This is a genomic window from Escherichia sp. E4736 (assembly GCF_005781225.1).
Classification (GTDB): Bacteria; Pseudomonadota; Gammaproteobacteria; order Enterobacterales; family Enterobacteriaceae; genus Escherichia.
On sequence record NZ_VATT01000003.1, the window covers coordinates 57,672 to 114,953 of the forward strand.

A 57,282-nucleotide genomic window follows, 5' to 3' on the forward strand; every position below is an offset into this window, starting at 1 on the left:
CGCTCACTTAACTCAGCAAAAACATCAAAATCATTACGCGCTTCATCGCGCGGTGGCACTACTTGCTTCATCGGCACCAGATGCTGATTGCTGTAATCACCAGTCATAGTGAGATCGTTACGCTCAAATGAGGTGGTCGCGGGGAGGACGATATCGGCGTGTTTCGCCGCCGCCGTCCAGAAACATTCCGATATCACCACCAGCTCCGGTTTTTGCCAGGCGCGGATCAAGCGATTGGTATCCTGGTGGTGGGTAAAGTTGGCACCGCCCGCCCACCAGATAAAACGAATATCCGGAAAATGTCGGTTCATGCCGTTGTGTTGATACGCGCCGCCAGGATTTTCCAGAGCTTCAACAATGCGAGCTACGGGGATTTTATCTACCGCATCGGTGCCCTCCGGCAAACTGCCCTGCATGGATGAAAGCACCGCAGCGCGGCGCGTGGGATTACCACCGTTGGCAAAATGATAAGAAAGCCCAAAACCGCCACCTGGTGTACCGATTTGCCCCAACATTGCCGCCAGCGTGACGAGCATCCAGTGTTTCTGCTCACCAAACTGTTGGCGTTGCATTCCCCAACCAGCCATCAGCATGGTGGTATTTTGATGGAAAATAGCCGCCAGTTCGCGGATTTTCTCTGCGCCAACACCACAAATCTCCGCCGCCCATTCGGCAGTTTTCGCAAAGCCATCGCTCTCGCCCAGCAAATAAGCGGCGAAGACGTCATAACCTGTGGTGCAACGTGCCAGAAATGCCTCGTCGTGCCAGCCATTTTCCACCAGCGTATGGGCGATCCCCAGCATCAGTGCTACGTCGGTGCCCATATGTGGAGCTACCCACTCTATTTTGTCGCCAAAGAAATCGACGGTTTCCGATCGCATTGGATCAATGCAGATCAGCTTTTTCCCACTGTCACGCAGTGCACAAAAGTAAGAAAGCCCCTGCTCATCAGACGCATTCCACGCAATTTTCAGCGTATTTAGAGGGTTAGCACTCCACAGCACAACCACATCGCTGTGTTGCAGCACCAACGGCCAGCTGGTCTGCTGTTGATAAACTTCGCTGCCGCCCACAACATACGGCATGATCGCCTGTGCTGCGCCGGTCGAATAATCCCCCAGATGGCCGGTATAGCCGCCTGCCAGCGCCATATAGCGTTGTAACAAGGTTGACGCTTTATGCAGCACGCCATTTGAACGCCAACCGTAGGAACCGGCAAAAATCGACGCCGGACCATAAGTTCCGCGAATGCGTTTGTGTTGTTGGTGAATAAGATCCAGTGCCTCATCCCAACTCACGCGAACAAATTCGTCTTGCCCGCGAATTCCTTGTGGATTTTCTGGTGACGCAAGAAAACCTTTACGCACCATCGGAAATCGCACCCGCGTATTGCTATGAACCTGGTCGCGAACCGCACTCTGCAAAGAGTTTTCCATTCCTGTGGTTAACACACCACGCGAGCTGAAAACTGTTTCACCGTCGGTTTCAACCAGCATTGGGCCCCAGTGGGCGGCAGTAAGAACAGAATAACGTGAGGATGAGTTGGCCAAACCAAAGGCTCCTGAAAAGTTAGATGTATTGAGCAGTTAAATATTACTTACAAATTTCCGAGTATTCCCAGGAATAATCTTCATGTTCACACGGCATAATCTTCCGCCACGAAACCCGTGGCAAAGAATAAAAAGGTTATTAAGGATTAACAATGAAGAAACGTGTTTATCTTATTGCCGCCGTTGTGAGTGGCGCTCTGGCGGTATCTGGTTGTACAACTAACCCTTACACTGGCGAACGCGAAGCGGGTAAATCTGCTATTGGCGCGGGTCTGGGCTCTCTCGTTGGCGCGGGCATTGGCGCACTCTCTTCTTCGAAGAAAGATCGTGGTAAAGGCGCACTGATTGGCGCAGCAGCAGGCGCGGCACTGGGCGGCGGCGTTGGCTATTACATGGATGTGCAGGAAGCGAAACTGCGCGACAAAATGCGCGGCACCGGCGTTAGCGTAACGCGCAGCGGGGACAACATTATCCTCAACATGCCGAACAATGTGACCTTCGACAGCAGCAGCGCCACTCTGAAACCAGCAGGTGCTAACACCCTGACCGGTGTTGCAATGGTACTGAAAGAGTACCCGAAAACGGCGGTTAACGTGATTGGCTACACCGACAGCACTGGTGGTCATGACCTGAACATGCGTCTGTCGCAGCAGCGTGCAGATTCCGTTGCCAGCGCGTTGATTACCCAAGGCGTTGACGCCAGCCGTATTCGTACCCAGGGTCTTGGTCCGGCTAACCCGATCGCCAGCAACAGCACCGCAGAAGGCAAAGCCCAAAACCGTCGCGTAGAAATTACCTTAAGCCCGCTGTAATCACTTTCATGCCAGGTGGTGATTCAATCACCTGGTATTCTTAGGTTTTCCTGCTTCATTTTTCAGGCTAAGGTGATCGCCTTATCAGTGAATGGAGAGAAGCATGAAGCCGTCCGTTATCCTCTACAAAGCCTTACCTGATGATTTACTGCAACGCCTGCAAGCACATTTCACCGTTCACCAGGTGACAGACCTCACTCCACAGACCGTCGCGCAAAACGCGGAAATTTTTGCCGAAGCCGAGGGCTTGTTAGGTTCAAATGAAAATGTTGATGCCGCGTTGCTGGACAAAATGCCGAAACTGCGTGCCACATCAACTATCTCTGTAGGCTACGACAATTTCGATGTCGATGCGCTTACCGCCCGAAAAATCCTGCTAATGCATACGCCAACCGTATTAACGGAAACGGTGGCCGATACACTGATGGCATTGGTGCTGTGTACCGCGCGTCGGGTTGTCGAGGTAGCAGAACGCGTAAAAGCAGGCGAATGGACCGCGAGCATTGGCCCGGACTGGTACGGCAGCGACGTGCATCATAAAACTCTTGGCATTGTCGGGATGGGACGGATCGGCATGGCACTGGCACAACGGGCGCACTTTGGCTTCAACATGCCGATTCTCTATAACGCTCGCCGCCACCATAAAGAAGCTGAAGAACGCTTTAACGCCCGTTATTGCGATCTGGATACGCTGCTACAAGAATCGGATTTCGTTTGCCTGATCCTGCCGCTAACTGAAGAAACGCATCACCTGTTTGGCGCTGAACAATTCGCCAAAATGAAATCCTCCGCCATCTTCATTAATGCAGGACGTGGACCGGTGGTTGACGAAAATGCACTGATTGCGGCATTGCAGAAAGGGGAAATTCACGCCGCCGGACTGGATGTCTTCGAACAAGAGCCACTGTCAGTGGATTCACCGCTGCTCTCAATGGCAAATGTCGTCGCAGTCCCACATATTGGTTCTGCTACTCATGAGACGCGTTATGGCATGGCCGCCTGTGCGGTGGATAATTTGATTAATGCGTTACAAGGGAATGTCGAGAAGAACTGTGTGAATCCGCAAGTCGCGGAATAACCGCGACTGCGTGGAGAAAAGCCCGAAAATCTCTCGGGCTTTTACTCTTTATTGGGTTGCAGTTACTGCTGCGGTCCAGGCCTGATTAAACGCCTGATGTTGTGCCGGTAATGGCGCAATCAGTTTGTTATATTCACTCGCCTGCTGCGAAGTCGGGAACTGAATGCCATTCGCCACAAAGCTTACCTGAGTACCCTGCTGGGAAATATAGTCCCCAACCATTACCAGTTGTTGTGTAAAGGTTTGTGCCGCCGGAATCAACGGTTGTAACGCATCAGCCGGTGTCGTCACCACTTTGGTGAATGCCTGATCAAAGACCGGCTTCAGATCATCAGTCTGTTTCAGCGCAGAGTGCGCAGCATCGGCCTGCAACTTCGCATTTTGTAGCTGTTGCGCCAGTACACCCAGCGAACCGTTCATTTCACGCAGCGGACCACTTTGCGTGACATAATCCTGTGGTGCACGAATTGCGTTAACGCTGTCTACAACCGGACGTAGACCGGAATCCATCGCCTGATTCACCTGTTGGGAATAGCCATACAGAATCGCGTAATCAGAGACAAAAGGACCAAATTGTTTTTTCTGATCGGCAGTCAAGGTTGGTAGACGTTCACCGCTACGCATCACTGTATTCTGCAGGAAGTCGATAAACGCTTTACGCTGATCGCCTTCTTTATCAAAACACCCACTCAGGCTAACTACCATTAATAACGCCGCAAGAGGCGCAAACCAGCGAGAGCAGGACTTTCCTGTCGCCATTTTCTTACTCCTTTCACCCAAAAAAAGCGCACAACGACACACGCGTGTCTGACGTGACAAGGATAGTCCAGGACAAGCTTGCAAGATACCCTTTATGCATAATCTTCCTGGGAAAATGATGTAGAAAATGAAGGAAGGTTAATTTGTTGTTTCATTGTTAAAAACAGGCATTGCTATTGCGTTTTTTAGCCAGGACTTTACTTCTCTTAGGTAGGTGAAATTTTCGGAATCTTTACAATCCGGGATTCTGCGAAATATATCGGCATTAATCATATCGTTAGGCAACTATAAGTCACAGTTATTGATAGGCTGAATCGAATCACACTCTGGTTGCTTCCCGCTGAGTCTGTGTTTCCCGACTATTCTTAATGAGCTTCAATGCAATTCACGATCCCGCAGTGTGATTTGAGGAGTTTTCAATGGAATATAAAGATCCAATGCTTGAGCTGTTGAGCAGCCTGGAACAAATTGTTTTTAAAGATGAAACACAGAAGATTACCCTGATGCACAGACCTACGCCCTGTACCGAGATTGAGCAATTACGCAAAGGAACGGGGTTAAAAATTGATGATTTCGCTCGTGTTTTGGGCGTATCCGTTGCGATGGTAAAGGAATGGGAATCCAGACGAGTGAAGCCTTCCAGTGCTGAACTAAAATTAATGCGTCTGATTCAGGCCAATCCGGCATTAAGTAAGCAGTTGATGGAATAGAGTTTTATTAACTTTTTTGATGTTTACGGTCCTGATGACAGGGCCGTTTTCCGACCGATTAATCATAAATTTGAAAAATAATTGTTGCATCCACCTCCAATGCGTGGCTTAATGCACATCAACGGTTTGACGTACAGACCATTAAAGCAGTGTAGTAAGGCAAGTCCCTTCAAGAGTTATCGTTGATACCCCTCGTAGTGCACATTTCCTTTAACGCTTCAAAATCTGTAAAGCACGCCATATCGCCGAAAGGCACACTTAATTATTAAAGGTAATACACTATGTCCGGTAAAATGACTGGTATCGTAAAATGGTTCAACGCTGACAAAGGCTTCGGCTTCATCACTCCTGACGATGGCTCTAAAGACGTGTTCGTACACTTCTCTGCTATCCAGAACGATGGTTACAAATCTCTGGACGAAGGTCAGAAAGTGTCCTTCACCATCGAAAGCGGCGCTAAAGGCCCGGCAGCTGGTAACGTAACCAGCCTGTAATCTCTGCTTAAAAGCACAGAATCTAAGATCCCTGCCATTTGGCGGGGATTTTTTTATTGGAAAAACCGCTTTATATGTAGAGAAGAACAGTCGCAGGAACAATCCAGATCCGGCACCGGGATGTGGCAATCACGACAGGCCGCACCATCGCACCCGGAACAATCACAATCATTATTCTTCTTTTTACGTGTAACCTCGTTCAGGTGTTGCTTCTGCCTGATTGTCTGTGCCGCAAGCCGGCAATCTGCAAAACGCTGACGTATCTCGCCCCAGCCTGCAATAACACCTTTCTGTTGAATAATCTCTTTGACCGCTCCCGAACATCCCTGCGTTTGGTGCAACACACTGTAAGCACAGCGATATCCTTTGCGAGGAGAAAGATGTCGTTGATAAAGCATTATCAACAGTAAAAGCAGTTTATTCATGAAGGCTCCGAACCATTCCTGTTCTCAATTAAAAACCTATTTAATAGCCAAATCCATTCGCATTTTTTAAATAATATTCATCAAGGAAATAAATTAGGGTGCATTGAGAATACCCAACACCGTAAGAAAGGCGGGAATAACTTCCCGCCGAAGACTCTTACTCTTTCAAATTGCAGGCTAAAAATGCCGCCAGCTCATAACTCCCCTGTTTAATATGCAATTCACACAGTGAATCTCTTACCATCCAGGTGAAAAATAAAAGCGTGAAACAAATCACTATTAAAGAAAGTAATCCGTATTTTTGCGGCATTCCCAGCCTCCTGTGTTGATTTCCAACGAGTAAGAGGCTAACCTTATGGTGTTCAGGCATAGAGGTAGCCTCACTTTGATTTATAGTCAGGTGGGGCTTTTCTCTGTCTGCCTTTCGGTGAATACCTGAGACAAACAGTCTCAAGCACCCACAGCTATTCTAGCGTAATAAATTCCTTTCCTCTCCTTAATAAAATCCTAAAAAAATCTCATGAAATTAATATATGAGATAATTTTTATTCAGCAGAAAATTATTAAAGGTAGCTGTATTATTTAGCTATAAAAAAAGCCTGCCAAGTGGCAGGCTATTTAATAACAGTGTTATTACTGCAACAGCGAAATATCCGCAACGCGCAGGAATAATTCGCGCAGTTTTTCCAGCATGGTCAGACGGTTGATACGCAGATCTTTGTCATCAACCATGACCATCACTTTATCGAAGAAAGCATCTACCGGTTCACGCAACTCGGCCAGTTCGACCAGCGCATCCTGGTAACGACCTTCAGCAAAGTACGGCTCCAGTTTGTCGCGCAGCACCACAACCTGCATCGCCAGCTTAATTTCTTCCGGCTCTTTCAGGGTAGAGGCATTCACGCGATCGCTCAGCACTTCGGCAGATTTCGCCAGAATGTTGGATACACGTTTGTTCGCCGCCGCCAGTGCAGCCGCCGCATCCAGCGTACGGAAGTGCGATACTGCTTTCATACGAGCATCGAAATCTGCCGGACGAGTCGGACGACGCGCCAGTACCGCCTGGATGGTGTCAACGGTGTAACCTTCGTCCTGATACCAGGCGCGGAAGCGACCAAGCATAAAGTCGATAACGTCATCAACCACGTTGGCGTTGGTCAGCTTATCACCGTACAAGCGCACCGCTTCTTCGGTCAGCGTTTGCAGATCAAGGTTGAGGTTCTTCTCAACGATAATACGCAGCACGCCAAGTGCGGCACGACGCAGCGCAAACGGGTCTTTGTCGCCTTTCGGATGCTGACCAATACCGAAGATACCCGCCAGGGTGTCCATCTTGTCAGCAATCGCCAGCGCACAGGCCACCGGGTTAGACGGCAGGTCATCACCGGCAAAACGCGGCTGATACTGCTCGTTCAGCGCAACAGCTACATCTTCCGCTTCGCCATCGTGACGCGCGTAGTGCATACCCATCACGCCCTGAGTGTCGGTGAACTCGAAGACCATATTGGTCATCAGGTCGCACTTAGACAGCAGGCCCGCACGGGTTGCGTGGTTAACGTCAGCGCCAATCTGTTCAGCAATCCAGCCAGCCAGCGCCTGGATGCGGTCAGTTTTGTCGCGCAGCGTACCCAGCTGTTGCTGGAACAGCACGGTTTGCAGGCGCGGCAGGTTATCTTCCAGACGTTTTTTACGGTCGGTGTTGAAGAAGAACTCGGCATCTGCCAGACGTGGACGAACGACTTTCTCGTTACCGGAGATAATTTGCTGCGGATCTTTCGATTCGATGTTGGCAACGAAGATAAAGTTCGGCAGCAGTTTGCCGTCGTTCGCGTACACCGGGAAGTACTTCTGGTCACCTTTCATAGTGTAAACCAGTGCTTCAGACGGCACAGCGAGGAATTTCTCTTCGAATTTCGCGGTCAGAACAACCGGCCATTCAACCAGAGAAGCCACTTCTTCCAGCAGACTTTCGCTTAAGTCAGCGTTACCGCCAATCTTACGCGCTGCTTCTTCGGCATCGGCTTTAATCTTCGCCTTACGTTCTTCATAATCGGCGATGACTTTCCCGCGCTCACGCAGAATCTCCGGATACTGATCGGCATTGTCGATAGTGAATTCCGGTTCGCCCATAAAGCGGTGACCGCGAATCACGCGATCGGACTGAATGCCCAGGATCGTCGCCGGAATAACTTTGTCGCCCAGCAGCAGGGTTACGGTGTGAACCGGACGCACAAAGTGAACGTCAGACGCGCCCCAGCGCATCAGTTTCGGGATCGGCAGTTTCGCCAGCGAAGTCGCAACCATATTCGGCAGCAGTGCTTCGGTACTTTCGCCTTTCACGTGGGCGCGATACAGCAGCCATTCGCCTTTGTCAGTGGTCAGGCGCTCTGCCTGGTCAACGGTAATACCGCAACCACGCGCCCAACCTTCTGCCGCTTTGCTCGGTTTACCTTCGGCGTCGAACGCCTGGGCAATTGCCGGGCCACGTTTTTCGATTTCGCGATCCGGCTGTGCTTCCGCCAGGTTAGCTACTTTCAGCGCCAGACGACGCGGAGCAGCAAACCATTGAACGGTGCCGTGTGCGAGGCCAGCGTTATCCAGCTCCGCAGTAAAGTTCGCAGCAAAGGACTCTGCCAGGCTGCGCAGTGCTTTTGGTGGCAGCTCTTCAGTGCCGATTTCCACCAGAAAAGTTTTCTCAGACATAGCCGCCTCTTACTTATCTTTGTTGCACATCGGGAAGCCGAGGGCTTCACGGGAAGCGTAGTATGCTTCTGCCACTGCTTTGGTCAGGGTGCGAATGCGCAGAATGTAGCGCTGACGCTCGGTGACGGAGATGGCTTTACGCGCATCCAGCAGGTTGAAGCTGTGGGCGGCTTTCAGAATACGTTCGTAGGCTGGCAGCGGCAGCGGATTTTCCAGCGCCAGCAGCTGCTGCGCTTCTTTCTCGTACTGCTCGAAGCAGGTGAACAGGAAGTCCACGTCCGCGTATTCGAAGTTGTAGGTGGATTGTTCCACTTCGTTCTGATGGAACACGTCGCCGTAGGTGGTTTTACCCAGCGGGCCGTCGCTCCAGACCAGGTCGTAAACGCTGTCTACGCCCTGAATGTACATTGCCAGACGTTCCAGACCGTAGGTGATCTCGCCGGTAACCGGTTTACACTCCAGACCACCAACCTGCTGGAAGTAAGTGAACTGTGTCACTTCCATGCCGTTCAGCCACACTTCCCAGCCCAGCCCCCAGGCACCCAGCGTCGGGTTTTCCCAGTTATCTTCCACGAAACGGATATCGTGGATAGTCGGGTCCATGCCCAGCTCTTTCAGAGAACCGAGGTACAGCTCCTGAATATTGTCCGGCGATGGCTTAATGACCACCTGGAACTGATAGTAGTGCTGTAAACGGTTGGGGTTTTCGCCATAGCGACCATCGGTCGGGCGACGAGAAGGCTGAACATAAGCAGCCGCCATCGGTTCTGGCCCCAGCGCGCGCAGACAGGTCATTGGGTGAGAGGTTCCCGCGCCGACTTCCATGTCCAATGGTTGAACAATGGTGCAGCCCTGGCGAGCCCAGTAATCCTGTAAGGTCAGGATCAAGCCCTGGAAGGTCCTGGTATCAAACTTTTGCATATTATTTCGTGCTGGATACGTGTGGATTTAAAGGAAGGGATCAGTATACCCGCTGGATGGAAGATATACAGTACGAAACGGGAAAAAGCAGGGCTTAACGCATGGAAAGATGCAAAAAATGGCCATCTGCGTCAAAAGAACAGACAAACTGCTCTTTCCGGAAGGTATAACCACGCATTTCGTAGCTTCCCTGGAACTGTTCAAAGGCAGTGACGTCGATTTTTTGCTCGCCGGTGTTATAACGTTTTGCTGCCTGACCCTTGCACAATGCTTCCATATTCAATGAACGCAGCGGCTCAACCTTTACCCGCTGTGCTTTCTGCTCGGGTGGCGGTGTCGAGCATCCCACTAACACAATAAGTGCCATTGCTGGAAAGAAAGAGTTCATCATCATTAAATTACCGTCTTATTTGCAGGTGAGTCTTATTATTAATATCGGTATAGTGGCTGAATCTAACGAATTTCCTCAAGCCTCTATAAGCTGTAGAGATAAAACTCGGATTATTCCAGTGCAACAGCTGAATGATTTATCGGTCAGACCTTTTTTTAACCAGTTACAGAGACACAGATGCAGCCCAAAATTTATTGGATTGATAACCTGCGAGGGATAGCCTGTTTAATGGTGGTGATGATTCATACCACCACCTGGTATGTAACCAACGCCCATAGCGTTAGCCCCGTAACCTGGGATATCGCGAATGTTCTAAATTCTGCCTCCCGTGTCAGCGTGCCGCTATTTTTCATGATTTCCGGCTATCTCTTTTTTGGCGAACGTAGCGCCCAACCACGTCATTTCTTGCGCATTGGCTTATGTCTGCTGTTTTATAGTGTCATCGCGTTGATCTACATTGCGCTTTTTACCGCTATCAATGTGGAGTTAGCGCTGAAAAACCTGCTACAAAAGCCTGTGTTTTATCACTTATGGTTTTTCTTCGCGATTGCGGTGATTTATCTGGTTTCGCCGCTGATTCAGGTGAAGAACGTTAGCAGTAAAATGTTGCTGGTACTAATGGTGGTGATTGGCATCATCGCTAACCCAAACACAGTGCCACAGAAGATTGACGGCTTCGAATGGCTACCGATTAACTTATATATCAATGGCGATACTTTTTACTACATCCTGTATGGCATGTTGGGCCGCGCCATTGGCATGATGGATACGCAACATAAATCACTGTCGTGGGTGAGCGCCACGCTGTTTGTTGCGGGGGTATTTATTATCTCTCGCGGGACATTATATGAATTACAGTGGCGAGGAAATTTTGCCGATACCTGGTATCTCTATTGCGGACCGATGGTTTTTATCTGTGCAATCGCGTTACTGACGCTGGTAAAAAATACGCTGGATACACGCACTGTTCCCGGGCTTGGGCTGATATCACGCCATTCTTTAGGTATATACGGGTTCCACGCATTGATTATCCATGCGCTGCGTACCCGGGGGATTGAGCTTAAAAACTGGCCAATACTGGATATTATCTGGATCTTCTGCGCCACGCTGGCCACAAGCTTATTACTTTCTGTGCTGGTGCAACGAATCGACCGCAACAGATTCGTAAGTTGAGCAAAAGCCCGGTCACACTGACCGGGCTTACAAGGATTATTCGCTATATTCTTCCTGAACAACCACAGTTTCTTTTGATGGATTAACTCCAGCATCACGAATATTCTTCTGCACTGCTACTGCACCAAACAAACTTAAAAAGAAGGCCAGACCATAAAACCCTTTTTCGCTGAGTAATAATGTTGCATTCCACAGACCAACTATCAGTAATGCAACAGAAATGATAAAGACAACCAGGCGGGTCATATAATAAATGGATGTAGTGGGGATGCCTTCATATTTGTCCCGCACAGTTTTTTGATAAGATGCGGCTGAAAATAGTCCTAGCACCAGAACAGCAAAGTAATATCCTTTTTCATTTAACTGCATTTCCGCATTCCATAGCCCTAATAAATAGGTAACAATACCGCCGCCAAGCGCTATCCATGACACAATGCTAAATGCTGGAGAATAGGTTGATATTTTGTTTTCCATCACAGTATTCCTTTCATTCCTGAATGTGTAAGAGCTTTATGTTGCTCATGCCGAGCGAAACAAACGCATTTGACCAAACAAGCAGACAAAAAAGGCGATGGGGTAGATCACCATTTCATAAGCATTGATAGGTGCATTTAAAACACCGATAAACAACAGACCGATAGTGATTAACGCAACTAACTGGCAGATGCGAATAAACATGTCATCCAGTTGCCCGAGTTTTTCAGCACGAAGATAAGCATAATTGCCAAACGTTCCCGTCATTAACACACCGAGAAAATAGCCTTTGCCGCTTAACAATGGGCATGAGATCCATAGCCCAACCAGATAAACCAACGCCCCGACAACGAATAATAGTTTTGCCACAGTCTTTGAGGTTTTCATAATGATCTCCGTATCTACCAGCGATACATTACGATTAACCAACGAAAGACAAAACTGAAAAATACCATTAACAAATGATTTTCAGAATAAATTCATATTGAATACTAATGAATTGATAATTTATATAGACAGGAATTATCCCTGCCCGGTCAGGCAGGGGATAAGTTTACGCCATTAGTGGCAGAAGTTGCTGGTAGAGACGACGGAATGTTTCGCGTCGTGGCTGATAAGCGGCATGATGCTGCGCGTTCGGCATATGCGACTGCTCTAACGGCAGTTGCGGCAACAATTCACTGAGTGATTTATCTGGATTCACCGCAATCTGCGCCAACCTTGCTGCGCCCAGTGCAGGTCCTACATCACCACCCGAGCGGTAATCCAACTGCTGACCGCTGATATCCGCCAGCATCTGACGCCAGTACTCACTACGCGCTCCACCACCAATCAGGGTAATACTTTGCGGTTTAATACCGCAGGCGTGCACGACATCCATGCCATCGGCCAGCGCATAACCCACGCCTTCCAGCACTGCTCGCGCCAGTTCATTAGGGCCGTGTTGATGGGTCAGGCCAAAGAAAACCCCCTTCGCCTGTGGATTATTGTGCGGGGTACGCTCGCCGGAAAGATAAGGCAAAAACCAGATTGGCTCGGCACTTTCATCTGCCTGTTGCGCAGCTGTAATTAAGGCTGGAACATTGCTCAGGCCGGTTAATTTCGCGGCCCAATCCAGACACGATGCCGCACTCAACATCACCGACATTAAATGCCAACGCTGTGGTAATGCATGGCAAAAGCTGTGTACAGCGCTTTCCGGCTTGCTTAAGAACCCTTCACTCACCGCAAAATAAACACCAGAAGTTCCCAGCGACAGCATTGCCTGGTTGGCATCAACCATACCCACACCAACCGCGCCAGCCGCATTATCGCCGCCGCCCGCGACAACAGGCACTGCCGCCATTCCCCATGCTTTTGCCACCTCGGGTAGCAAAGTCCCAGTAACTTCACTGCCTTCGTATAATGCTGGCATCTGGTCACGGGACAGCTGGCAAGCTTGCAGCATGACATCACTCCAGTCACGCTTCGCGACATCCAGCCACATGGTGCCTGCCGCATCAGACATATCACTGGCAAACTCTCCGGTCATACGCAGACGCAAATAATCTTTTGGCAATAAAACTTTGTCTACCTGACGGAATATATCTGGCTCATGGCGTTGCACCCACAGCAGCTTAGGCGCGGTAAATCCGGGCATCATCAGATTGCCGGTTATAGCGCGCGAATCCGGGACTCGTGCTTCAAGCAAAGCGCACTCTTGCGCACAGCGCCCGTCATTCCACAAAATCGCTGGACGTAATACCTGCTGCCGAGCATCAAGTAACGTTGCTCCGTGCATCTGTCCGGCAATACCTAACGCCTTAACCTCTTGCAAAGAACATTGTCGCGCAAGTGTTCTCACTGCACGATCAGTTGCCTGCCACCACTGTTCCGGGTCTTGTTCCGACCAGAGGGGATGTGGGCGCGAAACGGTTAGTTTTTCTGTTTGTGAAGCAATTACCTCACCCTGTTTGTTGAGCAGAATGACTTTCACGCCCGATGTGCCAAGATCTATCCCGATATACATAGCGATCGTTCCTTAAAAAATGCCCGGTATCGCTACCGATAACCGGGCCAACGGACTGCACAGTTAGCCGTTATTTGTCGAACAGATAATGGTTTACCAGATTTTCTAACTGCTCCTGGCGACCACTCTGATGCACCGGTGCAAGATTATGTTCCTGGGCATATTTTGCTAAATCCGCCAGTGACATTTGGCCTTTCAGAATTTGCTGGCCCAGTTCGCTATTCCAGCCGGAATAACGTTGCGCTACGCGTTTATCCAGCTCACCGTCTTCAATCATGCGTGCTGCAATTTTCAGCGCCAGTGCCATCGTATCCATCGCGCCAATATGACCGTAGAACAGGTCATATTTATCGGTGCTCTGACGACGTACTTTGGCATCGAAGTTCAAACCACCGGTGGTAAAACCACCCGCTTTGAGAATTTCATACATCACCAGCGCATTTTCTTCCACGCTGTTCGGGAACTGGTCGGTATCCCAGCCCAACTGCGCGTCACCACGGTTAGCATCGACAGAACCGAACAGACCAAGCGCAATGGCGGTGGCAATTTCATGGTGGAAAGAGTGCCCCGCCAACGTTGCATGGTTTGCTTCAATATTCAGTTTAATCTCTTTTTCCAGGCCAAACTGCTTCAGGAAGCCGTAGACCGTCGCGGCATCGTAATCATATTGATGTTTGGTCGGCTCTTGCGGTTTCGGTTCGATAAGCAGGGTACCCTGGAAACCGATTTTATGTTTATGCTCAACCACCATCTGCATAAAGCGGCCAATCTGTTCACGCTCCTGACGCAAATCGGTATTCAGCAGCGTTTCGTAACCTTCGCGACCGCCCCACAATACATAGTTTTCACCACCCAGTTTATGCGTTGCTTCCATCGCCGTAACGACTTGTGTTGCTGCCCAGCTGAAAACTTCCGGGTCGGGATTCGTAGCTGCGCCCGCACCATAACGTGGGTTAGTAAAGCAGTTAGCGGTTCCCCACAGCAGTTTCACGCCGCTCTCTTCTTGTTTACCTGCCAGCACATCGACCATTTGCGCAAAGTTATTGATGTACTCTTTTAACGATGCGCCTTCCGGGGAAACGTCCACATCGTGGAAACAATAAAAAGGCACATGTAATTTGTGGAAAAACTCAAATGCGACATCTGCTTTACGCTTCGCCAATGCCAGCGCCTCGCCAGGTTGCTGCCAGGGACGGTTAAACGCGCCTACGCCAAACATATCCGCCCCGTTCCAGCAGAAGGTGTGCCAGTAGCAAGCAGCAAAACGCAAATGGTCTTCCATACGCTTACCCAACACCAATTCGTCGGGGTTGTAGTGACGGAATGCTAACGGGTTAGAGGATTTCGGGCCTTCATAACGAACGCGATCGAGCTGGTCAAAATAAGCTTGCATAATGAACTCCATAATCAGGTAATGCCGCGGGTAATGGATGATGTCGTAATATTGGGCACTCCCTTTAAGTTGCTCAATTATGTTATTTCACACTGCTATTGAGATAATTCACAAGTGTGCGCTCGCTCGCAAAATAAAATGGAATGATGAAATTGGGTAATTACTCGAAGAGAAAAATGCAACAAATTCGATTAACCAACAAAAATAAGATCTCGGTCATAAATCAAGAAATAAACGAAAAATCGTAATCGAAAGATAAAAATCTGTAATTGTTTTCCCCCATTTAGTTGCTAAAAATTGGTCACGTTTAACGCGGTGATTGTTACTTTTTAAAGCTACCCTCTAACAAAAGAAGGCCTCTGAACCATGAAAATAAAGAACATTTTACTCACCCTGTGCACCTCACTTCTGCTAACCAACGTTGCGGCACATGCTAAAGAAGTCAAAATTGGTATGGCTATTGATGATCTCCGTCTTGAGCGCTGGCAGAAAGACCGGGATATTTTCGTGAAAAAAGCTGAATCTCTCGGCGCAAAAGTATTTGTGCAGTCTGCAAATGGCAACGAAGAAACTCAAATGTCGCAGATTGAAAACATGATTAACCGGGGAGTCGATGTTCTTGTCATTATTCCGTATAACGGACAGGTATTAAGTAACGTTGTAAAAGAAGCAAAACAAGAAGGCATTAAAGTATTAGCTTACGACCGCATGATTAATGATGCTGATATCGACTTTTATATTTCTTTCGATAACGAAAAAGTGGGCGAACTACAAGCAAAAGCGCTGGTCGATATCGTCCCGCAAGGAAATTATTTCCTGATGGGCGGCTCTCCGGTGGATAACAACGCTAAGCTTTTCCGCGCCGGGCAAATGAAAGTATTAAAACCTTACGTCGACTCCGGGAAAATTAAAGTCGTAGGCGACCAATGGGTTGATGGCTGGTTACCAGAAAACGCGCTGAAAATTATGGAAAACGCGTTGACCGCCAACAATAACAAAATTGACGCTGTTGTTGCTTCTAACGATGCTACTGCTGGCGGGGCTATTCAGGCATTAAGCGCGCAAGGTTTGTCAGGGAAAGTCGCCATTTCCGGTCAGGATGCGGATCTCGCCGGCATTAAACGTATTGCTGCGGGTACGCAAACCATGACGGTGTATAAACCGATTACTCTTCTGGCAAATACTGCCGCGGAAATTGCCGTTGAACTGGGTAACGATCAACAACCTAAAGCAGATACCACGCTGAATAATGGGCTGAAAGATGTTCCATCCCGCCTGCTGACACCTATTGATGTGAATAAAAACAACATCAAAGACACGGTGATTAAAGACGGTTTCCACAAGGAGAGCGAGCTTTAAGCGTTACGTCCCTGTCGACAACGGGGACGTGATTTCTCTCCATGCCGCATGAACTGATTGGCTTAGGTGGAGTCGTTATGTCTTATCTACTTGAAATGAAGAGCATTACCAAAACTTTCGGCAGCGTAAAGGCGATAGATAACGTCAGTTTACGGCTAAATGCTGGTGAGATCGTCTCACTTTGCGGTGAGAACGGTTCTGGTAAATCAACATTAATGAAAGTGCTATGCGGAATTTATCCCTTTGGCAGTTACGAAGGCGAAATTACTTTTGCTGGTGAAGTAATACAGGCAAGTCACATCCGCGATACCGAACGCAAAGGTATTGCCATCATTCACCAGGAATTAGCATTGGTGAAAGAGTTGACCGTGCTGGAAAATATCTTTCTTGGCAATGAGATAACCCACAATGGGGTCATGGATTATGACCTGATGACGCTACGCTGTCAGAAACTGTTAGCGCAAGTCAGCTTATCCATTTCACCAGATACCCGCGTGGGTGATTTAGGGCTTGGGCAACAACAACTCGTTGAAATTGCCAAGGCACTAAATAAACAGGTGCGTTTATTAATTCTCGATGAACCAACAGCCTCATTAACTGAGCTGGAAACCACAGTTTTACTGGATATTATTCGCGATCTGCAACAACACGGCATCGCATGTATCTATATTTCTCACAAGCTCAACGAAGTCAAAGCGATTTCCGACACAATTTGTGTTATTCGCGACGGTCAGCACATAGGTACGCGTGATGCAGCCGGAATGAGCGAAGACGATATTATCACCATGATGGTTGGGCGAGAATTAACGGCACTGTACCCAAACGAACCACATACCACTGGCGATGAAATATTACGCATAGAACATCTGACGGCATGGCATCCGGTTAATCGTCATATTAAACGGGTTAACGATGTCTCGTTTTCCCTGAAACGTGGCGAAATACTGGGGATTGCTGGACTGGTCGGCGCTGGTCGCACCGAAACTATTCAATGCCTTTTTGGCGTTTGGCCCGGACAATGGGAAGGGAAAATCTATATTGATGGCAAACAAGTGGATATTCGTAATTGCCAGCACGCCATCGCCCAGGGTATTGCAATGGTGCCAGAAGATAGAAAGCGTGATGGCATCGTTCCGGTAATGGCAGTTGGTAAAAATATTACCCTCGCCGCACTCAGTAAATTTACCGGGGGTATTAGCCAGCTTGATGATGCCGCAGAGCAAAAATGTATTCTGGAATCAATCCAGCGACTCAAAGTGAAAACGTCGTCTCCGGAACTTGCTATTGGACGTTTAAGCGGCGGCAATCAACAAAAAGCGATCCTGGCACGCTGTCTGTTACTCAACCCGCGCATTCTCATTCTTGATGAACCTACCAGGGGTATCGATATTGGCGCGAAATACGAGATCTACAAATTAATTAACCAACTCGTCCAGCAGGGTATAGCCGTCATTGTCATCTCTTCTGAATTACCTGAAGTACTTGGTCTTAGCGATCGCGTACTGGTGATGCATGAAGGAAAACTAAAAGCCAACCTGATAAATCATAACCTGACTCAGGAGCAGGTGATGGAAGCCGCATTGAGGAGCGAACATCATGTCGAAAAGCAATCCGTCTGAAGTGAAATTAGCCGTACCGACATCCGGTGGCTTCTCTGTGCTGAAGTCACTGAATTTACAAGTCTTCGTGATGATTGCAGCAATCATCGCCATCATGCTGTTCTTTACCTGGACTACTGACGGCGCCTATTTAAGCGCCCGTAACGTCTCCAACTTGCTGCGCCAGACCGCGATTACCGGCATCCTTGCGGTAGGGATGGTGTTCGTCATAATTTCTGCCGAAATCGACCTCTCGGTCGGCTCGATGATGGGGCTATTAGGCGGCGTCGCCGCTATCTGCGACGTCTGGTTAGGCTGGCCTCTGCCGCTCACCATTATTGTGACGCTGGTTCTGGGCCTGCTTCTCGGCGCATGGAATGGTTGGTGGGTCGCGTACCGCAAAGTGCCTTCATTTATTGTCACTCTGGCGGGCATGTTGGCATTTCGCGGCATCCTCATTGGCATCACTAACGGTACGACGGTTTCCCCCACCAGCGCCGCGATGTCACAAATTGGACAGAGTTATCTACCCGCCAGCACCGGTTTCATTATTGGCGCGCTTGGCTTAATGGCTTTTGTCGGCTGGCAATGGCGTGGAAGAATGCGCCGACAAGCTTTGGGTTTACAGTCTCCGGCATCTACAGCGGTGGTCGGTCGCCAGGCTTTGACCGCCATCATCGTATTAGGCGCAATCTGGCTACTGAATGATTACCGTGGCGTTCCTACTCCTGTCCTGCTGCTGACGTTGCTGTTACTCGGCGGCATGTTTATGGCAACAAGGACAGCTTTCGGGCGGCGCATTTACGCTATTGGCGGCAATCTGGAAGCGGCGCGACTCTCCGGGATTAACGTAGAACGCACCAAACTTGTCGTGTTTGCTATCAACGGTTTGATGGTGGCCATCGCGGGGTTAATCCTCAGTTCACGGCTTGGTGCAGGCTCGCCTTCTGCCGGTAATATCGCCGAACTGGATGCCATTGCAGCCTGCGTGATTGGCGGCACCAGTCTGGCTGGCGGCGTAGGGAGTGTTGCGGGGGCTGTGATGGGGGCATTCATCATGGCTTCGCTGGATAACGGCATGAGTATGATGGATGTTCCGACCTTCTGGCAGTATATCGTCAAAGGTGCGATTCTGTTGCTGGCAGTATGGATGGACTCCGCAACCAAACGCCGTTCCTGATTTTGATAAAAATTTTCTCAAAACCGGTAACGTGTTGCCGGTTTTGAGTTTTTGCATGATTCAGCAGGAAAAGAACCATGTTTACTAAACGTCACCGAATCACATTACTGTTCAATGCTAATAAAGCCTATGACCGTCAAGTTGTAGAAGGTGTGGGGGAATATTTACAGGCGTCACAATCGGAATGGGATATTTTCATTGAAGAAGATTTCCGCGCCCGCATTGATAAAATCAAGGACTGGTTAGGAGATGGCGTTATTGCCGACTTTGACGATAAACAAATCGAGCAAGCGTTGGCTGATGTCGACGTCCCCATTGTCGGGGTTGGCGGCTCGTATCACCTGGCAGAAAGCTATCCGCCCGTACATTACATTGCCACTGATAACTATGCGCTGGTTGAAAGCGCATTTTTGCATTTAAAAGAAAAAGGCGTTAACCGCTTTGCTTTTTATGGTCTGCCGGAGTCGAGTGGCAAAAGATGGGCAGCCGAACGCGAATATGCTTTTCGCCAGCTTGTCGCCGAAGAAAAGTACCGTGGTGTCGTTTATCAGGGACTGGAAACTGCGCCAGAAAACTGGCAGCACGCGCAAAACCGGTTGGCCGACTGGTTGCAAACGCTGCCACCGCAAACCGGGATTATTGCCGTTACTGACGCCCGGGCGCGGCATATTCTGCAAGTTTGCGAGCATCTGCATATTCCCGTACCGGAAAAATTATGCGTAATTGGCATCGATAACGAAGAGCTGACCCGCTATCTTTCTCGCGTCGCGCTTTCTTCGGTTGCCCAGGGCGCACGGCAAATGGGCTATCAGGCGGCAAAACTTCTGCATCGGTTGCTAGATAAAGAAGCGATGCCGTTGCAGCGGATTTTGGTCCCGCCAGTACGCGTCATTGAACGACGTTCTACGGATTACCGTTCGTTGACCGACCCGGCTGTTATTCAGGCCATGCATTACATCCGCAATCACGCCTGCAAAGGGATTAAAGTGGATCAGGTACTGGACGCTGTCGGCATATCACGCTCCAATCTTGAGAAGCGTTTTAAAGAAGAGGTGGGCGAAACCATACACGCAATGATTCATGCCGAGAAGCTGGAGAAAGCGCGCAGCCTGCTAATTTCAACAACCTTATCAATAAACGAGATATCGCAAATGTGCGGTTATCCATCGTTGCAATATTTCTACTCTGTATTTAAAAAAGCATATGACACAACGCCGAAAGAGTATCGCGATGTAAACAGCGAGGTCCTGCTGTAGCAGGAGGAGAAAAGCCGCCAGGCATGATAAGACGCGCCAGCGTCGCATCAGGTAACGCAGCACAACCACCTGATGCGAGCAAAAGCCTTATCCGACCAACAAGTCGGATAAGGCTCGAGGGAATGCAATTACATATGCGCAGCGATTAACCGCTGGTTATCCTGGTACATCGCGAACAGGTAGTTGTTATAACTCTGTCCCTTCGTTGAATAACCTTTCAGCTTGTGAATCATCGCTGTGGCGGTGATTTCCTGATCAGCTTTACGCAATTGTGCACGTGATTTACGGAACGAAGCGTAAGCCGGGTGCGTATTCAGGTTAGTGACATAGGCGCTCACCGATTCTTTGACAGAACTGAACTGTGAGTAGCCTTTCACTTTACCCGGTGCATTGGTACAACGCCCTTTCATGCACTTCATGCCAAACAGGTTGTTGTTGTTACGCGCCAGCTTCGACGTACCCCAACCACTTTCTGCCGCAGCCATCGTCGCCACCATACTGGTCGGGATAATGTCTACGCGTTCAAGCAGCGTATTCCACGGGATTTTTCGTGTATTACCAGACCACTTCACCTTATAGCGTTTGGCGATGTCTTTCAGACGCGCACGCTCTGCAGGCGACCATTGGCCCTGGTACTGTTTTGAAATCAGCCAGTTACGTTCCGCCGTAATGGCAGCATTTTGGCTGGTAATGTAAGGCATTACGGTCCGGAGAAACGCTTTTTTCCTTGGTGTTCCGGAAGGGTATTTTCGCAAATCAGGAAGTGAACTGCTCTTTGCACTATTGCGAGAATACTCTTGTTTACTGCTTACCTGTTTATTACTAGCTTTGGTTATGTGGGACTTTTGACTCGCTGTTGTCGTGTGCGTTTTCGCTAACACCTCACTCGAAAACATCAGAGTGAGTAACATAAGAATCATCGCCCCATATCGTCGTATGGGAGTCAAAATCATCAGTTCTCCTGGTCGGATTTAATCATTCCAACACCTTATATTTTTCACAAATTTGAGAGTTGAATCTCAAATCATATCAAAAATAGCTGTCAAGAGCACCCCAAGGAATAGTCCAAATCTGAAACTATGTCACGTGTTAACCGTTCAGATTGGCGCTAAATCGCAGAAAATGTGGGGTTTATCGCAAAAAATAAGCTTAAATCTCAGGTGAAATACTCCCCCTTTCGTCTCATCCTGGCGCAATCCTCATCAGGGAGGAGTTTTACCAGTATTATCACTGGCAAACTGGTGAAATTCGCAGCAACAAGGACTCATCCGTTATGAAACTTGCCGCCTGTTTTCTGATACTCCTGCCCAGTGTTGCCATTGCCGCCAACTGGACATCTCAGGGATTTCCCACCTTTGCTGAACAAAGTGCAGGAACATTTGTTAGTCATGCCCAGCTGACCAAAGGTACGCGACCGCTGACGCTAAATTTTAACCAACAATGCTGGCAGCCTGCGGATGCGATAAAACTCAATCAGATGCTTTCTCTCAAACCTTGCGACAGCACGCCCCCTCAGTGGCGATTGTTCAGGAACGGTGAATATACGTTGCAAATAGATACCCGCTCCGGCACACCAACGTTGATGATTTCGGTCCAGAACACCGCCGAACCGGTAGCGAACCTGGCTCGTGAATGCCCCAAATGGGATGGAAAACCACTGACGCTTAATGTCAGCGGCACTTTCCCGGAAGGTACGGTAGTCCGGGATTATTACAGCCAGCAAATCGCGACGGTGAAGAACGGCCAAATAACGTTACAACCTGCCGCCACCAGCAATGGTTTACTTCTGTTGGAACGCGCGGCAACTGACGCACCTGCCCCTTTCAACTGGCATAACGCCACGATTTATTTTGTACTAACAGACCGTTTCGAAAACGGCGATCCCAGCAATGACCAGAGCTACGGACGTCATAAAGACGGCATGGAGGAAATTGGCACTTTCCACGGCGGTGATTTACGCGGCCTGACCAACAAACTGGATTATTTCCAGCAGCTGGGCGTCAATGCTTTATGGATAAGCGCCCCATTTGAGCAAATTCACGGCTGGGTCGGCGGCGGTACAAAAGGCGATTTCCCACATTATGCCTACCACGGATATTACACACAGGACTGGACGAATCTTGATGCCAATATGGGCAACGAAGCCGATCTACGGACGCTGGTTGATAGCGCGCATCAACGCGGTATCCGCATTTTGTTTGATGTAGTGATGAACCACACCGGCTATGCCACGCTGGCGGATATGCAGGAGTTTCAGTTCGGCGCGTTATATCTTTCTGGTGACGAGCTGAAAAAAACGCTGGGCGACCACTGGAGCAACTGGAAACCCGCCGCCGGGCAAACCTGGCATAGCTTTAACGATTACATTAATTTCAGCGACAAAGCAGGCTGGGATAAATGGTGGGGAAAAAACTGGATCAGAACGGATATCGGCGATTACGACAATCCTGGATTCGACGATCTCACCATGTCGCTAGCCTTTTTGCCGGATATCAAAACCGAATCAACTACCGCTTCTGGTCTGCCGGTATTCTATAAAAACAAACCGGATACCCACGCCAAAGCCATTGACGGCTATACGCCGCGCGATTACTTAACCCACTGGTTAAGCCAATGGGTCCGCGACTACGGTATTGATGGTTTTCGGGTCGATACCGCCAAACATGTTGAGTTGCCCGCCTGGCAGCAACTGAAAACTCAGGCCAGCGCCGCACTTCGCGAATGGAAAAAAGCTAACCCCGAGAAAGCATTAGATGACAAACCTTTCTGGATGACCGGCGAGGCCTGGGGCCATGGTGTAATGCAAAGCGACTACTATCGCCACGGATTCGACGCGATGATCAATTTTGATTATCAGGAACAGGCGGCGAAAGCGGTCGATTGCCTGGCGCAGATGGATACCACCTGGCAGCAAATGGCCGAGAAATTGCAAGATTTCAATGTGTTGAGCTATCTCTCCTCGCATGATACCCGCTTGTTCCGCGAAGGGGGCGACAAAGCAGCAGAGTTATTGTTACTCGCGCCAGGTGCAGTGCAAATCTTTTACGGTGATGAATCCTTACGTCCGTTCGGTCCCACCGGTTCTGATCCCCTACAAGGCACACGTTCTGATATGAACTGGCAGGATATCAGTGGTAAATCTGCCGCCAGCGTCGCGCACTGGCAGCGCATCAGTCAGTTCCGCGCACGGCATCCAGCCATTGGCGCAGGCAAACAAACGGCGCTTTCGCTGAAACAGGGGTACGGATTTGTCCGTGAACACGGCGACGATAAAGTAATGGTCGTCTGGGCGGGGCAACAGTAACTTTTCCGGCTTCCCGTGCGGCAGTACGTCGGGAAGCCACCCAGACTAAAATACCATCCTAACAGAAAACCACAGCATAAAGTGTCAATCCACCGTCAACAGCGTGATTTGCACCCTGGCAAATGTAGCGTTATTGTTACCGTCCATGCTACAGAGTTCGACAGATATCCCGCTATGACATTCTCCCTTTTTGGTGACAAATTTACCCGCCACTCCGGCATTACGCTGCTGATGGAAGATCTGAACGACGGTTTACGCACGCCCGGCGCGATTATGCTCGGTGGCGGTAATCCGGCGCAGATCCCGGAAATGCAGGATTACTTCCAGACACTGCTGACCGACATGCTGGAAAGCGGTAAAGCAACGGATGCGCTGTGCAATTACGACGGCCCGCAAGGAAAGACGGAGCTACTGTCGCTACTTGCCGGGATGCTACGTGAGAAACTAGGTTGGGATATCGAACCACAGAATATTGCACTAACAAACGGTAGCCAGAGCGCGTTTTTCTACTTATTTAACCTGTTTGCCGGACGCCGTGCCGATGGCCGGATCAAAAAAGTACTGTTCCCGTTGGCACCGGAATACATTGGCTACGCGGATGCCGGGCTGGAAGAGGATCTGTTTGTTTCTACGCGTCCGAATATCGAACTACTGCCAGAGGGCCAGTTTAAATATCACGTCGATTTCGAACATCTGCGCATTGGCGAAGAGACGGGGATGATTTGCGTCTCGCGACCGACGAACCCAACAGGTAATGTGATAACCGATGAAGAGTTGCTGAAGCTGGATGCGCTGGCGAATCAGCACGGGATCCCGCTGGTGATTGATAACGCCTATGGCGTCCCGTTCCCGGGCATCATCTTTAGCGAAGCGCGCCCGCTGTGGAATCCGAATATCGTGCTATGCATGAGCCTTTCCAAGCTGGGTCTGCCAGGTTCGCGCTGCGGCATTATCATCGCCAATGAAAAAATCATCACCGCCATCACCAATATGAACGGCATTATCAGCCTCGCGCCTGGCGGCATTGGTCCGGCGATAATGTGTGAAATGATTAAGCGTAACGATCTACTGCGCCTGTCAGAAACGGTCATCAAGCCGTTCTATTACCAGCGTGTTCAGGAGACTATCGCTATCATTCGCCGCTATTTACCGGAAGATCGCTGCCTGATTCATAAACCAGAAGGGGCAATATTCCTCTGGTTATGGTTTAAGGATTTGCCGATTACCACCGAGCAGCTCTATCAGCGCCTGAAAGCGCGCGGCGTGCTGATGGTGCCGGGCCACAACTTCTTCCCAGGGCTGGATAAACCGTGGCCGCATACACATCAATGTATGCGCATGAACTACGTACCAGAGCCGGAGAAAATTGAGGCGGGTGTGAAGATTCTGGCGGAAGAGATTGAACGCGCCTGGGCTGAAAGCCATTAAAAATTGCCTGATGCGCTGCGCTTATCAGACCTACATAATTTCTGCAATCAATTGAATTTGTAGGTCGGATAAGGCGTTTACGCCGCATCCGGCATAAACAAAGCGCACAATTCCGGCGTTGAATAACGCCGGAAAAACGTTTCAAACAGGCTGCTGCTGTAGCCGCTGACGCTGGATTTTCTCGACATCCATACATTGCAACGCCTGTGTCGGGCAGGCTTCAACACAGGCCGGTCCCGTCGCCCGATGCCAGCACAGATCGCACTTAATCGCCCTCGCCTTTTTGCGCGCCGAAACCACCTCCATCGCACCAAACGGGCAAGCCAGCATACAGCTTTTACAGCCAATACAACGTGATTGTTCAACAAAGATATGCCCATGTTCGCGGCGAATCGCCTCCACAGGGCAGACATTCGCACACGGAGCATCTTCACACTGATGACAGGCTACTGCAGTGGTCCAGGTATGGTCTTTGATGACTCGAATTCGCGAAATAAACTCGCCCGGCGACAACGCAGAGCAATCCTGATTTTCCTGATGCGACACCGCGCAAGCCACTTCACAGGTACGGCAACCGATACATTTCGTCGCATCCGCAATAATAAACCGGTTCATGATCACTCCTTTGCACTAAAACAGCAGAGTGCCAGAGAGCGCCCCTCTACTGCTTTGATCCAACGAAGGAAATGTTAAACTTTTGTCACCTGTCTAAAGCGTTATGTGATTGCACTCTGGTCGTCTCTGACAGTAAATCCCAGTTCATTAGAGATGGCCTGAGCGGTTTCACGCAGTGGTTTCAGAAGATTCTTCTCCCCTACCTGTTTCAACCGTGATGTCGAAAGCGAAATCGACACGGCATACGGCACCCGTCGATGAATATCAAATACCGGAACAGCAATACAGGAGACACCGAGCTCATTTTCTTCTCTGTCCATCGCTACTCCGCTTTCACGAATGTGCGCCAGTTCGTCGAACATCGCAGGTAACTCGGTAATGGTATTGCGGGTTAACGGCTGGATTTCATTCTGATGGCTTTCCCAGTACGACTTCACGTAGTCCGGGTGACCAAACGCCATGTAGACCTTGCCCATTGCGGAACAGTAGAGTGGCATATGCTGACCAATATAGGCGCGAGTACGCAGCATACCCGTGGTGGGTTCCAGTTTATAAATCAAAATAGCGTGATCATCTTCGCGACTGGAGAAATTAATGGTTTCGCCGGTGGCGATGTTGAGCGTCTCAAGATGCGGGGCTGCGATATGAATGATATTCAGCGAAGACAAGGCCTTTTGACCGACGGCAATAAATTTGGTGGTCAGGCGGTAACTCCCTGCGGCAGGCGCGGTGGTCACATAGCCACAGGACTGTAATCCCTGCAATAAACGATGGACGGTACTTTTGTTTAAACCTGCCAGTTCTGAGAGATGCGCCAGTGGGCAACCGTTTGGATAGTTACTCAAAATCTCAATCAGCATCAACCCACGAAACAGGCTCTGACTTCCGGCTGGACGCTCTTTTTCCTGTGCCATCTCGTTCTCATTTTTTCCCATCGCTTTTTCCCCATTTTGTCGCGTCCTGATGGTAGCGCAAAGTGTGTCGTAGTTCACGATCTCGACAGATAATTTATAACATTTTGATTTATATGATTTTTGAAAATCATGGCGCGGATTGCTTTGTTAAAAAGCGATCGATATATTTGAAATCAAATTTCGCATAGTGGAATTTTAAGCTAAAAAAGCGTTCAAAAAAACAAGGAAGCCAGGGATGAAAGTGACATTTGAGCAGTTAAAAGCGGCCTTTAATCAGGTCTTAATTTCACGTGGCGTTGACAGCGAAACTGCCGATGCCTGCGCGGAAATGTTCGCCCGCACCACCGAGTCCGGCGTTTATTCCCACGGTGTAAATCGTTTCCCCCGTTTCATTCAACAACTGGATAACGGCGATATCATTCCTGACGCCCAACCCAAACGCGTGACCAGCCTCGGTGCGATTGAGCAGTGGGACGCTCAGCGCTCAATCGGCAACCTGACGGCGAAAAAGATGATGGATCGCGCCATCGAACTGGCTGCCAGTCACGGAATTGGCCTGGTGGCGTTACGTAACGCCAATCACTGGATGCGCGGCGGCAGCTACGGCTGGCAGGCGGCGGAAAAAGGCTATATTGGCATTTGCTGGACCAACTCCATCGCCGTGATGCCGCCGTGGGGCGCAAAAGAGTGTCGCATCGGCACTAACCCGCTGATCGTAGCCATTCCTTCCTCACCCATTACGATGGTCGATATGTCGATGTCGATGTTTTCCTACGGCATGTTAGAAGTTAACCGCCTGGCAGGTCGTCAGCTCCCGGTAGATGGTGGCTTTGATGATGAGGGCAATTTGACCAAAGAACCTGGCGTTATCGAGAAAAATCGCCGCATTTTGCCGATGGGCTACTGGAAAGGTTCGGGCATGTCGATTGTGCTGGATATGATCGCTACTCTCCTTTCTGATGGCGCATCGGTTGCTGAAGTCACCGAGGATAACAGCGACGAATACGGTGTTTCACAAATCTTTATTGCCATTGAAGTGGATAAATTGATCGACGGCGCCACCCGCGACGCCAAGCTGCAACGCATCATGGATTACGTTACCACCGCCGAACGCGCTGACGAAAACCAGGCTATTCGTTTACCCGGACACGAATTTACTACTTTGCTGGCAGAAAACCGCCGTAACGGTATTACCGTTGACGACAGCGTATGGGCAAAAATTCAGGCGTTATAAGGAGATAGACCATGATATCTGGACATATCACGCAGCCTAATCCGTGCCGTTTACCCGCTGCCATTGAAAAGGCGCTCGATTTTCTGCGCGCTACCGACTTCAACGCCCTGGAACCGGGCGTTGTCGAAATCGACGGCAAGAATATTTTTGCGCAAATTATCGACTTAACGACGCGCCAGGTGGAGGAAAATCGCCCAGAAGTACATCGTCGCTATATTGATATTCAATATCTGGCATGGGGCGAAGAGAAAATCGGCATTGCTATTGATACCGGAAATAATAAAGTCAGCGAATCCCTATTAGAACAGCGTGATATTATTTTTTATCACCATTGTGAAAAAGAATCATTTATTCAAATGGCGCCCGGCAGTTACGCTATTTTCTTCCCTCAGGATGTTCATCGACCAGGTTGTATTCTGGAAGCAGCCTCTGAGATACGAAAAGTTGTGGTTAAGGTTGCATTAACGGCGCTGGATTAACCGAAGACTCTTCTACGCCAGAACGACAAGGTAATGTCATTGCGCTAAATATATATACCCTAAATATTTCAAATCGCATCACATGCAATCTGAAGTATGACGGGTATAGCCTAAAGGAATAGCTATGAAGAAAATACTTGAAGCAATACTGGCGATTAATCTCGCCGTGCTCTCCTGTATTGTGTTTGTAAATATTATTTTAAGATATGGTTTTCAGACAAGTATTTTATCTGTAGATGAATTATCGCGTTATTTATTTGTCTGGTTAACATTTATTGGCGCAATTGTGGCTTTTATGGATAACGCCCACGTTCAGGTCACCTTTCTGGTAGAGAAACTCTCTCCAGCCTGGCAGCGACGAGTCGCTCTGGTCACCCATTCCTTAATCTTATTTATTTGTGGTGCACTGGCCTGGGGCGCAACGCTAAAAACAATTCAGGACTGGAGCGATTATTCACCGATCCTCGGTTTGCCCATCGGCCTGATGTATGCCGCTTGCCTGCCCACCAGCCTTGTTATCGCTTTCTTTGAACTGCGTCATTTATATCAACTCATCTCGCGCAGCGATTCTGTTACGCCACCACCACAAGGAGCTTAATCATGGCTGTGCTGATTTTTCTGGGCTGCCTGTTGGGTGGCATTGCTATCGGTTTGCCTATTGCCTGGGCACTTTTGTTATGTGGCGCAGCGTTAATGTTCTGGCTGGAGATGTTTGATGTCCAGATTATGGCGCAAACGCTGGTGAACGGAGCCGACAGTTTCTCCCTGCTGGCGATACCATTCTTTGTGCTGGCGGGTGAAATCATGAATGCGGGCGGCTTGTCAAAACGCATTGTTAACCTGCCGATGAAACTGGTTGGGCATAAACCTGGCGGGGTGGGCTACGTGGGTGTTCTGGCGGCAATGATTATGGCAAGTCTTTCCGGTTCTGCCGTTGCGGATACCGCCGCCGTTGCCGCGCTATTAGTGCCGATGATGCGCAGCGCCAACTACCCGGTCAACCGGGCCGCGGGGCTAATTGCCTCAGGCGGGATTATCGCTCCCATTATTCCACCTTCCATTCCATTTATTATTTTTGGCGTTTCCAGTGGTTTGTCCATCAGCAAACTGTTTATGGCAGGAATTGCCCCAGGCATTATGATGGGCGCAACGCTGATGCTCACCTGGTGGTGGCAGGCCAGTCGTCTTAATTTACCCCGCCAGCAAAAAGCGACAATGCAGGAAATCTGGCACTCTTTTGTCTCCGGTATCTGGGCGCTGTTTCTTCCGGTCATCATTATTGGGGGTTTTCGCTCCGGTCTGTTTACCCCTACCGAAGCCGGGGCCGTTGCTGCTTTCTATGCGTTGTTTGTCGCCACAGTTATTTACCGTGAAATGACCTTCGCCACACTTTGGCATGTGCTAATTGGCGCGGCGAAAACGACCTCTGTGGTCATGTTTCTGGTGGCCTCGGCACAAGTTTCCGCCTGGCTGATTACCATTGCTGAACTGCCGATGATGGTTTCTGATTTACTGCAACCGTTGGTCGATTCACCACGTTTGTTGTTTATCGTGATTATGCTGGCAATTTTGATCGTCGGCATGGTTATGGATTTAACACCAACCGTGTTAATTCTCACTCCGGTATTAATGCCTTTAGTTAAAGAGGCTGGCATTGATCCGATTTATTTCGGTGTCATGTTTATCATCAACTGTTCAATCGGCTTAATTACACCCCCCATCGGTAATGTACTTAACGTTATTTCAGGTGTGGCGAGATTAAAATTTGATGATGCAGTCAGAGGCGTTTTCCCTTACGTATTGGTTTTATATTCTTTATTAGCCGCATTTATTTTTATTCCCGATCTCATCATCCTCCCTTCGAAATGGATTAATTAAAAGGAAAATATTATGAAATTACGCTCTGTAACCTACGCATTATTCATTGCTGGCCTGGCTGCATTCAGTACATCTTCACTGGCGGCGCAATCATTACGTTTCGGTTATGAAACCTCACAAACCGATTCACAACATATTGCGGCGAAAAAATTCAATGAATTATTACAGGAGAGAACCAAAGGCGAACTGAAATTAAAACTGTTCCCGGACAGCACTCTCGGTAACGCACAGGCGATGATTAGCGGCGTGCGCGGCGGCACTATTGATATGGAGATGTCCGGCTCGAATAACTTCGCCGGGTTGTCGCCGGTGATGAACCTGCTCGACGTTCCTTTCCTGTTCCGCGACACCGCCCATGCGCATAAAACGCTTGATGGTAAAGTCGGTGATGACCTGAAAGCCTCCCTTGAAGGTAAAGGACTGAAAGTACTGGCCTACTGGGAAAACGGCTGGCGCGATGTCACCAACTCGCGCGCACCGGTTAAAACGCCTGCCGACCTGAAAGGGCTGAAAATCCGCACCAACAATAGCCCGATGAATATCGCAGCATTCAAAGTCTTTGGCGCTAACCCGATCCCGATGCCGTTTGCCGAAGTCTATACCGGGCTGGAAACCCGCACCATCGACGCCCAGGAGCATCCGATCAACGTCGTCTGGTCGGCAAAATTTTATGAAGTGCAGAAGTATCTTTCTCTGACACACCACGCCTATTCACCGCTTCTGGTGGTAATCAACAAAGCGAAGTTTGATGGCTTAAGCCCGGAGTTCCAGCAAGTGCTTATCTCATCTGCGCAAGAAGCGGGCAATTACCAGCGCAAACTGGTCGCCGAAAATCAGCAAAAAATCATCGATGGCATGAAAGACGCGGGCGTAGAAGTCATCACCGATCTCGATCGCAAAGCCTTTAGCGATGCGCTGGGGAACCAGGTTCGCGACATGTTTGTTAAAGATGTTCCGCAGGGCGCCGATCTGCTGAAAGCCGTGGATGAGGTGCAATAAACCATGACGCAATACTGGCTGGGGTTAGATTGTGGCGGTAGCTGGCTGAAAGCCGGGCTGTATGACCGCGAAGGCCGGGAGGCAGGCGTGCAGCGCCTGCCGCTATGCGCATTAAGCCCGCAGCCAGGCTGGGCAGAGCGCGATATGGCAGAACTGTGGCAATGCTGCACTGCCGTCATTCGCGCCCTGCTTACCCATTCCGGCGTCAGCGGGGAACAAATTGTCGGCATCGGTATCTCCGCTCAGGGAAAAGGCTTGTTTTTACTGGATAAAAACAACAAGCCGCTCGGTAATGCTATTTTGTCCTCGGATCGCCGGGCGATGGAAATCGTTCGTCGCTGGCAGGAAGATGGCATCCCGGAAAAACTCTACCCATTGACCCGACAGACCTTATGGACCGGGCATCCGGTGTCATTGTTACGCTGGTTGAAAGCGCACGAACCGGAACGCTACACGCAAATTGGCTGCGTGATGATGACGCACGACTACCTGCGCTGGTGTTTAACCGGCGTCAAAGGTTGCGAAGAGAGCAATATTTCCGAATCCAATCTCTACAATATGAGCAGCGGTCAATATGACCCGTGTCTCACCGACTGGCTGGGGATCGGTGAAATCAACCACGCCCTGCCACCTGTTGTGGGATCTGCCGAAATCTGCGGGGAAATCACCGCTCAGACAGCCGCACTGACTGGTCTGAAAGCGGGTACGCCCGTTGTCGGCGGTCTGTTTGATGTGGTTTCTACCGCACTCTGCGCCGGGATCGAAGACGAATTTACCCTCAATGCGGTGATGGGCACCTGGGCGGTGACCAGCGGCATAACCAGCGGTCTACGTGACGGTGAAGCGCATCCGTATGTCTATGGTCGCTACGTTAATGACGGTGAATTTATCGTGCACGAAGCCAGCCCTACTTCTTCCGGCAACCTCGAATGGTTTACCGCACAGTGGGGAGAAATCTCGTTTGCAGAGATCAACCAGGCGGTTGCCAGCTTGCCGAAAGCCGGTGGCGATCTCTTTTTCTTGCCGTTCCTGTACGGCAGCAACGCCGGACTTGAGATGACCAGCGGTTTCTACGGGATGCAGGCCATTCATACCCGCGCGCACCTGTTGCAGGCCATCTATGAAGGCGTGGTGTTCAGCCATATGACTCACCTCAACCGAATGCGCGAACGTTTTACTGATGTTCACACCCTGCGCGTGACTGGCGGCCCGGCGCACTCCGATGTCTGGATGCAAATGCTGGCGGACGTCAGCGGCTTACGTATCGAGCTGCCGCAGGTGGAAGAAACCGGCTGTTTTGGCGCAGCACTTGCCGCCCGCGTCGGCACCGGGGTTTATCGCAATTTCAGCGAAGCCCAACGTGACTTACAGCACCCGGTACGCACCCTGCTGCCGGATATGACCGCCCATCAGCTTTACCAACAAAAATACCAACGCTATCAGCATCTCATTGCCGCACTTCAGGGTTATCACGCCCGCATTAAGGAGCACACATTATGAGCCGACCACTTCTGCAACTGGCCCTCGACCACTCATCACTTGAAGCCGCGCAGCGCGACGTGACGCTGTTAAAAGACAGCGTCGATATTGTTGAAGCGGGTACCATTCTCTGCTTAAACGAAGGGCTTGGCGCGGTGAAAGCCTTGCGCGAACAGTGCCCGGACAAAATCATCGTTGCTGACTGGAAGGTCGCCGACGCTGGTGAAACACTCGCGCAACAGGCTTTTGGCGCAGGCGCTAACTGGATGACCATCATCTGCGCCGCGCCGCTCGCCACGGTAGAAAAAGGCCACGCGATGGCGCAACGCTGCGGCGGTGAAATCCAGATAGAGCTGTTTGGTAACTGGACACTGGACGACGCCCGTGACTGGCATCGTATTGGCGTGCGGCAGGCCATTTATCATCGTGGTCGTGATGCACAGGCCAGCGGGCAACAGTGGGGCGAGGCCGATCTGGCACGCATGAAAGCGCTTTCCGATATCGGCCTTGAGCTTTCCATTACTGGCGGGATTACCCCTGCTGACCTGCCGCTGTTTAAAGAGATCCGCGTGAAGGCGTTTATTGCTGGGCGGGCCCTGGCAGGCGCAGCAAATCCGGCGCAGGTGGCTGGCGATTTCCATGCGCAAATCGACGCTATCTGGGGAGGTGCGCGTGCGTAATCATCCGTTAGGGATTTATGAAAAAGCGCTGGCGAAAGATCTCTCCTGGCCTGAGCGGCTGGTGCTGGCAAAAAGCTGTGGCTTTGATTTTGTCGAAATGTCGGTGGATGAAACCGATGAACGGCTTTCACGCCTTGACTGGAGTGCCGCACAAAGGGCTTCGCTGGTTGCCGCGATGATCGAAACGGGTGTTGGGATCCCGTCAATGTGTCTGTCTGCCCATCGCCGTTTTCCTTTTGGTAGCCGTGACGACGCGGTACGCCAGCGAGCACGGGAGATCATGAGTAAAGCGATTCGCCTGGCGCGTGATCTCGGCATTCGCACCATTCAGTTGGCAGGTTATGACGTCTATTACGAAGACCATGACGAAGGCACGCAGCAACGCTTTGCTGAAGGGCTGGCGTGGGCGGTCGAACAGGCTGCTGCCGCGCAAGTGATGCTGGCGGTGGAGATTATGGATACCGCGTTTATGAACTCCATCAGCAAATGGAAAAAATGGGACGAGATGCTCGCATCGCCGTGGTTCACCGTCTACCCGGACGTCGGCAACCTCAGTGCCTGGGGCAATGATGTTCCCGCTGAACTAAAACTGGGCATTGACCGTATTGCCGCAATCCACCTGAAAGACACTCAACCCGTTACCGAGCAAAGCCCCGGACAGTTCCGCGACGTGCCGTTTGGCGAAGGCTGTGTCGATTTTGTTGGCATCTTCAAAACGCTGCATGAGCTGAACTATCGCGGATCATTTCTGATTGAGATGTGGACCGAAAAAGCCAAAGAGCCGGTGCTGGAGATTATTCAGGCGCGGCGCTGGATTGAAGCGCGTATGCAGGAGGCGGGATTTACATGTTAGAGCAACTGAAAGCCGACGTGCTGGCGGCGAATCTGGCACTTCCCGCTCACCATCTGGTGACGTTCACTTGGGGCAATGTCAGCGCGGTAGACAACACGCGGCAATGGATGGTAATCAAGCCTTCCGGTGTCGAGTACGACGTGATGACCGCCGATGATATGGTGGTGGTTGAGATAGCCAGCGGCAAGGTGGTGGAAGGCAGCAAAAAGCCCTCGTCCGACACACCAACGCATCTGGCGCTCTACCGTCGATATGCAGAAATCGGTGGCATTGTGCATACCCACTCGCGCCACGCCACTATCTGGTCACAGGCCGGGCTGGATCTCCCCGCCTGGGGCACCACACACGCCGATTATTTTTATGGTGCAATCCCCTGCACGCGCCTGATGACCGCAGAGGAGATCAACGGCGAGTATGAATACCAGACCGGCGAAGTGATCATTGAAACTTTCGAAGAACGCGGCAGGAGTCCAGCGCAAATCCCTGCGGTGCTGGTGCATTCTCACGGCCCGTTCGCCTGGGGAAAAAACGCCGCCGATGCAGTGCATAACGCCGTGGTGCTGGAAGAATGCGCCTATATGGGCCTGTTCTCGCGCCAGCTTGCGCCGCAGCTTCCTGCCATGCAAAACGAACTGCTGGATAAACACTACCTGCGTAAGCATGGGGCCAATGCTTATTACGGGCAATAATCTCTCACGCCGGGGCTTCATCGCCCCGGTACTATGAATTGATATGCTCCCGATTACATTGCGCACAAAAATCAGAAACGTTTAACGCAGGCGATTATAGTTACCGACCAGTTCATTATAAGCTTGTAATGATTTCGGATATGAGTCCTCGACCATCCAGCTTGTGTTTGCGTCCTGAAGTTTCTTTTTATCCCAGTCAGAATACGGGACTTTATCTCTGATACGACGAACATATTTTTTAGATGCAATTTGATATCGGTCTGCTGCCCCTGTGAAGAGAGAATTCATACTGTCTTTACTCACTTCTTTGGCTTGCGCCACCAGCGTTTCAAGTTCAGCCACTTTCTTCATTGCCGCTTCTGCATCAAACTTCTCTTGCGATATCAGGTTATTAATTTGTTTCGCTGAAATCATGGCAGCCAGAGAGTAGTAGTGGAATGTTTTCCCTTCTCTTTGTTCAATATTTTTCAGTTCTACAAGCTGACGCTTATCATTAATTTCCTGAATTGCCGCATGATAAGATTCTGCTACAGGTTCAAAGGCTTCAAGATTTTTTAAGAATGTCTGGTGCAGCGTTTTCCCTTTGGCAAACGCATCGTCTTTATAATTTTCCTGGGTGTAATATTTATCCATTTCGTTAATGGTATTACCCAACGCCACGGCAGCATCAATATAACTCACCGCCACGCCATCAATAGGTTGCAGCGCAGGCGTTAACGCCACGACTCTTTTTATTCCTTTTTGACACTCAGAGAGATTGGATTCACTAATGCTGTAGATGCCATAAACAATGCTCTCTTTACCCGTTGGCCCCTGTTTAAAATCTTTCAGCCAGTCGGCATAACGCGCCAGACTGCTCTGTACAGGGATCTGTAACTTGTTGTAGCACTTAATATAGACATCCATTTTTTCGTCGAAAACCGCTTGTTCATCGACCACCGGTTGCGCAGGCGTTTCAGGTTTAGCTTCTGCTTTTGCAACGGGAGCTTCAGTAGGTTTCGCTTCAGGAGCTGGAGCGGCAGGTTGACTATTGGCGGGCGGGGGAGTTTCTGTTTCGGCTTTTTTATCATCACATCCGGTGATACCGAGGGCCATTATGCCGATAATAATAGCTGAAGATAATAAATTCCTTTTCATTTAATTGCCTTATAAATAGATAAAGAAGAGAGTGAATATAATAAAGGAAAAAAGAAAGCGTCACTACACGCGTTTTGTTTATAAATAAATAGATACAATTCACTGAATGAATAAGTCCTGTAATTTCATATATAAATTACAGGACTTAATTCAATTAACAGTTTAACCGCTGCGGGAGAGAAGTTTCTGCCCCCCGTTATTTAAATCTGCATTACATCCCATAACGTTCAGAAATAGCAGCATGTTTCTCTTCATTCGCTCCGACTTCTTTGGCAAGACGCCACCAGCACAACGGATGTTCCCAGTCAGCGGTCAATTCGTGCAAGGTCTTATCGATATCACCTTTAGAAACTGAACGCGGTGCGCTAATAACAAAATAGAATGCGGGCAGCGGATCAGCGCCTTCTCCCTGATGACTATCGGTTAACGTATAGTCATCATTACTGTTGCTCCAGTAGTACCAGTTTCGTTCACGAAGCGCCTCACGGAAGGCATTAAACTGTTCTTCACCAGGCATGACACCTTCGCAGAACCAGGACTCGCCGTACTCGGTCGGGATAATGGTTTTCAGACACCCATAAAGTGGCGTGAAATTATTCTGCTCTTCTTCGTCTTCAGGTCGGGTGTTCAACATTTCTGCATCGAAAACCACAACCTCATCAACATGTTGCGGATAATCGGTGCGGTAAGTTGGCTCAATGATCCTTGCTGTTACCGGCCCAATACGTTGAGCATAGTAATAGCGGTATTCATAATTTTCCCGGAAGCGGATGTTTAACAACCCCCATTTTTCATCAATAAAACCTTCGCCTTCCGTGAGTTCGATTTCCAGTTCAGTAGCAATAGCACGCACCTGATCCCATTGTTGCAGGATGCTGGCGGTCGCCATGATATCCCACTGGAGATTACGAATATCTTCTTCACGGCTAATCATCAGTTGCTGCAATTGTTGTAAATAATCGAGCTGTCGATCCCAGGCTTCCTGTTTTTGTGCTGCCCAGGAGCACATGCGATAAACGCCAACCCACTCACGCCCTTTTTCGTGTTGCAGCAACTGTTGCCCAATCGACTCCAGTTCACTCCAGTCTTCCTGTTGGTTGATCACTCGCGCGCGGAACCACAAGGCCATATGTAGCAGCCCCGCCTGTTCATACTGCTTCGCCAGATGCTTGATAGTTTGCAGATCGTCACGGTGGAGCAAGAGATCCAACAGATCGAAGCAAAGTCCATTATCTTCCTGAAGATGGCTTTCAACGTAGCGTTGCAGGAGTTCAATCGATTCATCAATCGCATTGCAGGCGTTTAACGCATTGACCAGCTTGCCCAGCAATTCCGCATCATCAGGCGTGTTCAGATAAGCGCGGCGGAATGTTTCTACGTCTTTTTCTGGATCTGGTTGCGTTTCTTCATCGCTATTTTCAGGTACTTCTACAACCGGACGAGCCAGCAACTCTGCTTCTTTGGCGGCAATTTTTTCACTCAGTTCGAGAAATTCGCGATCGACGCCCAGTAACGCGCGTAATTTTGGCATGTGTCGCTGGGCCAGTTTCATCGCTATTTTGGCAACCCAGACGGATTCACGCTCCAGCGCCAGGGTAATTTGCAGTTTCGCCAGATCAACCACTTTGCGGTGCGCCCCGGCCTGTGAGCGGTGCTCCAGCATTTTTTGGATGATGCGCGCCAGTTGCCAGCTGTTTCTTTGTGGATGACGGGGAAGTAACACGGTGATTATCTTCACCCACATGCCCCACGAATAGGGGGTCAGATCTGACCAACGAGGCAATTCCTCCCAGACCTCTTCGTCCTGCCCACATAACGCCATGATGTACAGTTTTTTGAGGTGATAACTGATGCGATCACGTCCCCAGTAATCGTTCTCTTTTGCCAGTTCATCAATTAATTTACGTGCTTCATCGTAACGTTGCAGTTCAATCAAAATATCGGCACGGGTATTCAATAATGCTTCAATCTCATCATCACCGGATGCTTTAACCGCGTCGATTTGCCGATCCAGGTACGCCAGTGCCTCTTCTACCCTTTTGGAATCTATCAGTGCGCTGGCATATTCGGTGGACAAACATTGAAAACAGCTCCAGGTCGGATCAATGCGCGCAATGGTTTCTTCACATACCGCCATGCGTTCATTCGCCCAGCCTGGGCCATCGATATTTTCGTAGCAGGCGGATAAATCCTGGGTAACGCAAATGGATTGCGGGCAATCTTTTGCCTCTTCCCGGTGCGCTTTTTCAAACAGCGCTACCACGTCTGGCAGCACTTTTTCGCCTTCTTCATAGTTAGTCAGGCGATGACGCATCTCCCAGTGACCGATAAATATTTCCAGCCACGGATTTTTAGCTACTTGATTCAGCGCTTTCATTTCCGGCAATAGCGAATCGCATTTTTCTATTTGCAGGTGCAAAACACTTTCTGAAAAATCATCAATAAGCTGCGGAATATATTCTTGCCCGGTATCGCGCAACTCCTGACTATATTTGTTGTACCACTCCCATGTATCCATTTTATTTTCCTTGATTAATTAAGACAGGAATAACCTGAGTAAAATCTTCCAGTGCCTGGTGTAAATCCCACTGCTGTTCTTTATTACCGCTGGAGCACAAAATCACTTTCAGCGATTTTAATAACCGTAATGCTGCCGCTGGCTGCTGATGCTGTTGTAAGGCCGTCACCAGTTGCATGACACAGGGGTTATTAAGATTGATATACAGACTTGAGGTTTTCGTTTTTTGGATTTGCGAGGTAAATTGCCGCGCCAGCATTAACGCTGCGGTACTGATGCGTTTATCTGCGTCATCCTGTTCGAGAATTTGTTTTAATTCTGCTTCCCGGTCTGGCGTGACCACGAGCGGTAAAACCGCTGGTTCGAAGCGAGAGATAATTAATTGCTCGCCATCGCAGAGATGCTCTTCCAGATAAGCCACCTGCTCTTCGGGTAATTCTGCCAGGCTGAACAACTGCTCATTACCTGTTTGCGTACCGACTTCGATAATCCGGCAGTGATATAACAGCGCCCAACGGCGTAAAAATGGCACCACCGCATAGCGATCGCCACGGGCTACAGGCCGTTGCAGAATGTGGAACAACATCTCTTCAAAACCGCCGTCGCGGCTTAACAGAATATGAATGCTGTTATTAACGCGTAAGTCCTTCGCCAGCAGCGCGCCTTTTGACGTTGGCACCTGCAAGCGATCTTTGAGCAAATCAAACAGGCGGTCATCACACAATGCCGCGCCCAGCAACGCTTCGTTATGGCGCGCTAACACACGCCGCCAGATTTCTGGCTGGTTTTGTGCAAGATCGGACAAACCAGAGATCAGCGCCTCTTTTAACGCCTCCTGCACCGCGACCCAGGTTTCGTCCCGCTGGAGATCTTCCCTGCTCGCCGTCGGCGTCAGTTTCGATGACTCAATCACGCCGCCAATAAATCCGGCCCAGGGCGGTAACAACTCACGCGCTTCGTCATCGAGTAACATGCCGCGCAAAAACAACGACAGGTTGCGGTTATCGCTGGTGCCGTAGGTTGCGCCATCCTGAATCCATAAAATCCCGACCGCGTCGCTCATTCCCGCTGGCACAACCGGAATGGTGCAAATCGGTTCGAAGGAGGATTCAAACTGCGCGGCAAAGGCGAGATTTTTACGCTGTACCAGCGCGCGGTGCATGGTTACGCCTTCGGGAGCAACTTCACGCCACGGTGGTTGAAGTTTATTTACCGGCTCGCTGGCATCGCCGACATAGACCGGTTCGTGCAGCAATATGCAGTAGCGGGAAAGAACGCGGTTCAGCAAATTGTTACTCGCCAGATGGCTGTACTCTTCTTTGAGCGTCAGAATCACCTGCGTACCCGTTTCCGAGGACTGATGCGGCGTAACGGTATATTTTTGCCCGTCAGTAGAGTGGTATTTCCAGCTCTGATCCGGCGTTTGCCAGGATGTGGTCAACACCGTGACCTCTTTTGCCAGTACAAAGGCCGACAAAAAACCGAGGCCGAACATACCAATTAAACCGGTGTTATCATCCTGCTGGCGCAACATTCGGGTATAACCCACCCCTACTGTCGCCAAGAAGCCGTGTATTTCGCTTTCTGTCAGACCCGCACCGGTATCGGTAATGGTGATGGTGGACTTCGCCACGTCAGCCACCACACGAATTTGGTTATCCTTTGGCGCATCGGGCTGCTCAATCCTGCGGCGCACAATCGCATCATGGCCGTTCTGCACCAGCTCGCGCACGGCAACCACGGGTGTGGAGTAAAGATGCTTACTGAGCACCTCAATTAAGCCGTTTAAATTAACTTCAGTAGAATATGAACTGCCAGGTAACTGTAATGTACTCATTTTTCAATACTCATAATCCATCACCCACTATTGAAAATACATTGCTGTTTTTACAACCGGTGCAAGGTTTGTTATTTGCATTCATTCATCAGAAACATTTATTTATTGACGCGATGATTAAAACAAAATGTCTTATATAAATAATGATTAATTCTTAAAGGATTAATGCGGCTGGAGTATATCGATATGAACCGGAATTAACGAGATAATTTATTGTGGTGAAATTATTATTTAAATGGTGAATAATATATTGAGGATTATTTAATAAAAAAATAAAACCGCAATCCAGAATCAGAATTGCGGTATTTCTTTAATTATGAATCAAACGCTGCGGATGCGTATAAACCGTTGCCCGACCCGGTTTACAAAAGCCCACCAGCGTCAGATTACAGCGTTCAGCCACTTCTACGGCCAGTGTGGTCGCGGCAGATACCGCAAACAAAATCTCTACGCCGCACATCGCCGACTTTTGCACCATTTCATAACTGGCACGGCTGGAAACCAGCACCGCACCTTGCTGCCAGCTTTCACCTTCTTGCGCCCGGCGGCCTAACAGTTTATCCAGCGCCACATGGCGGCCCACGTCTTCATGTCCGCCTGCCAGTTCGCCAGATGGCAACATCCAGGCGGCGGCGTGGGTACAACCGGTCAGTTGCCCCACTGGCTGGAAATCATTGAGATGACGTAATGCATCATCCAGTTTGTTGAGATCAAACGTCTGGGTGAACGGCAGCGGCTGCACCGGTTTTCCGATGTCGTTAAGCTGTTCCACGCCGCATACACCACAGCCCGTGCGCCCCGCCAGCGCCCGACGACGCTCTTTCAACCCCATAAAGCGGCGACTGGAAAGTTCGATTTGCACTTCCAGACCATTACAGGAAGGAACAACATCCATGCCGAAGATATCGCGTGGGCTTTCGATAATTCCTTCGGAAAGCGAAAAACCGAGCGCAAACAGTTCAAGGTCTTTGGGCGACGCCATCATCACCACGTGCGAAATGCCGTTGTAGACCAACGCAACGGGAACTTCTTCCGCCACCTCGTCTAACCGTGGGTGTTGTAAATCATCACGGCGCCATAACTCAATTTGACGCACCCCTGTGATATTTGTCACATTTTTGATTTCTTTTTGCTGTGTTTTTTTCACTTTCTCTTAACCAGATAAGAACACACACACCAAGATTATGGTATTCTGTTACAAACCCTTCCTGGATGGAGGGAAATTGAGCCAATTCTGGACCTTTGCGGCCCCTTCCGCAAAGAAAAATAACTCCCACTCCCTGCACACTCAGCAAGCGAATGTAAATGGGACGTGACAATGTCGAAACAAGGAGCAATCCATGCAGGTCAGCAGAAGGCAGTTCTTTAAGATCTGCGCTGGCGGTATGGCAGGCACCACGGCAGCGGCACTGGGTTTTGCACCCAGCGTAGCACTCGCGGAAACCCGGCAGTATAAACTGCTGCGCACCCGCGAAACCCGTAATACCTGCACCTATTGTTCCGTAGGCTGTGGGCTGTTGATGTACAGCCTCGGTGACGGAGCAAAAAACGCCAAAGCATCTATCTTCCATATCGAAGGCGATCCGGATCACCCGGTCAACCGCGGTGCACTTTGTCCGAAAGGCGCTGGCCTGGTGGATTTCATCCACTCCGAAAGCCGTCTGAAGTTTCCGGAATACCGTGCGCCAGGTTCTGATAAATGGCAGCAAATCAGTTGGGAAGAGGCGTTTGATCGCATCGCCAAACTGATGAAAGAAGACCGCGATGCTAACTACATTGCGCAAAACGCCGAAGGCGTGACTGTTAACCGCTGGCTCTCCACCGGGATGCTGTGTGCTTCCGCGTCGAGTAACGAAACCGGCTATTTAACGCAAAAATTCTCCCGCGCGCTGGGTATGCTCGCGGTCGACAACCAGGCGCGTGTCTGACACGGACCAACGGTAGCAAGTCTTGCTCCAACATTTGGTCGCGGTGCGATGACCAACCACTGGGTCGACATCAAGAACGCCAACCTCGTCGTGGTGATGGGCGGTAACGCCGCTGAAGCTCACCCGGTCGGGTTCCGCTGGGCGATGGAAGCCAAAATTCACAATGGCGCGAAGCTGATTGTGATCGATCCTCGCTTTACGCGTACGGCGGCGGTAGCTGACTACTATGCCCCTATTCGTTCCGGTACTGACATTGCTTTCCTGTCAGGCGTATTGCTGTACCTACTGAACAATGAAAAATTCAACCGCGAATATACCGAAGCCTATACCAACGCCAGCCTGATCGTGCGTGAGGATTACGGCTTTGAAGATGGCCTGTTCACCGGCTACGACGCGGAAAAACGCAAGTACGATAAATCCAGCTGGACCTACGAACTGGACGAAAACGGCTTCGCCAAACGCGATACCACGCTGCAACATCCGCGCTGCGTGTGGAACTTGCTGAAACAGCACGTTTCCCGCTACACGCCAGATGTGGTTGAAAACATCTGTGGTACGCCAAAAGACGCATTCCTGAAAGTCTGCGAATATATCGCCGAAACCAGTGCTCACGATAAAACTGCCTCGTTCCTCTACGCGCTCGGCTGGACGCAACACTCCGTTGGCGCGCAAAACATTCGTACGATGGCGATGATCCAGCTGCTACTCGGCAATATGGGCATGGCAGGCGGCGGCGTTAACGCCCTGCGCGGTCACTCCAACATTCAGGGGCTGACGGACCTGGGGCTGCTGTCGCAGAGCCTGCCAGGTTACATGACGCTGCCAAGCGAGAAGCAGACCGATCTGCAAACCTACCTCGCCGCCAGCACGCCGAAACCGCTGCTGGAAGGACAGGTTAACTACTGGAGCAACTACCCGAAATTCTTCGTCTCCATGATGAAGGCCTTCTTTGGTGATAAAGCGACGGCGGAAAATAGCTGGGGCTTTGACTGGTTGCCGAAGTGGGATAAAGGCTACGACGTCCTGCAATACTTCGAGATGATGAAAGAGGGCAAGGTCAATGGCTATATCTGCCAGGGCTTTAACCCGGTTGCCTCATTCCCGAACAAAAACAAAGTGATCGGTTGTCTGTCGAAACTGAAGTTCCTCGTGACCATCGACCCACTGAATACTGAAACCTCCAACTTCTGGCAGAACCACGGTGAGCTGAACGAAGTTGACTCGTCGAAGATCCAGACCGAAGTGTTCCGTCTGCCATCGACCTGCTTCGCGGAAGAGAACGGTTCAATCGTTAACTCCGGTCGCTGGTTGCAGTGGCACTGGAAAGGTGCGGACGCCCCGGGGATTGCGCTGACTGACGGCGAGATCCTCTCCGGTATCTTCCTGCGCTTGCGCAAGATGTATGCCGAACAGGGTGGCGCGAACCCGGACCAGGTGCTGAACATGACCTGGAACTACGCCATTCCGCATGAGCCATCTTCAGAAGAAGTGGCGATGGAGAGTAACGGTAAGGCGCTGGCCGATATTACCGATCCGGCAACCGGTGCGGTTATCGTCAAGAAAGGCCAACAACTTAGCTCGTTCGCCCAACTGCGCGATGACGGTACGACCTCCTGTGGCTGCTGGATTTTCGCCGGTAGCTGGACGCCAGAAGGCAACCAGATGGCGCGTCGTGATAACGCCGATCCGTCTGGCCTCGGTAACACGCTGGGCTGGGCATGGGCATGGCCGCTTAACCGCCGCATTCTGTATAACCGCGCCTCCGCAGACCCGCAGGGTAACCCGTGGGATCCGAAGCGTCAGTTGCTGAAATGGGACGGCACTAAGTGGACCGGCTGGGATATTCCGGACTACAGCGCAGCGCCTCCGGGCAGTGGCGTCGGGCCGTTTATCATGCAGCAGGAAGGCATGGGACGTCTGTTTGCCCTCGATAAGATGGCGGAAGGTCCGTTCCCGGAACACTACGAGCCGTTTGAAACGCCGCTGGGAACTAACCCACTGCATCCAAACGTTATCTCGAACCCGGCTGCGCGTATCTTTAAAGACGACGCCGAAGCTCTGGGTAAAGCCGATAAGTTCCCATATGTCGGAACCACCTATCGTCTGACCGAGCACTTCCACTACTGGACCAAACACGCGCTGTTGAACGCGATTTTGCAGCCAGAGCAGTTTGTGGAAATCGGTGAGTCGCTGGCGAATAAACTTGGCATTGCCCAGGGCGATACCGTGAAAGTCTCCTCCAACCGTGGCTATATCAAAGCCAAAGCGGTGGTGACCAAACGTATTCGCACGCTGAAAGCGAACGGCAAAGATATCGATACCATCGGTATTCCAATTCACTGGGGCTATGAAGGCGTTGCAAAAAAAGGCTTTATTGCCAATACGTTAACGCCATTCGTTGGTGATGCGAACACGCAGACGCCGGAGTTTAAGTCCTTCCTTGTGAATGTGGAAAAGGTATAACGGAGACGACATATGGCTTATCAATCGCAAGACATTATTCGTCGCTCCGCGACTAACGGTCTGACCCCCGCGCCTCAGGCGCGGGACTTCCAGGAAGAAGTGGCGAAACTCATCGACGTCACCACCTGCATCGGCTGTAAAGCCTGTCAGGTGGCGTGTTCAGAGTGGAACGACATTCGCGATACCGTCGGCAATAACATTGGGGTGTACGACAACCCCAATGATTTAAGCGCCAAATCGTGGACGGTAATGCGCTTCTCGGAAGTGGAGCAGAACGACAAACTGGAATGGCTGATCCGCAAAGACGGCTGTATGCACTGTTCCGATCCAGGCTGCCTGAAAGCGTGCCCGGCGGAAGGGGCAATTATTCAGTATGCCAACGGTATCGTCGACTTCCAGTCCGAGCAGTGCATTGGCTGCGGTTATTGCATTGCGGGCTGCCCGTTCGATATTCCGCGCCTCAACCCGGAAGACAACCGCGTCTACAAATGTACGCTGTGCGTTGACCGCGTGGTGGTTGGGCAAGAGCCGGCCTGCGTGAAAACCTGCCCGACGGGTGCGATTCACTTCGGTACGAAAGAGTCGATGAAAACGCTGGCGAGCGAGCGCGTGGCTGAGCTGAAAACCCGTGGTTACGACAATGCGGGTCTGTATGATCCGGCTGGCGTTGGTGGTACACACGTCATGTACGTGCTGCACCATGCTGACAAGCCGAATCTGTATCATGGCTTGCCGGAGAACCCGGAAATCAGCCAAACCGTGAAATTCTGGAAAGGCATCTGGAAACCGCTCGCGGCTGTTGGCTTTGCGGCTACCTTTGCGGCCAGTATCTTCCACTACGTGGGTGTCGGTCCGAACCGTGCGGATGAGGAAGAGAACAATCTGCACGAAGAGAAAGACGAGGAGCGCAAATGAAACGACGTGACACCATCGTGCGCTACACCGCGCCGGAACGTATTAACCACTGGGTCACCGCCTTCTGTTTCATCCTGGCGGCGGTGAGCGGGCTGGGGTTTTTCTTCCCCTCCTTCAACTGGTTGATGCAAATCATGGGCACACCGCAGCTGGCGCGCATTCTGCACCCGTTTGTCGGCGTGGTTATGTTTGCCTCGTTCATCATCATGTTTTTCCGTTACTGGCATCACAACCTAATCAATCGGGATGATATCTTTTGGGCGAAGAATATTCGTAAGATCGTCGTCAACGAGGAAGTAGGTGACACCGGGCGTTATAACTTCGGTCAGAAATGCGTTTTCTGGGCGGCGATTATTTTCCTGGTCCTGCTGCTGGTGAGCGGCGTGATTATCTGGCGTCCTTATTTTGCGCCTGCTTTCTCAATCCCGGTGATCCGATTCGCGTTAATGCTGCATTCATTTGCCGCAGTGGCGTTAATTGTGGTTATCATGGTGCATATCTACGCCGCCCTTTGGGTGAAAGGCACGATTACCGCCATGGTGGAAGGATGGGTTACCAGCGCCTGGGCGAAGAAACATCACCCGCGCTGGTACCGTGAGGTCCGCAAGACAACGGAAAAGAAAGCTGAATGAGTATTCGCATAATCCCGCAAGATGAGCTGGGTTCGAGCGAGAAACGTACGGCGGATATGATTCCGCCGTTATTGTTCCCTCGGCTCAAAAATTTATACAACCGCCGCGCCGAGCGTCTGCGCGAGCTGGCAGAAAATAATCCGCTGGGTGATTACCTGCGCTTTGCTGCGCTTATCGCCCACGCCCAGGAAGTGGTGCTGTACGACCATCCGCTGGAGATGGATCTGACCGCGCGCATTAAAGAAGCCAGCGCACAGGGCAAGCCACCGCTGGATATTCACGTTCTGCCGCGTGATAAGCACTGGCAAAAACTGCTGATGGCGCTGATTGCTGAACTGAAACCTGAAATGAGCGGCCCGGCGCTGGCGGTGATTGAGAATCTGGAGAAGGCATCGACCCAGGAGCTGGAAGATATGGCCAGCGCACTGTTTGCCTCTGATTTCTCTTCCGTCAGCAGCGATAAAGCGCCGTTTATCTGGGCTGCACTGTCGCTCTACTGGGCGCAGATGGCCAATCTGATCCCCGGCAAAGCCCGCGCTGAATACGGCGAACAGCGTCAATATTGCCCGGTTTGTGGTTCTATGCCGGTGTCCAGCATGGTGCAAATTGGCACCACTCAGGGGCTGCGTTACCTGCACTGCAACCTGTGTGAAACCGAATGGCACGTGGTGCGCGTAAAATGCAGCAACTGCGAGCAGAGCGGCAAACTGCACTACTGGTCGCTGGATGACGAACAGGCCGCGATTAAAGCCGAAAGCTGCGATGACTGCGGCACTTACCTGAAGATTCTTTATCAGGAAAAAGAGCCGAAAGTTGAAGCCGTGGCAGATGACCTCGCCTCTCTGGTACTGGACGCGCGAATGGAGCAAGAAGGCTACGCCCGCAGTTCCATTAACCCGTTCCTGTTTCCGGGTGAAGGGGAGTAATCTCTGACGTTTTCCGGGTGGCGCAGGTCGCCCGGATTACAGCTCATAGGGTGTGACGACACCTGCTATTCCCGCAAAATCTCTCGTATTTCGCGTTACTAGTTCAAAGCCATAAATCTGTGCTGTTGCCAGAATTATGGCATCTGGAAGTTTCATTCTATACTCCTGCCTTAAAGCAACGCTTCGTTCCGCGATATCCTGCGAAATCCCAATAACGTTAAACGCACTCATTGCAATCCGTGTGCGATGTTCTTGATCATATTTTTTAGCGCCAACTAGCACCTCCATCCAGGTGACCAGACTAATCGCATTCTGTAGGGGCCATGCCTCCAGTGCCTGTTTTGCCTCAATTCGTCCGCTGAACAAATCGATAAGGATATTGGTATCAAAAAGCGCAGTTCTTTTTGCCATTACCATTCCTCGCGCAGCTTACGCTGATATTCGACACCATCTTCATCACACCCTTGCCAGATACCAAGAGCACTGGATATTGTCGTTTTCGATTGATTTTCCAGATATTGATCTACCGCTTCTCGTAACAGCTCTGCGCGAGGAAGATTGCGCTGCACTTTGAGATCATCAAGTCGCTTAATCACCTCATCGGATAAATCGAGTAAAATTCTGCCCATATCCATACCTGCCATAGCGCTCATATATACCTCCAGTATATCATTTTTGAATGCATGATGAGCAAAATACTCTTGCAAAACCTTTAAAGAAAGCCCATTTACGCATCACTTTTTATTTTTGCGAGGCGTTTTCCAGATATGATGTAACAGTTGCAGTTATTATAAGTTCAGGTAAAACAGCCTTGTGTTAATGCCAGAATAAGAGCATCTGGCTTTTTGTTTTTATATTCAAGAATGAAAAAATCTTTTTGTCATTCCTTATGCTGCTTACATAGTTCTTCAACACCAACTGCCTCGTCCCTTTGCCTGCCGCCTTTTGCTTTACGCACCGGGAATTGCTGCCGCTCCAGATATTGCTCTACCGCTTCGCGTAAAATTGCAGATCGTGAAACCTTACGCCAGCCCCTGAGTTTATTCAGCCGTTTAATTGCCTCTTCTGATAAATGAAGAAAAACCGTATTCATCGCCATTGCCACCACCTTACATATATTACTCATTAATGTATGTGCGAAAATTACGCCGGAAAGTTAATTAACGAAAGCGGATTTTTTCATATTGTTTTGTTTTTGCGAGGCGCTTTCCAAAGATAATGTAATAGTTGCAGTTATTTCAATTGTTAATCAAAAATGGTTTAGTTATAGCCAAGGATGGTTTATTACTTTTAATTAAGCGGGGGAATATCTACAGAAAAGCAACAACAAATAATAAGGATGAATTATGGGTGCTATAAATGTTTTATATTCAAGAATCTTTTTTTGATTGGGTCTTCATTTGCTTCATCAGGATGGTGCACCTGAAAAAAGTCAGCATCTTTACCGCACTAGGTTTAAGGTGAAATCTACCATCCATAACTGACCGGTCAGTGCTGCCACCAACCGGTCTTTAATTGTTAGTAGTAGTAAATTTGTGGATAACAGTCCGGGAACCAGACGATTCCTTCCGGATCATCCCCCTGCATTACCCGATAACATTGGCGTCGATCATCTGCGCGACGGCGAAGCGTGGTATAGAGTCGCTTCCATTCATGATCGCCCGGTGTACTGTAGTTTACCCAACAACCCATTGAAGGGGGACGCCATTTACCTGTCAGTGTTGGGATCCCTGAATGCTTATGCGGCTTCGCTTTACCATTACGATCCCTATCTTTACGCGTATTAAAGGTGGACATTTTTAGTCTCCTGTTGAGAGTTCTAAAAATGTGCTTCCTTAAAATAGTTCATCATTTTCCCTTAATTCGCATAGCGTGCTTTTGCACGAATTTCCGATATGCGGGGACCATTATGATAGCGTCGATGCCCACACATCCAACAAGAACAAATACAGGGAGTACGAAAGCAAACACCTGATGCTTTTTTGCTTCCATCGCCTGCTGTGCGATAACGACGGCGGATTTTTTTTAATCGCGCCATATGATGGCGACGTTCAGCACGATTACGGGTCATAGCAAAACTCCTGAGCAGGCGGCACTATGCCGCTTTCATAGGAGTTCTGAATGCTGGTGCTTTCTGTATGGCATAACCATGCCTCTAACGGTTAAGTGCTTGCAGCACATGTTGCGGATCATTGGCAATCGCTCGCAGCAAAGCCTTTGCAGGCCCGGTCGGTGAACGCCGCCCCTGCTCCCAGTTACGCAACGTGTCTACGCTTACGGAAATAAGATCGGCAAATTTAGATTGTGACAACCCTGAAGCGCGGCGTATTTCTTTGATTTTCATAGCATCAATTTCAAAAGTCCGTGAAGGCTGTCGCGTTCCTTCAATAATTTCATTCATCTGGGTCATGCTGTGAGTCAACCGCTCAAAAAGTGCCTTATCCATTTACCACCAACGATTAATTTTTGAGATCTTTACTGCCTTTTTGTTAAAGCAAAACTATACGCCATTGGCTTAGACTAACAATCATTTTTGTACGTCATTGACGTACCCTTGAAACCACTAGCTTACTGATAGTGCTCCAGCAAAACCATGTCTCTGCCGGGTTTGTCTTTACATTTGCGAGACGCTTTCCAGATTTTTCACGCCCGTGAATTTCCCTGTATCCATCCAGCAAAAACGGGTGTATAAAACTGTACATTCATACAGCAAAATGAGTTCTACTATGACACTGGAAAAAGGAATTGCAGAGTTAGTCGAAGAATTTATCGCTGCGGGTCGCCCCTCATCGCGTCAACAAAGTATTGCGCAGCGCAGGGAGGGCTATATCGCCAGCGCTGTCCTTGCGGGTGAGACAGAAACGCGGGTAGATATTCAGACTATCGAACTTGAAGGGATGACCTTACGAATAGTGTCACCGCTGAATGCCCCGACATTACTCCCGACGATAATTTATTACTACGGTGGCTGTTTTGTTAGCGGCGGGTTCGCAACTCACGACAACCAGCTGCGCCAGTTAGCCTATTACGGGCAATGTCGTGTTATTGCCGTCCAGTATCGGCTGGCACCGGAACATACTTTCCCCGCCGCCCATGATGATGCGCAACGAGGTGCAGAATTAGTCTGGCAACACGCCGAACGACTCGGCGTTGATAAACAACGGATAACTCTTGCCGGTGACAGTGCGGGCGGACATCTGGCGCTGGTAACTGCTTTGCGATTAAAGCGTGCTGGCGAGTGGCAACCAGCACAACTCATCTTAATTTATCCCATGCTTGATGCGACTGCGCATTTCGAAAGCTACATACGCAATGGTCACGATTACATCATTACACGCGATACTCTACTGAGCGGCTTTGAGATGTACCTGCCAGATATTGATCGCAAGCATCCTGAAGCCAGTCCTCTATGGCGCGATGATTTTAATGGCTTGCCGACTGTTCATATCATTACCGCAGAATATGATCCGCTTTGTGATGAAGGCGAAGCGTTGTATCACCACATGACCGAGCAAGGAGTGCAATGTACCTGCCAACGCTACCCTGGCGTTATCCACGGATTTTTCAGTTAGGTGGTATCAGCGAGGCCGCGCGTACGGCGCTACGGGATGTGGCCTGGAGAGCGGGAAGGTAGCTCCGGATTCAGATAAAAATTATTTTCAACTTGAAAACATCACAGGTCTGCCTTACAGTGTTTTCAGGTTGAAAACTCGTAATGGAATTACACCATGCATGTTATCAGCCACAAGCCTTTTAACGAGGCGATAAAACGTTTTCCACTTTATGAAGATGCCCTTATTGATTTATTAAATCTTCTTGAAAAAACAACGTTTAGCGATCCGGGTGAGATGAAAAGATATATTTCCTCTCTGGATAACTTTAAGTACAGAGATAAATGGTGGGTGATTAATATTGCAGGCAATCATTTACGACTTATAGCCTATATAGATTTCAGGCTCCAAAAATGTTTTGTCAAACATATTGTTACCCACAATGAATACGACCGACTCACCACCTGGTATCGGAGCCATAAAAATGAGAACACATCACACACCAGCAGAAGACTCGGCCAATTTTGAAACGCTCGTCAGTACCTTCGCCCACGCAGTAAAAGGCATCCCATTATGTGGCCCTAAAGCAGATCAAGAGGAATACCATAATGCGCTGAAACTGATCGAGTTTTTAGTCGATCGTGACGATCTGGAAAACCCTTTATTTGAATTGCTCAGCGCGCGGATCCGCAAATATGAAAATAACGCTCCGGAATTTCAGCATTTCAATCAGCGGTTAGCATCGACCCCACGCGGCGTAAGTCTGTTACGGATCCTCATGGATCAACATGGGCTTAAGGCGGCTGATTTGGCACAAGAACTTGGCTCTAAATCCAATGTGAGTAATATTCTTAATGGTCGCCGGGCGCTCACCGTTCGTCATATCAAGGCGTTAAGCGAGCGTTTTAATCTCCCGGCTGAAGCGTTTATTGATAATTAAAACGCCCTACTCTTCTTCGTTCCCGCCCTCTTCATACGGGCCAAATGGCTTCGCGGGCAGAACGATATACGTGCCTTCAAACACTGCACCCGGCGTCTCATCGCCAAAGATTTCGACCTGCATCTGCACGCGCGCTTTTCGTCCGCGCGCCAGACGGTCAAGATCGCCGCTTAACGCACCAAGGTCGGCTACCGCGTGGGGTTTGCCGCTAATCGGCTTGCTGTAGCGGATATGCGCATCGGCAAGAATAATCGTTCCGCCGAGATGGCGTTCGCGCAGCATCAACCAGATAAGCCCCCAACCGGTGAGCGTAGCCAGCGAGAATAAACTCCCGGCAAACAGCGTGTGGTGCGGATTCTGATTGCCGGTTTCCGGCATGGTGGTGATAAATTTTTGCCCGGTATATTGCTGAATGCGCACGCCCATTTTTTCACTCAGCGGGATATGTTCGTACCACGCTTGTTGCAACTGCGCGCACCAGTCGCCGCGATGCAGAATGTCATCCAGAGTGGCGACGGGTTTAATCATCAAAAAATGGCGGATTGGCGTGGTGGTTGGCGTGGTGATTTCTCCCTGATTAACAAACCCCAGCTTGGCAAAAAACTCTACCGCGTCTTCACGGGCGCTACAGGTCACGCGCTTAACGCCTTCCTGGCGCGCTACAGACTCCAGTGTCATCGCCATCAGCGTTCCCAGCCCTTTGTCCTGCACGTCAGGATGAACGGCCATAAAGCGAATGGACGCTTCGTTATCGGCATTAATATACAGCCGCCCTACTGCCACCAGATTACCCTGCTCGTCGACGACCATCTGGTGATGCGCCATCGCATCCCACGCGTCGCGTTCCGAACCTTTTGGTTGATGCAGGGGTTTACGCAACATCTCCCAGCGGAACTGATAGTAGCGCTCTAATTCTTCTTCTGTTTGTGGAACCCGAAGGTGATACATAGCGATACTCTCTCTTGTTTCCCGTGACACCCCTGGAAGCTGGCTCATACCTGCAACCAGAATGTCACGGGACCATCATTGACCAGCGATACCTGCATATCCGCAGCGAAGCGTCCTGTTTGCGTGTTCATCTCCTGCTGACGGCAGCGTTCGACGAAATAGTCATATAACGCCTCTGCGCGATCCGGTGATGCGCCTTTGGAGAAGCTTGGGCGCATCCCTCGTTCGGTATCTGCGGCAAGGGTAAACTGGGAAACTACCAGCACACTGCCGCCCGCCTGTTGCACGTTGAGATTCATCTTGCCTTCGGCATCGCTAAAAATGCGATAGCCGAGCACACGCTCGCACAGACGGTTTGCTTTCTGTTCGTCGTCATCCTTTTCGACACCCAATAACACCAAAAGTCCCGCGCCAATTTCGCCCGTCACTTCTCCCTCCACGGTGACGCTGGCACGGGTTACGCGTTGAATTAATGCAATCATGGTTCGTCGTCTTCTTCTTGTTCAGCTGCTTGTTTTAGTTTGCGGTATTCCCCGAGAGTGACAGTAATTTCCGCGCCAAGCAAGACGATACACCATGTCCAGTAGACCCAGACAAAGAGAATGGGGATCACCGCCAGCACGCCGTAAATGAGCTGATATGACGGGAACATGGTGATATAAAGCGCGAAACCTTTCTTTCCTGCTTCGAACAGGAGTGCGGCGACAAACGCGCCGACAATCGCGTCGCGATTCGGTACGCGGATGGTGGGAACGATGCTGTAAAGCAACCAAAAGGAGATCCACGACAACAGCAGCGGAAAAATACGCAGCACATTGTCGATGACAGTATTGAGATCGCTCGCCCAGCGCAGGGAGAGCAGATAGGAACTGATCGCCAGACTGGCCCCTGCCAGCAGCGGCCCTAACGTCAGGATCATCCAGTACACAGCAAAAGAGTAAATTTTTGGCCGTACCCGTTTACTTCGCCAGATGGCATTCAATGCGCTATCAATGGAATACATCAACAATAACGCCGTGACGATCAGGCCGCATGCCCCGACGGCGGTCATCTTGTTGGAATTGGCAACAAACTGTTCAATATATTGCTGGATAACGTCGCCAGTGGCAGGCAGAAAGTTGGCAAAAATAAAGTGACGCAACTGAATGCTGACGTCGGAAAACATGGGAAAAGCGGCGAAAAGCGCAAAAACAACGGCAACCAGCGGCACTAATGAGAGCAACGACACATAGGCAAGATTACCTGCCAGGGTGGTCATGTTGTCCTCATTAATGCGTTGCCAGAGTAGTTTCAGCCAGGCCCATAGCGGACGGGTACGATACCTGGCTTTTTCATGGATGGTTTTTAGCATAACACCTTCGCGAAATAGTCCGGGATGGTGGTTTTATCTTTCACCAGAATACTGGTAATGCCTAGCTGATTTGCTCCTTCTATATTATCGGCGTTATCGTCGAAAAAGACTGTATCGCTGGGTGAAAAACCTTCCACCTGTAAAACATGCTGGTAAATTCGTGCTTCAGGTTTGCGCATGCCCAGATCTTGCGAAAGATAGATATGGTCAGCAGCATCACGGATTTCCGGGTATTCCTCCGGCCAGAAGGTGGTATGCAGGCGGTTGGTATTGGAAAGCACCACCACGCGATGCCCCTGCTCACGCAGTTTATGCATGATGGCGATCACTTCCGGGCGCAGCGCGACAAACACCGCCTGCCAGCCGTGAGAGAACTGCTCGTAGCTTAGCGGTAGAGCCATCTCATGGCACATCGCCTCTGCGAACGCTTCGTCGCTAATTTCCCCGCGCTCATGCTGATGAAACGCCTCCCCCATATGAAAACTCTTCTTAAGCGATGCCAGCGGAATACGCGTTAAATCGCTCCAGGTTCCCAGCACACGGTTAAAGTCGATATCGACAATCACATTACCTAAATCAAAGATATAGAGCATTTTTGCCTCCTTTCTCGCCACAAGAAATTAACTGTAGCGGGAAAGGATGGGTTTGGCTATGTGACAATAAGGGTAATCTTGTGATGCTGATTGCGAAAAAGCAGAGTAATTTCACTGGCTTTTTCGCAATAGATGAATGGTTAAGATTCAGGCATAAATTGCCAACGAGTTTCGATGACCAGCGGCTTTTCTGGTGCCGCTAATTCCGGCGTTAGTTGCCTGGGTAAGTGGATTAACACAGGTGGCATCAGGCTGTTTATCAAATACCACCAGACTGTTTGCAGAAGAGGTCATGGTCATCGCGAGTTAACCAAGCCACCGTAACTTAACCTTCACCCCGTCATAAAAGACAAAACAGTCGTCCCAAGGGCCAGCTCAATCAGTCTGGTGCAAAAAATTTTGTTTTGCTGGATACGGGCTACGGTTGATAAGGCTGGTATTGTTTTCAATGGCCGGATTAAACACATCCGGCCATTAATCAAGCTTCAGCCGCCAGCATCTCTTTCTTACGTTGGCTAATACGCTTAACCAGCATTACGGAAACCACCGCACCACAGAATGCGAAGCAGGCCATAATGCCAAACACGATTTTGTAGCCAATAATCCCCGGATTTAAATCCAGAATGTAGCCATACAGACTGAAGCAGAACATCGCCGGGGCGTAACCGATAAAGCTACCCAACGCCATCGCCGCGCCTGTTTTATTTTCAGCAATTTTTGCTTCGCCGATAGGTGCAAAGAATACGGCGCGCTGCGTAAAGACAATCGCGCCAAAGCCCAGCGTACAGGCCATCCCTAAATAGACCGGCATGCTTTCGTGCGGCAGCATAATCAACAGTACGAGCGCAGCGGTACTGATGATAAAGGTGTAGCATAGATATTTACTCGGTGATTTCAGGATCTTATCTGAAATCATGCCACCAATCGGTCCACCGATCATTTTCAGACAGTATTGGTTAATGATGCCGTAAGCCCCCACCAGTGCAACGGGCAGTAGATAGATGTTTTTCAGGAATGGAATGAAGAATGTCAGGCCACAGTAAACCGCGTATACGAAGAAGACGTTGAAAGCGATAAGCCAAATGGTTTTGTCTTTCAGCACCGAGGTCATACTGGTGTTTTGCGATGCTTCGTCTTCTTTTTTCACCTCCACGGACGGTGCCTCTTCTTTGTCATTCAGTACAAAGAAAATGATAATGCCCACGGCAATCACAATAAGGGAATAGAACCAGATACCCGCTTTAAAGCCCAACAAGCCACTGCCAAACCAGGTAAATACTGCCAACGCAGAAAATGCCACCACGGTATCAACAATGCCACGCCCTGTTTCGAAGAAGCCAAACAAACGACCTTGTTGTTCGCTATTGCCCAATCGACTTACCGACTTGAGCAAGACAGGCCAGTTCATCATGTCGCAGGTAACGCCAAATAGCGCCCAGACAAAGAGGATGCCCCAATAACCTGGCATTGTCGTCAAATAAACACCCAGTAATCCCGTCGCAATGAGGGAGAATGACATGGTGTATCTGCGCGGTAGTTTATCGGCAAAATAAATAGACAGAAAAAAGCCCACTGTGGTGACAAATGAGTTTACCGACATAGCATTACCAATTTGACCATTAGTCAAATGGAAATATTCCTGCATCGGGATATAAAACGCATCTTTCAGCGACGGTAATTTATAAATTGTACCGCCACACAGTGTTAATAGACTAAATAACGCCCATTTCTTTTTCGTGAGCATAACATCCCCTAAGCGATTTTTAAAATCACTGTTTTAAAGGCAATAAGATATCGACCATTCTTATGGAATGGTTTTATTAACTGCGTATGGGTTAAAACTTATTAGTGGTTCAGAAGATGGCTTGCCTCTTGTTTGATTTGTTGTAGTACGTTACGCACATGATTTATCTGATTAATTGCATCTTCTTTTTCTTTACGTAACCGCGCATCCAGTAAATGATTTTCTGGTAGTGGTGTTTCACTCATCTGGCGATAAGGGATCCACGGATTATCATCTTCGTCTTCAAAGCGGAACGCCGGAGCATAATAATCAACCTCTTCTTCCAGGCCATATGCCGTCACCTGCGGCTCATCATCGCCCAGGCAGATAAGGTGCGTTAATAACGCTTTGAATGGCATATCTCCCTGACCTGAAATACAGGCTTTATGGCCCAGACCACCCTGTTCTTTAACAATCAATGCATCTTTGATATGCACCTGGGTAATATGCGGCGCCATCGTTTTTAAAGCGTCCATGGGATGCTCATTTGCATTGATCATGTTCGCAAAATCAAACAGTAAGGAAAGAGATTCCATCTCACTTTCTTTGACCAGCGACACCAGCTCATGGCTTTTTAAATCTTCATGCTGCTCGATCGTAAAAGTCAGGCCGCTGTCCTGATACGTTTCCCGTACATAGGCAATGTCGTTAGCGATGATCGATAATACGTCGCGCAAATTACCTTCATAACGTGGATAAAAACGTACGGACGATGCCCCAGTTTTCAACGCGATGGCGACGGCTTCGTCAATAGATGCCTTATCTGAGGCGCTAGTTTCAATATGAATATCAAGGTTCAGACGGCGGGCTTTATCACCAAAGGCAGAGAGTTCTTTATCGTCCATATTGCCAAGAGAAAAACGCTCGCCATCCAGAACATGAATTTTGACGCCCCGCAGATTATTTTCACTCGCGATATCAAGT

The 57,282-nt window shown here is 49.8% G+C and carries 56 protein-coding genes and 2 pseudogenes (2 of these 58 running past the window's edge); 27 read left to right on the top strand and 31 right to left on the bottom strand.

Translation table 11 applies throughout. The features are described 5' to 3' along the window. Positions 1-1,550: the 5' portion of a biotin sulfoxide reductase gene (gene bisC / locus FEK46_RS02325; RefSeq protein WP_135559178.1), read on the bottom strand. The gene continues 784 nt to the left of window position 1, outside the view; only the first 1,550 of its 2,334 coding nucleotides appear in the window; its start codon is at positions 1,548-1,550; its stop codon lies beyond the left edge, outside the window. A gap of 152 nt (positions 1,551-1,702) precedes the next feature. Here bisC and FEK46_RS02330 point away from each other — a divergent pair, with 152 nt between their 5' ends. Both FEK46_RS02330 and ghrB read left to right on the top strand, forming a co-directional pair. Further along, entirely contained in the window at positions 1,703-2,362 is a 660-nt protein-coding gene (locus tag FEK46_RS02330; RefSeq protein WP_000747625.1) for an OmpA family lipoprotein, read from the top strand. A 103-nt stretch (positions 2,363-2,465) separates the two neighbouring features. Further along, positions 2,466-3,440 (top strand): glyoxylate/hydroxypyruvate reductase GhrB, encoded by a 975-nt coding sequence (gene ghrB / locus FEK46_RS02335; RefSeq protein WP_130210060.1) that lies wholly within the window; start codon positions 2,466-2,468, stop codon positions 3,438-3,440. Between the two features lie 48 nt (positions 3,441-3,488). Here ghrB and FEK46_RS02340 read toward each other — a convergent pair whose 3' ends face one another. Then, positions 3,489-4,199, bottom strand: coding sequence for a DUF3053 domain-containing protein (locus FEK46_RS02340; protein WP_130210058.1), 711 nt, complete (start codon positions 4,197-4,199; stop codon positions 3,489-3,491). 419 nt (positions 4,200-4,618) lie between these two features. Between FEK46_RS02340 and FEK46_RS02345 the strand changes: the two genes are divergently transcribed. Both FEK46_RS02345 and cspA read left to right on the top strand, forming a co-directional pair. After that, positions 4,619-4,909, top strand: coding sequence for an HTH-type transcriptional regulator (locus FEK46_RS02345; protein ID WP_130210056.1), 291 nt, complete (start codon positions 4,619-4,621; stop codon positions 4,907-4,909). A 281-nt stretch (positions 4,910-5,190) separates the two neighbouring features. Then, positions 5,191-5,403, top strand: a complete 213-nt coding sequence (gene cspA, locus FEK46_RS02350) for an RNA chaperone/antiterminator CspA (protein WP_000014594.1) — start codon at positions 5,191-5,193, stop codon at positions 5,401-5,403. A 53-nt stretch (positions 5,404-5,456) separates the two neighbouring features. On the opposite strand, the gene yidD is transcribed toward cspA, so the two are convergent. The 5 genes from yidD to FEK46_RS02375 all read right to left on the bottom strand — a co-directional run bounded on the left by yidD (position 5,457) and on the right by FEK46_RS02375 (position 9,846). Then, entirely contained in the window at positions 5,457-5,828 is a 372-nt protein-coding gene (gene yidD / locus FEK46_RS02355) for a membrane protein insertion efficiency factor YidD (RefSeq protein WP_135559177.1), read from the bottom strand. A 157-nt stretch (positions 5,829-5,985) separates the two neighbouring features. Next, positions 5,986-6,138 (bottom strand): type I toxin-antitoxin system toxin HokA, encoded by a 153-nt coding sequence (gene hokA / locus FEK46_RS02360; RefSeq protein ID WP_001135725.1) that lies wholly within the window; start codon positions 6,136-6,138, stop codon positions 5,986-5,988. 323 nt (positions 6,139-6,461) lie between these two features. Beyond that, positions 6,462-8,531 (bottom strand): glycine--tRNA ligase subunit beta, encoded by a 2,070-nt coding sequence (glyS, locus tag FEK46_RS02365; RefSeq protein ID WP_130260114.1) that lies wholly within the window; start codon positions 8,529-8,531, stop codon positions 6,462-6,464. Positions 8,532-8,540: 9 nt separating this feature from the next. Then, on the bottom strand, positions 8,541-9,452 hold the full coding sequence (gene glyQ / locus FEK46_RS02370) for a glycine--tRNA ligase subunit alpha (RefSeq protein ID WP_001168544.1): 912 nt from the start codon (positions 9,450-9,452) through the stop codon (positions 8,541-8,543). A gap of 94 nt (positions 9,453-9,546) precedes the next feature. Beyond that, a complete protein-coding gene (locus tag FEK46_RS02375; RefSeq protein WP_130210050.1) occupies positions 9,547-9,846 on the bottom strand; it encodes a YsaB family lipoprotein in 300 nt (99 codons plus the stop codon). Positions 9,847-10,020: 174 nt separating this feature from the next. Between FEK46_RS02375 and wecH the strand changes: the two genes are divergently transcribed. Then, a complete protein-coding gene (gene wecH / locus FEK46_RS02380; protein WP_135559176.1) occupies positions 10,021-11,016 on the top strand; it encodes an O-acetyltransferase WecH in 996 nt (331 codons plus the stop codon). Between the two features lie 36 nt (positions 11,017-11,052). Here wecH and yiaA read toward each other — a convergent pair whose 3' ends face one another. The 4 genes from yiaA to xylA all read right to left on the bottom strand — a co-directional run bounded on the left by yiaA (position 11,053) and on the right by xylA (position 14,891). Next, entirely contained in the window at positions 11,053-11,490 is a 438-nt protein-coding gene (gene yiaA / locus FEK46_RS02385) for an inner membrane protein YiaA (RefSeq protein ID WP_135559175.1), read from the bottom strand. Between the two features lie 45 nt (positions 11,491-11,535). Next, complete coding sequence (yiaB, locus tag FEK46_RS02390) at positions 11,536-11,877, bottom strand: inner membrane protein YiaB (protein WP_130210044.1); 342 nt, start codon at positions 11,875-11,877, stop codon at positions 11,536-11,538. 166 nt (positions 11,878-12,043) lie between these two features. After that, positions 12,044-13,498: a xylulokinase gene (gene xylB, locus FEK46_RS02395; protein WP_135559174.1), complete on the bottom strand. Its 1,455-nt coding sequence runs from the start codon at positions 13,496-13,498 to the stop codon at positions 12,044-12,046. Between the two features lie 70 nt (positions 13,499-13,568). Continuing rightward, positions 13,569-14,891, bottom strand: a complete 1,323-nt coding sequence (gene xylA / locus FEK46_RS02400) for a xylose isomerase (protein WP_064527882.1) — start codon at positions 14,889-14,891, stop codon at positions 13,569-13,571. Between the two features lie 366 nt (positions 14,892-15,257). Between xylA and xylF the strand changes: the two genes are divergently transcribed. From xylF to xylR, 4 genes are all read left to right on the top strand, one after another. Continuing rightward, a complete protein-coding gene (gene xylF, locus FEK46_RS02405) occupies positions 15,258-16,250 on the top strand; it encodes a D-xylose ABC transporter substrate-binding protein (protein ID WP_130210040.1) in 993 nt (330 codons plus the stop codon). Between the two features lie 77 nt (positions 16,251-16,327). Continuing rightward, positions 16,328-17,869 (top strand): D-xylose ABC transporter ATP-binding protein, encoded by a 1,542-nt coding sequence (gene xylG / locus FEK46_RS02410; protein ID WP_130260108.1) that lies wholly within the window; start codon positions 16,328-16,330, stop codon positions 17,867-17,869. Beyond that, positions 17,847-19,028: a xylose ABC transporter permease XylH gene (xylH, locus tag FEK46_RS02415; RefSeq protein WP_130210036.1), complete on the top strand. Its 1,182-nt coding sequence runs from the start codon at positions 17,847-17,849 to the stop codon at positions 19,026-19,028. Before xylG ends, xylH begins: the two co-directional genes overlap by 23 nt. 77 nt (positions 19,029-19,105) lie before the next feature. Beyond that, a complete protein-coding gene (xylR, locus tag FEK46_RS02420) occupies positions 19,106-20,284 on the top strand; it encodes a D-xylose utilization transcriptional activator XylR (protein WP_130210034.1) in 1,179 nt (392 codons plus the stop codon). 128 nt (positions 20,285-20,412) lie between these two features. Here the strand turns inward: xylR and FEK46_RS02425 are convergent, their stop codons facing one another. Next, a complete protein-coding gene (locus tag FEK46_RS02425; protein ID WP_130210032.1) occupies positions 20,413-21,237 on the bottom strand; it encodes a protein bax in 825 nt (274 codons plus the stop codon). Positions 21,238-21,557: 320 nt separating this feature from the next. Here FEK46_RS02425 and malS point away from each other — a divergent pair, with 320 nt between their 5' ends. Both malS and avtA read left to right on the top strand, forming a co-directional pair. After that, positions 21,558-23,588 (top strand): alpha-amylase, encoded by a 2,031-nt coding sequence (gene malS, locus FEK46_RS02430; RefSeq protein ID WP_135559173.1) that lies wholly within the window; start codon positions 21,558-21,560, stop codon positions 23,586-23,588. Positions 23,589-23,762: 174 nt separating this feature from the next. Continuing rightward, positions 23,763-25,016, top strand: a complete 1,254-nt coding sequence (avtA, locus tag FEK46_RS02435) for a valine--pyruvate transaminase (protein WP_130260106.1) — start codon at positions 23,763-23,765, stop codon at positions 25,014-25,016. 141 nt (positions 25,017-25,157) lie between these two features. On the opposite strand, the gene FEK46_RS02440 is transcribed toward avtA, so the two are convergent. Together FEK46_RS02440 and yiaJ are read right to left on the bottom strand one after the other, a co-directional pair. Further along, positions 25,158-25,631: a 4Fe-4S binding protein gene (locus FEK46_RS02440; RefSeq protein WP_130210026.1), complete on the bottom strand. Its 474-nt coding sequence runs from the start codon at positions 25,629-25,631 to the stop codon at positions 25,158-25,160. A gap of 101 nt (positions 25,632-25,732) precedes the next feature. Further along, the gene (gene yiaJ, locus FEK46_RS02445; protein ID WP_130260105.1) at positions 25,733-26,566 is read right to left on the bottom strand and encodes an IclR family transcriptional regulator YiaJ; all 834 of its coding nucleotides are present in this window, start codon (positions 26,564-26,566) and stop codon (positions 25,733-25,735) included. A 214-nt stretch (positions 26,567-26,780) separates the two neighbouring features. Here yiaJ and yiaK point away from each other — a divergent pair, with 214 nt between their 5' ends. The 9 genes from yiaK (at position 26,781) to araD (ending at position 34,836) form a co-directional block, all read left to right on the top strand. After that, entirely contained in the window at positions 26,781-27,779 is a 999-nt protein-coding gene (gene yiaK, locus FEK46_RS02450) for a 3-dehydro-L-gulonate 2-dehydrogenase (RefSeq protein ID WP_135559172.1), read from the top strand. A gap of 11 nt (positions 27,780-27,790) precedes the next feature. Next, positions 27,791-28,258, top strand: coding sequence for a YhcH/YjgK/YiaL family protein (locus FEK46_RS02455; protein ID WP_135559171.1), 468 nt, complete (start codon positions 27,791-27,793; stop codon positions 28,256-28,258). Positions 28,259-28,382: 124 nt separating this feature from the next. Beyond that, a complete protein-coding gene (gene yiaM / locus FEK46_RS02460) occupies positions 28,383-28,856 on the top strand; it encodes a 2,3-diketo-L-gulonate TRAP transporter small permease YiaM (protein WP_130210018.1) in 474 nt (157 codons plus the stop codon). Positions 28,857-28,858: 2 nt separating this feature from the next. Further along, positions 28,859-30,136 carry a 2,3-diketo-L-gulonate TRAP transporter large permease YiaN gene (gene yiaN, locus FEK46_RS02465; RefSeq protein ID WP_135559170.1) on the top strand — a complete coding sequence of 426 codons (1,278 nt, stop codon included), beginning with the start codon at positions 28,859-28,861 and terminating at the stop codon, positions 30,134-30,136. Positions 30,137-30,148: 12 nt separating this feature from the next. Further along, entirely contained in the window at positions 30,149-31,135 is a 987-nt protein-coding gene (gene yiaO, locus FEK46_RS02470) for a 2,3-diketo-L-gulonate TRAP transporter substrate-binding protein YiaO (protein WP_130258797.1), read from the top strand. Positions 31,136-31,138: 3 nt separating this feature from the next. After that, positions 31,139-32,635: an L-xylulokinase gene (gene lyxK, locus FEK46_RS02475; RefSeq protein WP_135559169.1), complete on the top strand. Its 1,497-nt coding sequence runs from the start codon at positions 31,139-31,141 to the stop codon at positions 32,633-32,635. Further along, entirely contained in the window at positions 32,632-33,294 is a 663-nt protein-coding gene (ulaD, locus tag FEK46_RS02480; protein ID WP_135491269.1) for a 3-keto-L-gulonate-6-phosphate decarboxylase UlaD, read from the top strand. The genes lyxK and ulaD overlap by 4 nt, the downstream gene beginning before the upstream one ends. Then, positions 33,287-34,147 (top strand): L-ribulose-5-phosphate 3-epimerase, encoded by an 861-nt coding sequence (locus tag FEK46_RS02485; RefSeq protein ID WP_135493127.1) that lies wholly within the window; start codon positions 33,287-33,289, stop codon positions 34,145-34,147. Before ulaD ends, FEK46_RS02485 begins: the two co-directional genes overlap by 8 nt. Beyond that, a complete protein-coding gene (araD, locus tag FEK46_RS02490; RefSeq protein ID WP_135559168.1) occupies positions 34,141-34,836 on the top strand; it encodes an L-ribulose-5-phosphate 4-epimerase in 696 nt (231 codons plus the stop codon). The genes FEK46_RS02485 and araD overlap by 7 nt, the downstream gene beginning before the upstream one ends. A gap of 81 nt (positions 34,837-34,917) precedes the next feature. Here araD and FEK46_RS02495 read toward each other — a convergent pair whose 3' ends face one another. The 4 genes from FEK46_RS02495 to fdhD form a co-directional block, all read right to left on the bottom strand. Continuing rightward, the gene (locus FEK46_RS02495) at positions 34,918-35,973 is read right to left on the bottom strand and encodes a YiiG family protein (protein ID WP_135559167.1); all 1,056 of its coding nucleotides are present in this window, start codon (positions 35,971-35,973) and stop codon (positions 34,918-34,920) included. Between the two features lie 211 nt (positions 35,974-36,184). After that, positions 36,185-38,491, bottom strand: coding sequence for a tetratricopeptide repeat protein (locus tag FEK46_RS02500; protein WP_135559166.1), 2,307 nt, complete (start codon positions 38,489-38,491; stop codon positions 36,185-36,187). 1 nt (position 38,492) lies between these two features. Next, the gene (locus FEK46_RS02505; RefSeq protein WP_135559165.1) at positions 38,493-40,328 is read right to left on the bottom strand and encodes an ATP-binding protein; all 1,836 of its coding nucleotides are present in this window, start codon (positions 40,326-40,328) and stop codon (positions 38,493-38,495) included. Positions 40,329-40,638: 310 nt separating this feature from the next. Further along, positions 40,639-41,475, bottom strand: a complete 837-nt coding sequence (gene fdhD, locus FEK46_RS02510) for a formate dehydrogenase accessory sulfurtransferase FdhD (RefSeq protein ID WP_135559164.1) — start codon at positions 41,473-41,475, stop codon at positions 40,639-40,641. A 193-nt stretch (positions 41,476-41,668) separates the two neighbouring features. Here fdhD and fdnG point away from each other — a divergent pair, with 193 nt between their 5' ends. Genes fdnG through fdhE form a run of 4 tightly spaced genes read left to right on the top strand, consistent with a single transcriptional unit; the run spans position 41,669 to position 47,192 of the window. Continuing rightward, positions 41,669-44,719, top strand: a complete 3,051-nt coding sequence (gene fdnG / locus FEK46_RS02515; protein ID WP_130209998.1) for a formate dehydrogenase-N subunit alpha — start codon at positions 41,669-41,671, stop codon at positions 44,717-44,719. Between the two features lie 12 nt (positions 44,720-44,731). Further along, entirely contained in the window at positions 44,732-45,634 is a 903-nt protein-coding gene (gene fdoH, locus FEK46_RS02520) for a formate dehydrogenase O subunit beta (protein WP_000331381.1), read from the top strand. Continuing rightward, positions 45,631-46,266 carry a formate dehydrogenase cytochrome b556 subunit gene (gene fdoI / locus FEK46_RS02525; protein WP_130209996.1) on the top strand — a complete coding sequence of 212 codons (636 nt, stop codon included), beginning with the start codon at positions 45,631-45,633 and terminating at the stop codon, positions 46,264-46,266. Before fdoH ends, fdoI begins: the two co-directional genes overlap by 4 nt. After that, positions 46,263-47,192: a formate dehydrogenase accessory protein FdhE gene (gene fdhE, locus FEK46_RS02530; RefSeq protein ID WP_000027708.1), complete on the top strand. Its 930-nt coding sequence runs from the start codon at positions 46,263-46,265 to the stop codon at positions 47,190-47,192. The genes fdoI and fdhE overlap by 4 nt, the downstream gene beginning before the upstream one ends. A 36-nt stretch (positions 47,193-47,228) precedes the next feature. On the opposite strand, the gene FEK46_RS02535 is transcribed toward fdhE, so the two are convergent. The 6 genes from FEK46_RS02535 to nadS all read right to left on the bottom strand — a co-directional run bounded on the left by FEK46_RS02535 (position 47,229) and on the right by nadS (position 49,638). Beyond that, the gene (locus tag FEK46_RS02535; RefSeq protein WP_001129490.1) at positions 47,229-47,603 is read right to left on the bottom strand and encodes a type II toxin-antitoxin system VapC family toxin; all 375 of its coding nucleotides are present in this window, start codon (positions 47,601-47,603) and stop codon (positions 47,229-47,231) included. Further along, on the bottom strand, positions 47,603-47,845 hold the full coding sequence (locus FEK46_RS02540) for a CopG family transcriptional regulator (protein WP_130216196.1): 243 nt from the start codon (positions 47,843-47,845) through the stop codon (positions 47,603-47,605). The genes FEK46_RS02535 and FEK46_RS02540 overlap by 1 nt, the downstream gene beginning before the upstream one ends. 227 nt (positions 47,846-48,072) lie before the next feature. Next, on the bottom strand, positions 48,073-48,291 hold the full coding sequence (locus FEK46_RS02545; RefSeq protein WP_001314326.1) for a CopG family transcriptional regulator: 219 nt from the start codon (positions 48,289-48,291) through the stop codon (positions 48,073-48,075). A 419-nt stretch (positions 48,292-48,710) separates the two neighbouring features. Then, positions 48,711-48,989, bottom strand: a complete 279-nt coding sequence (locus FEK46_RS02555; RefSeq protein ID WP_135559163.1) for a hypothetical protein — start codon at positions 48,987-48,989, stop codon at positions 48,711-48,713. A 61-nt stretch (positions 48,990-49,050) separates the two neighbouring features. Beyond that, on the bottom strand, positions 49,051-49,263 hold the full coding sequence (locus FEK46_RS02560; RefSeq protein ID WP_135559162.1) for a hypothetical protein: 213 nt from the start codon (positions 49,261-49,263) through the stop codon (positions 49,051-49,053). Between the two features lie 84 nt (positions 49,264-49,347). Then, positions 49,348-49,638, bottom strand: a complete 291-nt coding sequence (gene nadS / locus FEK46_RS02565) for a NadS family protein (protein ID WP_135408300.1) — start codon at positions 49,636-49,638, stop codon at positions 49,348-49,350. Between the two features lie 280 nt (positions 49,639-49,918). Here nadS and FEK46_RS02570 point away from each other — a divergent pair. From FEK46_RS02570 to FEK46_RS02580, 3 genes and pseudogenes are all read left to right on the top strand, one after another. Then, a pseudogene (locus FEK46_RS02570) lies at positions 49,919-50,826 on the top strand (alpha/beta hydrolase). 94 nt (positions 50,827-50,920) lie between these two features. Next, positions 50,921-51,271, top strand: a complete 351-nt coding sequence (locus FEK46_RS02575) for a type II toxin-antitoxin system HigB family toxin (RefSeq protein ID WP_130209990.1) — start codon at positions 50,921-50,923, stop codon at positions 51,269-51,271. Next, the gene (locus FEK46_RS02580; protein WP_130209988.1) at positions 51,228-51,683 is read left to right on the top strand and encodes a helix-turn-helix domain-containing protein; all 456 of its coding nucleotides are present in this window, start codon (positions 51,228-51,230) and stop codon (positions 51,681-51,683) included. The genes FEK46_RS02575 and FEK46_RS02580 overlap by 44 nt, the downstream gene beginning before the upstream one ends. Positions 51,684-51,689: 6 nt before the next feature. On the opposite strand, the gene fabY is transcribed toward FEK46_RS02580, so the two are convergent. From fabY to FEK46_RS02615, 7 genes and pseudogenes are all read right to left on the bottom strand, one after another. Next, positions 51,690-52,631, bottom strand: a complete 942-nt coding sequence (gene fabY / locus FEK46_RS02585) for a fatty acid biosynthesis protein FabY (RefSeq protein ID WP_001297068.1) — start codon at positions 52,629-52,631, stop codon at positions 51,690-51,692. Positions 52,632-52,675: 44 nt separating this feature from the next. Next, positions 52,676-53,113 (bottom strand): D-aminoacyl-tRNA deacylase, encoded by a 438-nt coding sequence (gene dtd, locus FEK46_RS02590; RefSeq protein WP_000560983.1) that lies wholly within the window; start codon positions 53,111-53,113, stop codon positions 52,676-52,678. Next, positions 53,110-53,982, bottom strand: coding sequence for a virulence factor BrkB family protein (locus tag FEK46_RS02595; RefSeq protein ID WP_130209986.1), 873 nt, complete (start codon positions 53,980-53,982; stop codon positions 53,110-53,112). The genes dtd and FEK46_RS02595 overlap by 4 nt, the downstream gene beginning before the upstream one ends. Next, positions 53,976-54,575 carry a glucose-1-phosphatase gene (yihX, locus tag FEK46_RS02600; protein ID WP_130209984.1) on the bottom strand — a complete coding sequence of 200 codons (600 nt, stop codon included), beginning with the start codon at positions 54,573-54,575 and terminating at the stop codon, positions 53,976-53,978. Before yihX ends, FEK46_RS02595 begins: the two co-directional genes overlap by 7 nt. A 140-nt stretch (positions 54,576-54,715) precedes the next feature. Continuing rightward, positions 54,716-54,950: pseudogene (locus FEK46_RS02605) on the bottom strand (aldose 1-epimerase); the annotation flags it as partial. Between the two features lie 103 nt (positions 54,951-55,053). Next, positions 55,054-56,319, bottom strand: a complete 1,266-nt coding sequence (locus tag FEK46_RS02610) for an MFS transporter (protein WP_135559161.1) — start codon at positions 56,317-56,319, stop codon at positions 55,054-55,056. Between the two features lie 101 nt (positions 56,320-56,420). Beyond that, positions 56,421-57,282 carry the 3' portion of a TIM barrel protein gene (locus FEK46_RS02615; protein WP_135495357.1) on the bottom strand. 119 nt of this gene lie beyond the right edge of the window, so the window shows 862 of its 981 coding nt (coding positions 120-981); its start codon lies beyond the right edge, outside the window — the gene reads right to left on this strand; it ends in the stop codon at positions 56,421-56,423.

Excerpts from the sequence above, each read along its gene's own strand:
- FEK46_RS02540 (WP_130216196.1), bottom strand. The coding sequence starts at position 47,845 with ATGAGCGCTATGGCAGGTATGGATATGGGCAGAATTTTACTCGATTTA.
- FEK46_RS02345 (WP_130210056.1), top strand. The coding sequence starts at position 4,619 with ATGGAATATAAAGATCCAATGCTTGAGCTGTTGAGCAGCCTGGAACAA.
- cspA (WP_000014594.1), top strand. The coding sequence starts at position 5,191 with ATGTCCGGTAAAATGACTGGTATCGTAAAATGGTTCAACGCTGACAAA.
- FEK46_RS02505 (WP_135559165.1), bottom strand. The coding sequence starts at position 40,328 with ATGAGTACATTACAGTTACCTGGCAGTTCATATTCTACTGAAGTTAAT.
- fabY (WP_001297068.1), bottom strand. The coding sequence starts at position 52,631 with ATGTATCACCTTCGGGTTCCACAAACAGAAGAAGAATTAGAGCGCTAC.
- xylB (WP_135559174.1), bottom strand. The coding sequence starts at position 13,498 with ATGTATATCGGGATAGATCTTGGCACATCGGGCGTGAAAGTCATTCTG.
- nadS (WP_135408300.1), bottom strand. The coding sequence starts at position 49,638 with ATGGATAAGGCACTTTTTGAGCGGTTGACTCACAGCATGACCCAGATG.
- yihX (WP_130209984.1), bottom strand. The coding sequence starts at position 54,575 with ATGCTCTATATCTTTGATTTAGGTAATGTGATTGTCGATATCGACTTT.
- yiaK (WP_135559172.1), top strand. The coding sequence starts at position 26,781 with ATGAAAGTGACATTTGAGCAGTTAAAAGCGGCCTTTAATCAGGTCTTA.
- FEK46_RS02555 (WP_135559163.1), bottom strand. The coding sequence starts at position 48,989 with ATGTCCACCTTTAATACGCGTAAAGATAGGGATCGTAATGGTAAAGCG.
- FEK46_RS02535 (WP_001129490.1), bottom strand. The coding sequence starts at position 47,603 with ATGGCAAAAAGAACTGCGCTTTTTGATACCAATATCCTTATCGATTTG.
- yiaJ (WP_130260105.1), bottom strand. The coding sequence starts at position 26,566 with ATGGGAAAAAATGAGAACGAGATGGCACAGGAAAAAGAGCGTCCAGCC.
- FEK46_RS02455 (WP_135559171.1), top strand. The coding sequence starts at position 27,791 with ATGATATCTGGACATATCACGCAGCCTAATCCGTGCCGTTTACCCGCT.
- FEK46_RS02375 (WP_130210050.1), bottom strand. The coding sequence starts at position 9,846 with ATGATGATGAACTCTTTCTTTCCAGCAATGGCACTTATTGTGTTAGTG.
- yiaB (WP_130210044.1), bottom strand. The coding sequence starts at position 11,877 with ATGAAAACCTCAAAGACTGTGGCAAAACTATTATTCGTTGTCGGGGCG.
- FEK46_RS02330 (WP_000747625.1), top strand. The coding sequence starts at position 1,703 with ATGAAGAAACGTGTTTATCTTATTGCCGCCGTTGTGAGTGGCGCTCTG.
- FEK46_RS02580 (WP_130209988.1), top strand. The coding sequence starts at position 51,228 with ATGAGAACACATCACACACCAGCAGAAGACTCGGCCAATTTTGAAACG.
- xylG (WP_130260108.1), top strand. The coding sequence starts at position 16,328 with ATGTCTTATCTACTTGAAATGAAGAGCATTACCAAAACTTTCGGCAGC.
- FEK46_RS02560 (WP_135559162.1), bottom strand. The coding sequence starts at position 49,263 with ATGACCCGTAATCGTGCTGAACGTCGCCATCATATGGCGCGATTAAAA.
- fdoI (WP_130209996.1), top strand. The coding sequence starts at position 45,631 with ATGAAACGACGTGACACCATCGTGCGCTACACCGCGCCGGAACGTATT.
- malS (WP_135559173.1), top strand. The coding sequence starts at position 21,558 with ATGAAACTTGCCGCCTGTTTTCTGATACTCCTGCCCAGTGTTGCCATT.
- FEK46_RS02575 (WP_130209990.1), top strand. The coding sequence starts at position 50,921 with ATGCATGTTATCAGCCACAAGCCTTTTAACGAGGCGATAAAACGTTTT.
- fdoH (WP_000331381.1), top strand. The coding sequence starts at position 44,732 with ATGGCTTATCAATCGCAAGACATTATTCGTCGCTCCGCGACTAACGGT.
- xylA (WP_064527882.1), bottom strand. The coding sequence starts at position 14,891 with ATGCAAGCTTATTTTGACCAGCTCGATCGCGTTCGTTATGAAGGCCCG.
- FEK46_RS02500 (WP_135559166.1), bottom strand. The coding sequence starts at position 38,491 with ATGGATACATGGGAGTGGTACAACAAATATAGTCAGGAGTTGCGCGAT.
- glyS (WP_130260114.1), bottom strand. The coding sequence starts at position 8,531 with ATGTCTGAGAAAACTTTTCTGGTGGAAATCGGCACTGAAGAGCTGCCA.
- yiaN (WP_135559170.1), top strand. The coding sequence starts at position 28,859 with ATGGCTGTGCTGATTTTTCTGGGCTGCCTGTTGGGTGGCATTGCTATC.
- glyQ (WP_001168544.1), bottom strand. The coding sequence starts at position 9,452 with ATGCAAAAGTTTGATACCAGGACCTTCCAGGGCTTGATCCTGACCTTA.
- xylR (WP_130210034.1), top strand. The coding sequence starts at position 19,106 with ATGTTTACTAAACGTCACCGAATCACATTACTGTTCAATGCTAATAAA.
- yiaM (WP_130210018.1), top strand. The coding sequence starts at position 28,383 with ATGAAGAAAATACTTGAAGCAATACTGGCGATTAATCTCGCCGTGCTC.
- FEK46_RS02595 (WP_130209986.1), bottom strand. The coding sequence starts at position 53,982 with ATGCTAAAAACCATCCATGAAAAAGCCAGGTATCGTACCCGTCCGCTA.
- yiaO (WP_130258797.1), top strand. The coding sequence starts at position 30,149 with ATGAAATTACGCTCTGTAACCTACGCATTATTCATTGCTGGCCTGGCT.
- FEK46_RS02610 (WP_135559161.1), bottom strand. The coding sequence starts at position 56,319 with ATGCTCACGAAAAAGAAATGGGCGTTATTTAGTCTATTAACACTGTGT.
- xylH (WP_130210036.1), top strand. The coding sequence starts at position 17,847 with ATGTCGAAAAGCAATCCGTCTGAAGTGAAATTAGCCGTACCGACATCC.
- FEK46_RS02340 (WP_130210058.1), bottom strand. The coding sequence starts at position 4,199 with ATGGCGACAGGAAAGTCCTGCTCTCGCTGGTTTGCGCCTCTTGCGGCG.
- dtd (WP_000560983.1), bottom strand. The coding sequence starts at position 53,113 with ATGATTGCATTAATTCAACGCGTAACCCGTGCCAGCGTCACCGTGGAG.
- yidD (WP_135559177.1), bottom strand. The coding sequence starts at position 5,828 with ATGAATAAACTGCTTTTACTGTTGATAATGCTTTATCAACGACATCTT.
- xylF (WP_130210040.1), top strand. The coding sequence starts at position 15,258 with ATGAAAATAAAGAACATTTTACTCACCCTGTGCACCTCACTTCTGCTA.
- yiaA (WP_135559175.1), bottom strand. The coding sequence starts at position 11,490 with ATGGAAAACAAAATATCAACCTATTCTCCAGCATTTAGCATTGTGTCA.
- lyxK (WP_135559169.1), top strand. The coding sequence starts at position 31,139 with ATGACGCAATACTGGCTGGGGTTAGATTGTGGCGGTAGCTGGCTGAAA.
- ghrB (WP_130210060.1), top strand. The coding sequence starts at position 2,466 with ATGAAGCCGTCCGTTATCCTCTACAAAGCCTTACCTGATGATTTACTG.
- FEK46_RS02440 (WP_130210026.1), bottom strand. The coding sequence starts at position 25,631 with ATGAACCGGTTTATTATTGCGGATGCGACGAAATGTATCGGTTGCCGT.
- FEK46_RS02425 (WP_130210032.1), bottom strand. The coding sequence starts at position 21,237 with ATGATTTTGACTCCCATACGACGATATGGGGCGATGATTCTTATGTTA.
- FEK46_RS02495 (WP_135559167.1), bottom strand. The coding sequence starts at position 35,973 with ATGAAAAGGAATTTATTATCTTCAGCTATTATTATCGGCATAATGGCC.
- ulaD (WP_135491269.1), top strand. The coding sequence starts at position 32,632 with ATGAGCCGACCACTTCTGCAACTGGCCCTCGACCACTCATCACTTGAA.
- wecH (WP_135559176.1), top strand. The coding sequence starts at position 10,021 with ATGCAGCCCAAAATTTATTGGATTGATAACCTGCGAGGGATAGCCTGT.
- hokA (WP_001135725.1), bottom strand. The coding sequence starts at position 6,138 with ATGCCGCAAAAATACGGATTACTTTCTTTAATAGTGATTTGTTTCACG.
- araD (WP_135559168.1), top strand. The coding sequence starts at position 34,141 with ATGTTAGAGCAACTGAAAGCCGACGTGCTGGCGGCGAATCTGGCACTT.
- fdhE (WP_000027708.1), top strand. The coding sequence starts at position 46,263 with ATGAGTATTCGCATAATCCCGCAAGATGAGCTGGGTTCGAGCGAGAAA.
- FEK46_RS02545 (WP_001314326.1), bottom strand. The coding sequence starts at position 48,291 with ATGGCGATGAATACGGTTTTTCTTCATTTATCAGAAGAGGCAATTAAA.
- avtA (WP_130260106.1), top strand. The coding sequence starts at position 23,763 with ATGACATTCTCCCTTTTTGGTGACAAATTTACCCGCCACTCCGGCATT.